This window comes from Ruegeria sp. N11 (assembly GCF_056531525.1).
This window is the reverse complement of the sequence record NZ_JBQFLX010000004.1, coordinates 225,294-269,444: the sequence shown is the minus strand read 5'-3', so window position 1 is coordinate 269,444 and position 44,151 is coordinate 225,294. Positions and strand designations below refer to the sequence as shown.

General features: G+C 59.2%; 50 protein-coding genes and 1 tRNA gene (1 of these 51 cut by a window edge). 25 read left to right on the top strand and 26 right to left on the bottom strand.

The genetic code is table 11. The features are described from left to right. On the top strand, positions 1-205 hold a 205-nt coding region (locus ACR0J8_RS06405), incomplete at its 5' end, for a hypothetical protein (RefSeq protein WP_480889233.1). Positions 206-336: 131 nt separating this feature from the next. Continuing rightward, the gene (locus tag ACR0J8_RS06400; protein ID WP_480889230.1) at positions 337-1,344 is read left to right on the top strand and encodes a COG3904 family protein; all 1,008 of its coding nucleotides are present in this window, start codon (positions 337-339) and stop codon (positions 1,342-1,344) included. Between the two features lie 288 nt (positions 1,345-1,632). On the opposite strand, the gene ACR0J8_RS06395 is transcribed toward ACR0J8_RS06400, so the two are convergent. Both ACR0J8_RS06395 and ACR0J8_RS06390 read right to left on the bottom strand, forming a co-directional pair. After that, entirely contained in the window at positions 1,633-2,949 is a 1,317-nt protein-coding gene (locus ACR0J8_RS06395) for a tyrosine-type recombinase/integrase (RefSeq protein ID WP_480889228.1), read from the bottom strand. Positions 2,950-3,049: 100 nt separating this feature from the next. Beyond that, positions 3,050-3,125 (bottom strand) — tRNA-Thr (locus ACR0J8_RS06390). Between the two features lie 180 nt (positions 3,126-3,305). On the opposite strand from ACR0J8_RS06390, the gene ACR0J8_RS06385 reads away from it, so the two are divergent. Further along, positions 3,306-4,181 (top strand): hypothetical protein, encoded by an 876-nt coding sequence (locus ACR0J8_RS06385; protein WP_480889226.1) that lies wholly within the window; start codon positions 3,306-3,308, stop codon positions 4,179-4,181. Between the two features lie 294 nt (positions 4,182-4,475). Here ACR0J8_RS06385 and ACR0J8_RS06380 read toward each other — a convergent pair whose 3' ends face one another. Then, positions 4,476-4,745, bottom strand: a complete 270-nt coding sequence (locus ACR0J8_RS06380) for a DUF2312 domain-containing protein (protein WP_170614681.1) — start codon at positions 4,743-4,745, stop codon at positions 4,476-4,478. 163 nt (positions 4,746-4,908) lie between these two features. Between ACR0J8_RS06380 and ACR0J8_RS06375 the strand changes: the two genes are divergently transcribed. After that, the gene (locus tag ACR0J8_RS06375) at positions 4,909-5,127 is read left to right on the top strand and encodes a hypothetical protein (RefSeq protein WP_170614682.1); all 219 of its coding nucleotides are present in this window, start codon (positions 4,909-4,911) and stop codon (positions 5,125-5,127) included. A gap of 10 nt (positions 5,128-5,137) precedes the next feature. On the opposite strand, the gene ACR0J8_RS06370 is transcribed toward ACR0J8_RS06375, so the two are convergent. Then, positions 5,138-5,353, bottom strand: a complete 216-nt coding sequence (locus ACR0J8_RS06370) for a hypothetical protein (RefSeq protein ID WP_480524395.1) — start codon at positions 5,351-5,353, stop codon at positions 5,138-5,140. Positions 5,354-5,606: 253 nt separating this feature from the next. Between ACR0J8_RS06370 and ACR0J8_RS06365 the strand changes: the two genes are divergently transcribed. Genes ACR0J8_RS06365 through ACR0J8_RS06350 form a run of 4 tightly spaced genes read left to right on the top strand, consistent with a single transcriptional unit; the run spans position 5,607 to position 7,798 of the window. After that, on the top strand, positions 5,607-6,470 hold the full coding sequence (locus tag ACR0J8_RS06365; protein WP_170619544.1) for an MBL fold metallo-hydrolase: 864 nt from the start codon (positions 5,607-5,609) through the stop codon (positions 6,468-6,470). Between the two features lie 33 nt (positions 6,471-6,503). Continuing rightward, a complete protein-coding gene (locus tag ACR0J8_RS06360; RefSeq protein ID WP_480524393.1) occupies positions 6,504-6,926 on the top strand; it encodes a YeeE/YedE family protein in 423 nt (140 codons plus the stop codon). After that, on the top strand, positions 6,926-7,357 hold the full coding sequence (locus ACR0J8_RS06355) for a DUF6691 family protein (RefSeq protein WP_480524391.1): 432 nt from the start codon (positions 6,926-6,928) through the stop codon (positions 7,355-7,357). Before ACR0J8_RS06360 ends, ACR0J8_RS06355 begins: the two co-directional genes overlap by 1 nt. 9 nt (positions 7,358-7,366) lie before the next feature. Beyond that, the gene (locus ACR0J8_RS06350; protein WP_170680823.1) at positions 7,367-7,798 is read left to right on the top strand and encodes a TIGR01244 family sulfur transferase; all 432 of its coding nucleotides are present in this window, start codon (positions 7,367-7,369) and stop codon (positions 7,796-7,798) included. Here ACR0J8_RS06350 and ACR0J8_RS06345 read toward each other — a convergent pair whose 3' ends face one another. The 5 genes from ACR0J8_RS06345 to ACR0J8_RS06325 all read right to left on the bottom strand — a co-directional run bounded on the left by ACR0J8_RS06345 (position 7,799) and on the right by ACR0J8_RS06325 (position 13,664). Continuing rightward, the gene (locus tag ACR0J8_RS06345) at positions 7,799-8,908 is read right to left on the bottom strand and encodes a FliM/FliN family flagellar motor C-terminal domain-containing protein (RefSeq protein ID WP_480524389.1); all 1,110 of its coding nucleotides are present in this window, start codon (positions 8,906-8,908) and stop codon (positions 7,799-7,801) included. Between the two features lie 78 nt (positions 8,909-8,986). Next, on the bottom strand, positions 8,987-11,665 hold the full coding sequence (locus ACR0J8_RS06340; RefSeq protein ID WP_480524387.1) for an ATP-binding protein: 2,679 nt from the start codon (positions 11,663-11,665) through the stop codon (positions 8,987-8,989). Next, on the bottom strand, positions 11,653-11,967 hold the full coding sequence (locus tag ACR0J8_RS06335) for a hypothetical protein (protein ID WP_170807953.1): 315 nt from the start codon (positions 11,965-11,967) through the stop codon (positions 11,653-11,655). Before ACR0J8_RS06335 ends, ACR0J8_RS06340 begins: the two co-directional genes overlap by 13 nt. Continuing rightward, the gene (locus ACR0J8_RS06330) at positions 11,964-12,344 is read right to left on the bottom strand and encodes a response regulator transcription factor (RefSeq protein WP_170680831.1); all 381 of its coding nucleotides are present in this window, start codon (positions 12,342-12,344) and stop codon (positions 11,964-11,966) included. Before ACR0J8_RS06330 ends, ACR0J8_RS06335 begins: the two co-directional genes overlap by 4 nt. Before the next feature lie 78 nt (positions 12,345-12,422). Beyond that, positions 12,423-13,664, bottom strand: coding sequence for a short-chain fatty acyl-CoA regulator family protein (locus ACR0J8_RS06325; protein ID WP_480524385.1), 1,242 nt, complete (start codon positions 13,662-13,664; stop codon positions 12,423-12,425). A gap of 278 nt (positions 13,665-13,942) precedes the next feature. On the opposite strand from ACR0J8_RS06325, the gene ACR0J8_RS06320 reads away from it, so the two are divergent. The 4 genes from ACR0J8_RS06320 to aat all read left to right on the top strand — a co-directional run bounded on the left by ACR0J8_RS06320 (position 13,943) and on the right by aat (position 17,175). Further along, on the top strand, positions 13,943-14,479 hold the full coding sequence (locus ACR0J8_RS06320) for a LuxR C-terminal-related transcriptional regulator (protein WP_170614692.1): 537 nt from the start codon (positions 13,943-13,945) through the stop codon (positions 14,477-14,479). 152 nt (positions 14,480-14,631) lie between these two features. After that, positions 14,632-15,135 carry an acetyl-CoA carboxylase biotin carboxyl carrier protein gene (gene accB, locus ACR0J8_RS06315; RefSeq protein ID WP_170614693.1) on the top strand — a complete coding sequence of 168 codons (504 nt, stop codon included), beginning with the start codon at positions 14,632-14,634 and terminating at the stop codon, positions 15,133-15,135. 9 nt (positions 15,136-15,144) lie between these two features. Next, a complete protein-coding gene (accC, locus tag ACR0J8_RS06310; RefSeq protein ID WP_480889214.1) occupies positions 15,145-16,494 on the top strand; it encodes an acetyl-CoA carboxylase biotin carboxylase subunit in 1,350 nt (449 codons plus the stop codon). A 48-nt stretch (positions 16,495-16,542) separates the two neighbouring features. Next, positions 16,543-17,175, top strand: coding sequence for a leucyl/phenylalanyl-tRNA--protein transferase (gene aat, locus ACR0J8_RS06305; protein ID WP_480524383.1), 633 nt, complete (start codon positions 16,543-16,545; stop codon positions 17,173-17,175). Here aat and ACR0J8_RS06300 read toward each other — a convergent pair. The 6 genes from ACR0J8_RS06300 to ACR0J8_RS06275 form a co-directional block, all read right to left on the bottom strand. Beyond that, complete coding sequence (locus ACR0J8_RS06300; RefSeq protein ID WP_480524381.1) at positions 17,139-17,498, bottom strand: DUF2155 domain-containing protein; 360 nt, start codon at positions 17,496-17,498, stop codon at positions 17,139-17,141. The two genes, aat and ACR0J8_RS06300, sit on opposite strands and share 37 nt — an antisense overlap. After that, complete coding sequence (mlaD, locus tag ACR0J8_RS06295; RefSeq protein ID WP_170614697.1) at positions 17,495-17,947, bottom strand: outer membrane lipid asymmetry maintenance protein MlaD; 453 nt, start codon at positions 17,945-17,947, stop codon at positions 17,495-17,497. The genes ACR0J8_RS06300 and mlaD overlap by 4 nt, the downstream gene beginning before the upstream one ends. Positions 17,948-17,959: 12 nt before the next feature. Continuing rightward, a complete protein-coding gene (locus ACR0J8_RS06290; RefSeq protein ID WP_480524379.1) occupies positions 17,960-18,343 on the bottom strand; it encodes an NADH:ubiquinone oxidoreductase subunit NDUFA12 in 384 nt (127 codons plus the stop codon). A gap of 79 nt (positions 18,344-18,422) precedes the next feature. Then, positions 18,423-18,806 carry a RidA family protein gene (locus ACR0J8_RS06285; RefSeq protein ID WP_480524377.1) on the bottom strand — a complete coding sequence of 128 codons (384 nt, stop codon included), beginning with the start codon at positions 18,804-18,806 and terminating at the stop codon, positions 18,423-18,425. A gap of 187 nt (positions 18,807-18,993) precedes the next feature. After that, positions 18,994-20,262, bottom strand: a complete 1,269-nt coding sequence (clpX, locus tag ACR0J8_RS06280) for an ATP-dependent Clp protease ATP-binding subunit ClpX (protein ID WP_170614700.1) — start codon at positions 20,260-20,262, stop codon at positions 18,994-18,996. Positions 20,263-20,395: 133 nt separating this feature from the next. Then, a complete protein-coding gene (locus ACR0J8_RS06275) occupies positions 20,396-21,028 on the bottom strand; it encodes an ATP-dependent Clp protease proteolytic subunit (protein WP_170614701.1) in 633 nt (210 codons plus the stop codon). 341 nt (positions 21,029-21,369) lie between these two features. Between ACR0J8_RS06275 and ACR0J8_RS06270 the strand changes: the two genes are divergently transcribed. From ACR0J8_RS06270 to ACR0J8_RS06260, 3 genes are all read left to right on the top strand, one after another. Next, the gene (locus ACR0J8_RS06270; RefSeq protein WP_170614702.1) at positions 21,370-21,711 is read left to right on the top strand and encodes a metalloregulator ArsR/SmtB family transcription factor; all 342 of its coding nucleotides are present in this window, start codon (positions 21,370-21,372) and stop codon (positions 21,709-21,711) included. Positions 21,712-21,955: 244 nt separating this feature from the next. Beyond that, positions 21,956-22,165, top strand: coding sequence for a hypothetical protein (locus tag ACR0J8_RS06265; protein WP_480524375.1), 210 nt, complete (start codon positions 21,956-21,958; stop codon positions 22,163-22,165). A gap of 389 nt (positions 22,166-22,554) precedes the next feature. Next, positions 22,555-23,013, top strand: coding sequence for a type II toxin-antitoxin system Phd/YefM family antitoxin (locus tag ACR0J8_RS06260; protein ID WP_480889208.1), 459 nt, complete (start codon positions 22,555-22,557; stop codon positions 23,011-23,013). Positions 23,014-23,112: 99 nt separating this feature from the next. Here the strand turns inward: ACR0J8_RS06260 and ACR0J8_RS06255 are convergent, their stop codons facing one another. Both ACR0J8_RS06255 and ACR0J8_RS06250 read right to left on the bottom strand, forming a co-directional pair. Continuing rightward, positions 23,113-23,565: a hypothetical protein gene (locus tag ACR0J8_RS06255; RefSeq protein ID WP_170680848.1), complete on the bottom strand. Its 453-nt coding sequence runs from the start codon at positions 23,563-23,565 to the stop codon at positions 23,113-23,115. A gap of 168 nt (positions 23,566-23,733) precedes the next feature. Continuing rightward, positions 23,734-24,219 (bottom strand): hypothetical protein, encoded by a 486-nt coding sequence (locus tag ACR0J8_RS06250; protein ID WP_170807944.1) that lies wholly within the window; start codon positions 24,217-24,219, stop codon positions 23,734-23,736. Positions 24,220-24,711: 492 nt separating this feature from the next. Between ACR0J8_RS06250 and ACR0J8_RS06245 the strand changes: the two genes are divergently transcribed. Both ACR0J8_RS06245 and ACR0J8_RS06240 read left to right on the top strand, forming a co-directional pair. Continuing rightward, positions 24,712-25,032: a helix-turn-helix domain-containing protein gene (locus ACR0J8_RS06245; protein WP_480524371.1), complete on the top strand. Its 321-nt coding sequence runs from the start codon at positions 24,712-24,714 to the stop codon at positions 25,030-25,032. Positions 25,033-25,337: 305 nt separating this feature from the next. Further along, positions 25,338-25,733 (top strand): hypothetical protein, encoded by a 396-nt coding sequence (locus tag ACR0J8_RS06240; protein WP_480889203.1) that lies wholly within the window; start codon positions 25,338-25,340, stop codon positions 25,731-25,733. A gap of 267 nt (positions 25,734-26,000) precedes the next feature. On the opposite strand, the gene lepA is transcribed toward ACR0J8_RS06240, so the two are convergent. Further along, a complete protein-coding gene (gene lepA / locus ACR0J8_RS06235; RefSeq protein WP_480889200.1) occupies positions 26,001-27,800 on the bottom strand; it encodes a translation elongation factor 4 in 1,800 nt (599 codons plus the stop codon). A gap of 520 nt (positions 27,801-28,320) precedes the next feature. Here lepA and ACR0J8_RS06230 point away from each other — a divergent pair. Together ACR0J8_RS06230 and ACR0J8_RS06225 are read left to right on the top strand one after the other, a co-directional pair. Beyond that, positions 28,321-28,632 carry a hypothetical protein gene (locus ACR0J8_RS06230; RefSeq protein ID WP_170614710.1) on the top strand — a complete coding sequence of 104 codons (312 nt, stop codon included), beginning with the start codon at positions 28,321-28,323 and terminating at the stop codon, positions 28,630-28,632. 65 nt (positions 28,633-28,697) lie between these two features. Then, positions 28,698-29,648, top strand: coding sequence for a LysR family transcriptional regulator (locus ACR0J8_RS06225; protein WP_321254378.1), 951 nt, complete (start codon positions 28,698-28,700; stop codon positions 29,646-29,648). Here ACR0J8_RS06225 and ACR0J8_RS06220 read toward each other — a convergent pair. Then, the gene (locus ACR0J8_RS06220; RefSeq protein WP_480524363.1) at positions 29,645-30,088 is read right to left on the bottom strand and encodes a low molecular weight protein-tyrosine-phosphatase; all 444 of its coding nucleotides are present in this window, start codon (positions 30,086-30,088) and stop codon (positions 29,645-29,647) included. The genes ACR0J8_RS06225 and ACR0J8_RS06220 overlap by 4 nt on opposite strands. Positions 30,089-30,116: 28 nt before the next feature. On the opposite strand from ACR0J8_RS06220, the gene ACR0J8_RS06215 reads away from it, so the two are divergent. Together ACR0J8_RS06215 and ACR0J8_RS06210 are read left to right on the top strand one after the other, a co-directional pair. Beyond that, positions 30,117-30,812, top strand: a complete 696-nt coding sequence (locus ACR0J8_RS06215; protein ID WP_480524362.1) for an NAD-dependent deacylase — start codon at positions 30,117-30,119, stop codon at positions 30,810-30,812. A 61-nt stretch (positions 30,813-30,873) separates the two neighbouring features. Continuing rightward, positions 30,874-31,482 carry an HdeD family acid-resistance protein gene (locus tag ACR0J8_RS06210; protein ID WP_480524360.1) on the top strand — a complete coding sequence of 203 codons (609 nt, stop codon included), beginning with the start codon at positions 30,874-30,876 and terminating at the stop codon, positions 31,480-31,482. 96 nt (positions 31,483-31,578) lie between these two features. Here ACR0J8_RS06210 and ACR0J8_RS06205 read toward each other — a convergent pair whose 3' ends face one another. The 5 genes from ACR0J8_RS06205 to meaB form a co-directional block, all read right to left on the bottom strand. Continuing rightward, positions 31,579-32,052: a copper chaperone PCu(A)C gene (locus tag ACR0J8_RS06205; RefSeq protein ID WP_480889195.1), complete on the bottom strand. Its 474-nt coding sequence runs from the start codon at positions 32,050-32,052 to the stop codon at positions 31,579-31,581. A gap of 40 nt (positions 32,053-32,092) precedes the next feature. Beyond that, the gene (locus tag ACR0J8_RS06200) at positions 32,093-32,443 is read right to left on the bottom strand and encodes a hypothetical protein (RefSeq protein WP_480889192.1); all 351 of its coding nucleotides are present in this window, start codon (positions 32,441-32,443) and stop codon (positions 32,093-32,095) included. Between the two features lie 397 nt (positions 32,444-32,840). Further along, positions 32,841-33,128: a 50S ribosomal protein L28 gene (rpmB, locus tag ACR0J8_RS06195; RefSeq protein WP_170614716.1), complete on the bottom strand. Its 288-nt coding sequence runs from the start codon at positions 33,126-33,128 to the stop codon at positions 32,841-32,843. Positions 33,129-33,350: 222 nt separating this feature from the next. Then, entirely contained in the window at positions 33,351-34,487 is a 1,137-nt protein-coding gene (locus ACR0J8_RS06190) for a Hint domain-containing protein (RefSeq protein WP_480889189.1), read from the bottom strand. A 165-nt stretch (positions 34,488-34,652) separates the two neighbouring features. Next, a complete protein-coding gene (gene meaB / locus ACR0J8_RS06185; protein WP_480889187.1) occupies positions 34,653-35,630 on the bottom strand; it encodes a methylmalonyl Co-A mutase-associated GTPase MeaB in 978 nt (325 codons plus the stop codon). Between the two features lie 123 nt (positions 35,631-35,753). Here meaB and hrpB point away from each other — a divergent pair, with 123 nt between their 5' ends. The 3 genes from hrpB (at position 35,754) to ACR0J8_RS06170 (ending at position 40,406) form a co-directional block, all read left to right on the top strand. After that, positions 35,754-38,201 (top strand): ATP-dependent helicase HrpB, encoded by a 2,448-nt coding sequence (gene hrpB / locus ACR0J8_RS06180; protein WP_480524352.1) that lies wholly within the window; start codon positions 35,754-35,756, stop codon positions 38,199-38,201. Between the two features lie 177 nt (positions 38,202-38,378). Beyond that, entirely contained in the window at positions 38,379-38,837 is a 459-nt protein-coding gene (locus ACR0J8_RS06175) for an NUDIX hydrolase (protein ID WP_170614720.1), read from the top strand. Positions 38,838-38,927: 90 nt separating this feature from the next. Further along, positions 38,928-40,406, top strand: a complete 1,479-nt coding sequence (locus tag ACR0J8_RS06170) for an inorganic phosphate transporter (protein WP_321254394.1) — start codon at positions 38,928-38,930, stop codon at positions 40,404-40,406. 6 nt (positions 40,407-40,412) lie between these two features. Here ACR0J8_RS06170 and ACR0J8_RS06165 read toward each other — a convergent pair whose 3' ends face one another. After that, the gene (locus ACR0J8_RS06165) at positions 40,413-41,387 is read right to left on the bottom strand and encodes a 2-dehydropantoate 2-reductase (protein ID WP_480524348.1); all 975 of its coding nucleotides are present in this window, start codon (positions 41,385-41,387) and stop codon (positions 40,413-40,415) included. Positions 41,388-41,658: 271 nt separating this feature from the next. On the opposite strand from ACR0J8_RS06165, the gene ACR0J8_RS06160 reads away from it, so the two are divergent. Continuing rightward, positions 41,659-42,258 (top strand): response regulator, encoded by a 600-nt coding sequence (locus ACR0J8_RS06160; protein WP_480889183.1) that lies wholly within the window; start codon positions 41,659-41,661, stop codon positions 42,256-42,258. Between the two features lie 333 nt (positions 42,259-42,591). Here ACR0J8_RS06160 and aspS read toward each other — a convergent pair whose 3' ends face one another. Continuing rightward, a protein-coding gene (gene aspS / locus ACR0J8_RS06155) for an aspartate--tRNA ligase (RefSeq protein WP_480524345.1) crosses the window boundary here: on the bottom strand, positions 42,592-44,151 show its 3' portion. Its footprint extends 216 nt past the window's final position; 1,560 of the gene's 1,776 nt are visible here — the last part of the coding sequence; its start codon lies off the right edge, out of view; it ends in the stop codon at positions 42,592-42,594.

The window sequence follows — 44,151 nt, the reverse complement described above, 5'->3', positions numbered from 1 at the left end:
CAACGCATCTTCATCCGAATACCGCTTCCGAGCCATCCATCATCCCTTCCGTGACACCAAAATAGTGGCACAGTTTTACGGGGCTAAGACAATTGGACCATACGAATTATCCGTTGCCGAGAACTTGCTTTCGACGAAGGCATTTATCCCTCGCGATGCCTACCTGAGTTCAGGGAATGGGTTTCTCTTTACACTTTCCCAGTAGAAACCTGCCTTGGCGATCTCTATCTGATCTGATGAGTAAAGTGGCTACGGTAGCAATTTCTAAGTGTGGTGTACTGTAGTGCTTAGTACCCTTGGGCTATTGTCCCATTAAACTTGAGAGCAATTTTGTGAATGGATTTTCACTATACTGAACCCCAAAATGAACTCGAAAAGATGTTGGGCGGATTCTTCTGCATCAATGCCATCGGTCCCATAAAATATGGCGACGATAGCAAGTTCTCGGAGTTCCTAGACACGCACAGCCCACCCTCATACATGACCATCTACATCGATTCCTTAGGTGGCGACTTGGAAGCGGCAATTGGCATTGGCAGAAGGATACGGGAATACGGGCTTTGGACTGACATAGGTTGTTACTTTCTGGAAGAACCTGACCCAACAATCCCGTTGGCTCCGCGAAAACGAGTAGCTGGGAAATGTATGAGCGCGGCAACCATGGTTTACCTTGGCGGGCGTCTCAGATATTTTTCTAACGGAAGCAAGTTTGGGGTGCATCAATTCTCACTTAAGAACCCGTTTCCAGAAAACGCAGGTCTGTCCCAAATCTTGTCTGCAAGGATTGCTTCCTACGTAAGCGACATGGGTATCTCGCCTGAGTTTCTAGAACTGTCTTCCGCAACGGACGCCAAGGACATTTACCTTATTGGCGAGAAACGACTGAAAGAACTTGGAGTTGTAACTGGCGGACAAACTGACGTTTCTTGGGATGTCCAAGCGCGAGGTAATTTGATCTACGTGCGCGGTGAACGAGACTCCATCTATGGCCGTCACAAGGTCATGTTGGGTTTCACCAAAAACGCTGGTTTCTTTTTCTGGGCAGTGATTGAAGCGCAAAACCGACACGACGAACTGACAAGTTTTGGCGTGGTAGAGATAACCGTGAACGGAGAAGAACAAAAATTCGATATCTCAAAAGCGTGTTCACGGATTTCGTACGGAACCGACGTTCATGTTTTTGCAAACATAACCAGTGATCAAGCGCGTGCAATCAGCAAATCGGAGAACTTCGGGGTACAAATAAAGTTTGTCAAAGATTCGCCGACATTTCTGGGTATCTACGCCATGTCCACAGAGGGCGGTACGGATCAACTTCAAACATTTTACCACACCTTTTCTTGAACTGTGCTTAGCCTAGAACCCAGCCTTCATGCCCCACCTAGCAAACTCTCTAAGCCGCGCCTCGCGCCCACCATAAGTATTCTCAGCGACCGACTGAGCGGAGTGCCCGAGACACCCGTGACGAACTTCTACAGGTGCCCCTGCATCCCTCAGCTTATCGCTTGCCCTATGGCGAAGCCCATGGACCTTCATACGCTTGTCGTCAGTGTTCTTTCTGACCGCCTTCATCAGTGCCGCAGCGGCAGCCGTAGGGCCTCCGTCACGGCCATATGAAGGGAACAGCGGCGCTTAGAGGCCAGCCTTCACCAGCCACTCACGAACCTGTTCAATCCTCTCATCACCTCCATACACACTCGCCCCTTCACCTCGGATTGAGTGACCCAAGCAGCGGTCAATAATCACCTGCTCAGCGCCAGCCGCGCGTAGTTTCGATGCTGCCCTATGGCGCAAGCCGTACGTAGTGTTGTCTATGTCCAGTGGTTTGATGTGCTTGGTGTTAAGTAATTGGGTCAGGCTATCAGCGCCTCTCTCACCACGGCTATAGCGTGCGAACAGGGCGTCAGCAGGTTCACCCTCACCAGCTAGCCTTAGCGCCTCGCTGACGGCCTCCTGAGCGCTGGGCGTAAGAGGTACATCACGGTCACGGCTTTGGGTCTTGAGTGCGCCACGCAACCCGTTCGCTCGGATTTGAATGACGCCGCGGTCTAGGTCCACGTCCTGCCGTTCCAGATAGCATAGCTCCTTTGCATGAATACCAAGGCTCATCAGGGTCCACAGGGGCCAGAGTTCGGACGCCATCGGCTTGAGGCGATCAGCGACCTTAACAAACTCATCATCACTCAGGGGTTTCCTTTTGTCGGCCTTTCGGGTGGAGGCTTTGGGCAATTCAATACCGTCCAGCGGGTTCGCCACCTTTCCTGCCAGATCGTTCTCTCGCAGGGCCAAAGTTATCAGCGCCGAGGCTTGACCCACTTCACGCTTGATAGTGTCGGCACTGAGGGGCGCGCCGTTGCCCTTTCTATGAGACTTGTAATGGTCGACCAGATCACGGCCATGAGCGCGCTTAAGATCAGCCAAAGGTAGTTTGCCCAAAGGACCCCAGACCGCCTTGAGGGTCCCCGCTAGGCGGTCCAGTCGAGTACGCTTGGCCTTGTTGTCAGCGCACCTAAGGGTTCGGTACATTGCAACACCATCGGCCACTGTAGGGGCTGGCGGTTTGGCCTTGGGATTGGTGAGGATTTCCTTGACCATTGGGTCAGGAGTAGCTTCCGCAAGGTGACCACGCAACCACGGGTCATCTTCATCCAAACCTCTGACGCCTTCCAACAACCCCGCAGCCTTCAAAGCAGCTTCGTGAAATTTCTGACCGGGAGTTCTAGCATCTAGGCCGGTAACCCGTTCACGCATGGTTTGAACGGTTTTCTCAAACATGGCATCAATGGCTGCATGCTCTTGAACCATCTTGGGGCCTGACTTGTTTTTTAGAAACACAATCAAGGTCGCGCTGTCCATCTGATCAGCGATATCTTTTGGCCAGCGACGACGATACCTCAGGGTCTTTCCGCCACGCAGACTGTCCAGATGCTTCAGCTTGTGATTCACCATGTTCTCACCTCTGTGTATAAAAGGTGCCCTCATTTTTGTCCTAATTTCCGGGCTGATATCCCAATGAAATAAGGAAATAAAGGCTCTGAGGTGATGATAGTGGTGCCCCCACACGGACTCGAACCGCGGACCTACTGATTACAAATCAGTTGCTCTACCAGCTGAGCTATAGGGGCGCTGGCGTCCGATTACTCTCTCCGGAAAGGGACTGCAACCCACAAATTTTGCCCGCATGGAAATCTTTCCCAGAACGTTTTGATAACTGTGCCACTGTTCCCCGTTGCGAATTTGACTGTGGTTGCTGCAGGCTGTAACCCGACAAGGCACCATGAGGACGCAAGGGCTGAAACAGAAAGATGCAGGTTGTCATTCACGCAGGCGGAGCTTTTGCGGACGATGGTCGGCTGCTGAACTCATTGCAGGCGAATTTGAACATCCTGTCTGCGCATGGGGTGTCTCTGGTTGGACCACGGCGCTATCGACAGGTTTTTCGGCCTGTGTTCAACGCGATAGGATCGCATCCGGTTTCCACTGATGAGCTTGTCCGGCTTATGGAAATACTGCCGGATGACGAAAACACTCAGCGAACAATATTCACCAGCCCGGATTTCATCGGTGAGCCGGTCGAGGCCATAAAGGATGGACAGTTCTATCCTGCGGCCGGGCAACGCATGGCCATCCTGGAACACGCCTTCCCCAATGATCAGGTCGAGCTGTTTTTCGGGCTGATCAATCCCGCAAGCTTCATTCCGAAAACCCTGGCGGCACTTCCGCAAGACCGTCGCGATCAGATCCTCCGGGACACCGATCTGAGCTGCCTGAGTTGGCTCAGCACGATAGAAGATATTCGCGATCTCGCACCCGGCGTCGGAATAACGCTTTGGTGCAACGAGGATACGCCTCTGATCTGGGGGGATGTGCTGCGCGCGATGGCCGGGCTAGACGACGATGTGGTGATGCAGGATGAATATGCCTTCCTCTCCTCCCTGCTGACGGAACCCGGCAAGCGCGAGGTTCTGGCGCTGATCCGTCAGGACCCTCAGCCCGACAAACATGATCTGCGTGAGGAACTGGCCGGGATCTTTGAAACACACGCATCGCCTGAAGAGGTTGAAGAGGAGTTGGATTTGCCCGGCTGGAGTGTGGATATAGTCGAAGCGTTTTCCGAACTTTACGAACAGGACCTGGCCCGAATTCAATCCATGCCGGGCATTCGCTTTCTGAAACCCTGATGGTCGGCCGAGGGTGACGGTCACCCGGTGCGGGTCGCCGCCAATGCGGGTGAACTTCGTGAGGGTTTGGCGAGGTGCGTTTCAGGTCCTCAGGAGTATGAATGCACCTGCCCTGCCGGTCAAAATCGGGACGGCCAAAGGCCTGTTACTGAGTGCCACGAACTGACAACGCGCGAAGCCAAAGAAAGAGTTGATAGACCCACACTGCGCCTGAACGCTGCGACAGCCCGAAATTCGCGGGCTTCCCCCTAAGACCCGAGCAGAATGGCAGCAAAGTACCCTGTGGTTCTGAGCCTAGCTCATACCCAAAGCTTCTTTGTACATTTCTAGAACCGCTTCTTCCTCGGCGATGTCGTCCTTGTCCCGTTTGCGCAGCGCGATTACCTTGCGCATGACCTTGGTGTCGTAGCCGCGCGCTTTGGCTTCTGCCATCACCTCTTTTTGCTGTTCGGCAATGTCTTTCTTCTCGGCATCGAGGCGCTCGAATCGTTCGATGAACTGGCGCAATTCGCCCGCCGTCACACGGTAGTTGGCGGTGGCCTGATCTTCGGTCATGTCTTCCATTTACGTCTCTCCCAGAGGCTGCGGTCTGATGCTGTGACATCGGGCAATATGCCGGATACATCGGTGCCGTCCGGGCCGCAAGCACCCAATAGCGGGCCAGGCTTGTGCCATCCGGCCTGATCCGCTAAGCGCAGCTTGAGAAAAAGGCAATATGTGGAAACCCATGTTCGAACTCATCACATGGAGCGGGGCCGCTCTTTCGCTGGCGGGGCTGGCCGGGCTGGTCTGGTGCATTCTGCGCGTGATGAAGGCGCGCAAGGCCGGCCTTTCGGATGATGAATTGCGCGCGGCTGTTCAAAGCGTTCTGCCGTGGAACCTCGCCTCATTGTTTTTATCGGTGATCGGGCTGATGCTGGTCATCCTCGGTATCTCGTTCGGATGACCAACTAAGCTCAGACTGGCAGGTTGTCGAAGCGCGCTTCCATGGCGTCTTCGCACAGCGACGCATCCAGTCGCTTCAGTCGGGACGGCACATGCAGCCCCCGCTGATGCAGACGGTCAATCATTTTGCTGACGGAGGGCTGAAGGGCCAGTCGTGTTTCAAGGCATGCACCATGCAATTGACGCTCCAGTTGTTCAGCTTCTGAGTAGAGATTCTGTTTCGACATTTCCATCCTCCCAAATGGTGCCAGTCTTGCAGATATGCGTAGTAAGTAACGGTATTGCGACTTTCAGAACATTTCCACCCAAGGTTGCGGATTCCCGCCGGTTCCCGGGGAAGATTTCGCCACTTTGCGCGCACTGCATGAATTTTATGCGGTTCCGAGTCAGAATGCCTTGACCGACATCAACAAGGAATTGATGATTGCATCACATTCCGAATTTACTATATGATATGTGATACGTTTAATGGGGGTGTGCATGACACCAGTAGTGAAAGCCTTTTTCGATCCGGATACATTCACCGTATCCTATGTCGTGCAAGAGCCCGAAGGCACTGCGTGCGCAATTATCGACAGCGTGCTGGATTTTGACCATGCATCGGGGCGGACCGGCACGGGTTCGGCCGACCGGATCATCGAATACGTCAGGTCCGGCGGACTGAAAGTCGAATGGATTCTGGAAAGCCATGTGCATGCAGATCACCTGTCGGCCGCGCCCTATCTGCAGCAGGAGTTGGGCGGAAAGATCGGGATAGGCGCCCAGATCGTCACGGTGCAGGACACGTTCGGCAAGGTGTTCAATGAAGGTACGGAATTCCAACGCGACGGCAGTCAGTTCGACGCTCTGTTCTCGGAAAATGACAGCTTTCACATCGGCCAGATGCGGGGCGACGTTCTGCATACGCCCGGGCACACCCCGGCTTGCATGACCTATGTGATCGGTGACGCGGCTTTTGTCGGGGACACCCTGTTCATGCCCGATTTCGGAACCGCACGTTGCGATTTTCCGGGCGGCTCCTCTGAAATGCTGTATGCCTCGATCCAGAAAATCCTGTCCTTGCCGGATGAAACCCGGATTTTCGTCGGGCACGACTACAAGGCACCCGGACGCGATGAGTTTGCCTGGGAAACGACGGTGGGCGAGCAAAAGGCGCTGAACGTACATATCGGACAGGGACGCAGCATCGAAGAATTCGTGGAAATGCGGGATGCGCGGGATGCGACACTGGCGATGCCCCGGCTGATCCTGCCATCGCTACAGGTCAATATGCGGGCCGGGCAGATGCCGCCTGCGGACGAAAAAGGCGACGTATTTCTGAAGCTGCCCCTCAACAAGCTTTGACGCGTACAGGCGCTTAGAAGAAGGCAAAACAACATGAATGCAGACTGGATATGGGGCCTCGCCGGAGGCCTTCTGATCGGGCTCGGCGCCGCAGTTTATCTGTTGGGAAACGGCCGCATCATGGGCGCCAGCGGTATCCTTGGCGGGTTGGTGGATCGCAGCGGCAGAATGGCCGAGCGTTTGGCGTTCATCGCCGGTGTTGTCGCCATACCGGCATTGCTTCGCCCCTTGATGAATCCGCAAGCTGAAACCCATCTGACCGGAAACATCGCGGTTGTGATAGCCGCCGGCCTTCTGGTTGGCGTCGGCACCCGGATCGCAAACGGCTGCACCTCCGGGCACGGTGTGTGCGGCATCTCGCGATTTTCAACGCGTGGGATCGTTGCCACGATTGTCTACATCGCCGCGGGCGGGCTGACGATTGCCCTGCTGCGGCACGTTTGGGGGGTGATCTGATGCGCGTTCTGATTTCTCTGATTGCCGGATCCCTTTTTGGCGCGGGTCTTCTGATCTCGGGCATGACGGACACCACCAAGGTGCAAGGCTGGCTGGACGTGTTCGGCAATTGGGATCCTACCCTGGCCTTTGTGATGGGAGGTGCAATTCTGCCTATGTTGGTTGCCTGGCAGCTGACGACCAACCGCGCACCTCTGGTGGGTGGGCAGTTTCCGAACGCACCTTCATCGGAACTGGATCGCCGTCTGATCATTGGATCGGTTCTGTTCGGGGCCGGCTGGGGGCTGGCCGGATTGTGCCCGGGCCCGGCCATTGCGTCGCTCAGCTACGGCGGGGTTGGCGGCGTTGTGTTCATGGTGGCAATGATCACGGGTATGTTGATGGCTCCAACCCTTGGTTCGCAACTGGACAGAACCGCAAACCCGGCCTAAGCAATCAGAATGGAGATTCGACCAATCACCCCCCGCTATGCCGTCTCGCCACAAATCACGGTCGAGGATGTGCCAGCTATCGCTGCGGCAGGATTCGTCAAAGTCATCTGCAACAGGCCCAACATCGAAGTTCCGGCGAACATGCAGTCTGACGCCATCGGACAGGCAGTTCGCGATGCAGGGATGGAATACGAGGTTCTGGAACTGACACACCAGACCATGACCCCCGAGAACGTGGCACTTCAACGTGAACTTGCGGAAAGCTGCAGCGGGCCGGTTCTGGCTTATTGCGCATCAGGCACGCGATGCTCGGTGGTCTGGGCGCTGGGGCAATGTGATCGGATGAGCACGGATGACATCCTGTCCGCCACAACCAATGCAGGTTACATGCTGGAAAACCTGCGTCCGGCATTGGATCACATCCGCCAGGAAAAAAGCTGATCAGAAATTATGGCCCGGGTCGGTTTCCGGCCCGGTCAATCCAGCAAGCTGGGATATCTCGGCGGCCATTTGATCGGCGTCCTCATAATTCAGTTCCGCATCGGCTGATGTCAGCAAACGCGTGTCTCTTGGCGAGGAGGCCTCAACCGCATCGACTTGTGCGGTTGGATCGTTGGGGATCGACTGTTTTTCGTCGGGCTTGCTTTCCAGAAATGCCAACGCTGCCGCATCGGCGGGGACAGGTGTAATTCCTTGCTCATTCAGCCGAACAGCGCGCATTCCCCCACATTGACCCAGACGACCGACAGCGACGGGGCTTTTGTCAATCGTCAGGAGCCTGGTACGGTCCAGCCTTGCGCCGGTCAGGGGAACAACATCGCCCACCTTTAGTTCCGACAATGCCGTCAGGGGCAGTGACATTCGGCAGATCACGGAGTTCAGTTCAGCCCGTAAAACGCCGGTCGCCTGATCCAGTCGGGGCCCTGTTTGCTGAATGGCCGCGTCACCGGTTTCCGCAACCTGTGCTGGCACGGGTTGCAGAAAGCACATCTGACCTTGCCGCGCCCCTCCGCCCAGCTCCACAGTCAGGTCGAAAAGGCGGTATCTGTCTTCCACCAAAGCCAATGACAGGGCCCGTGTATCCGGCAGGCGGGAAGCAAACTCAAACCCCGACAGGCTCGCCTGATCGGACGCCAAGGCGACCAGATCGACGGACCGAGCCAGCGTATCTTCGATCAGAGGCGCCACCATGGCCGCATCTGTTTCTGTGAAAGGGCGCGGCTTAGGTTCACCCGGCAGCACCTCACCGAAGGTTTGCGCCTGCACGATCGCGGACACAGCGCCGGGGTTCAGACAAACGGCAGCCATGACCCCATTGTCCGCCCGAAACAACAGTAAAAGCCAGTCTTTCCCTATCAGGTCAGCCAACCCGTCCTGCGGGCAGGTCGTCTGTTTTGCGCCGATTACAGTTAGTGGTAGGTTCCATTGTTCGCCCGCCGCCCTGGCCAGTGCCAGTCGGAGGGCCCGCAGCACCGATCGGGGCGTGTCGTCGGGTTCGACCGGCCTGATTGCAAGCTTACGCACCAAAGCCGCATTGACGGGTTGTGTCATCGCCCTGTTCGCCACCTTATTCCGAATTCCAGGTTCAGGTGTAACCCAGCCAAAGTTACGAATGTCTTTAGACGGCCGTTATTGCGCAGCCTGCCGGTAGGCCAGCGGCAGGCTGACCCGGAACGCCGCCCCGCCCTGCCCCGCGAGATAGTTGATCTCGCCGCCCAGCCGCTGCACGATCTCGCGGCAGATCGCCAGACCCAACCCCGCCCCCTGGGCCTTTTCGACCCCTACGCGGGCAAATTTCTCGAACACAACCGAACGCGCTTCGGGGGGGATGCCAGTGCCATTGTCCACGAAGTCAATCACCACCTGACCGCCAATGTCATGAGCCGAAATCGTCAGTTCCGGATCGGCCGCGTCGCAGTATTTCTGAGCGTTCGAAATCAGGTTGATGAACACCTGGGCCAGGCGGTCCAGATCCGTGTGCAGCGGAATCCGTTCAGCACCACGCACCCGCCGCACAGTCAGGGTCTTTTCCGTTCCTGCAAGCGCGCTGGAGACCGCTCGATCCAGAACCGAGCGCAACGTGTCGTCCCCCATATTCAGACTGACCTTGCCACTTTCCAGAACACTCAAATCCAGCAGATCGTCCAGCAAACGAGTCAATCGCAACGCCTCGTCATGAATGATCGCGGCATATCGGGTCTGTTCCTCGCGCTTCAGTCCGTCCGTGTCACGCATGATCTCGGAAAAAGCCCGGATCGAGGTCATTGGCGTACGCAATTCGTGGCTGACCTGACTTAGGAATGTGTCCTTTTGCTCGGAAATCTGCGTCAGCTTCGTGTTGGCTTCGCGCAGTTTCCGCGCCGTGCGGCTGAGTTCTGCGGACTTTTCCTCAAGCTTGCTGGAATATTCCAGCAGTTCCGCAGATTCGTCCGCGACCGCCAGCAGATCTTCGACGGAAACCGATGCACCGCCAACGATCTGTCCGATCATGGCATGGGCTGTAGCGGCACCAACCGAACCGCTCAACTCGCGTTCCAGCCGTTCCAGAAACCCCGGCGTCGGTTCAGGCAGATCGGCGCGCCCGCCCTGTTGTCTGGCCTCGGACTGAAAGAACTCCTGCGCGGGACCTGCACCCAGAATCCGCTGGGTCATGATCATCAGATCTTCGCTTTGAGCGACCGAACCGGTCCAGCCACCCGGCGCGACAGAGTGATCAAAGACATTCACGAACTGCGCACCCTGCAGGCGTTCAAGCGGGCTGGGAAAGCTCAGCAGCGAGGCGATACAGAAGGCAACAGTGTTCAGAGACATGGACCACAGAACGGAATGCACCATCGGGTCGATCCCCTCGATCCCGAACAGCGCCTGTGGCCGCAGCCAGCCCCAACCGAACAGCCCGTTCTGCACGACGTTGTCAGGCATTATGGCGCCGCCCATTCCCGGCAGAAGCAGGGTATAGATCCACAGGACGAACCCAACGCTCAGCCCGGCAAGTGCTCCGGTTCGAGTGGCACCGCGCCAGAACAGGCCGCCGACCATTGCCGGCAGAATCTGGGATACACCCGCAAAAGCAATCAGACCGATCGAGGCCAAAGCCGCCCCGCCCCCTGATAGCCGGTAGTAAAAGTAGCCTAGCGCCATCAGGGCTGCGATGGACACACGGCGCGACATCAACACCACGTTGCGCACGTCACCCGAAACCGAACCGGAACCTTCCTGCGTGCTCAGCCAGATTGGCATGACGATATGGTTCGATACCATGGTCGACAGCGCCATCGCAGTCACGATCACCATAGACGTGGCCGAGGAGAACCCGCCGATAAAGGACAGCATCGCCAGCCAGTCATTGCCTTGCGACAGCGGCACGGTCAGAACGAACAGGTCCGGGTTCGAGCCTTCGGGCAACAGATCCAGCCCCACAACGGCAATCGGAACGACAAACAGACTCATCAGCAGCAAATACAGCGGAAATGCCCATGCAGCGGTTCGCAGATGACTTTCGTCATCGTTTTCCACCACCATGACCTGGAACATGCGCGGCAGACAGACAAAGGCAGCGGCGGACAGGAAAACAAAAGTGGTCCATCGGCCCGCATCCACGTTCCATCGACCGATATCCGACGCGTCGATACGCTCCATCATCGGGGAGATCCCCCCCGCAACGCCCCAGACCACAAACGCACCGACGGCAAGCAGGGCGAACAGTTTTACCACGGATTCCAACGCGATGGCCGTCACCACACCGTGGTGTCGCTCGTTCGCGTCCAGGTTGCGTGTGCCGAACAGGATGGCAAAAACGGCAAGACCTGCCGCAACCCAGAATACACTGGAACCTTCGCGATAGAGGCCCGAGGGGTCTGCTTCGGCAAAAATGGAAAAGGACAGGGTTATCGACTGTAGTTGCAGCGCGATGTAAGGCGTGCCGCCCAGTACCGCCAGAATAGTCACACAGATGGCCAGCGTGTTGGACTTGCCGTAGCGGGAGGAGATCAGGTCCGCGATCGAAGTCACACGCTGACTGCGTCCGACCCGGACCAATTTGCGCAGGCCCCACCACCAACCGATCATCACCAAAGTCGGCCCCAGATATATGGTCACGAATTCCAGCCCCGAACGGGCTGCGTTTCCGACTGCACCGTAGAAGGTCCAGGCGGTGCAGTAGATCGACAGGGACAGCGTATATATCAGCGGTGAACGCAGCCATTTACCCTTGCCCGCTGCCGCCATTCTGTCGGCGGCGAACGCAACGCCAAACAGCAACACCACATAGCCCAGGCAGACCAGGATCAGGACGTTCAGCGTTGCCATTGATCCGTATCCGCTTCGGTTTCATCGCGCCGGGACAAACGCCTGGCCGCATAGCCAAATCCCACGCTGGCCAGAATAAGCAGCCCCCAACAGGCAAAGATGTAATAGATGGCCGAGGACAATGGAACGCCGGCCCCGGCGCTATCCACCGAGGGCCATAACAGCGGGATTGCAACAAGGGCGCCGCCGAGAACGGGCAGCAACCGGGCCGCATCCATCAACCTGCGCCGACGATAGCCTTGACGTTCAAGAAACAGCGAAGACCGCCCCGCTGGCGGCTGATGGTCTTCGCTCTGGCTCATGTCCGGGTGGCCTGTGCGTGCAGGTCCCGCACCGCTGTCAGAACTTCGGCATTGGAAAACGGCTTGGTCATGAACCGGCTGACCCCCGCATTTTCAGCCATTTCGCGGTCGCGGGACTGGCCCCGCGCAGTCAGCATCAGGACCGGCAGAGCTTTCATCTCGTCCAGTTCGCGTAAATCCCGCAGGATGTCCATGCCGTTTTTCCCCGGCAACATCACGTCTAGTATCACCAGATCAGGGTTTGCCCCCTGAATCACTTCAACAGCATCGGTACCCTCGGCATGGGTTTCGACCTGCCAGCCTTCACGCGTCAGCAAAAACCGAATGGCCTCAGCAATGTTCGGCTCATCCTCAATTAACAGAACCTTACGGCTCATATTTGCAATTCCTCCCCGAGACCGGCCACGCGCCTGGCGACCTGTCACATTCAGATTAAGCGCTATGTTACGAAACTGTCAAAAACCTTCACTCAGAATCGACGGTTCGCGGCGCGATCCGCATTCCGGGTTTGGGCACACACGGCAGCCGGGACCGGCGCGGACACTTGCATTACTTGTGTCTCCGGCAAACTCGACCGGTTGCACCAGCATGACAGACCGGTAATCCGGCCCGTCCTCGTGACCCGATATGCTATGCGGCCAGGCCACCGCATGACACTCGAATTCTGCCGCTGTTCTGCCAAGTTGCAGAACACGCCTGCGGATCGGCACCAATGGCCGGTTCAACGCCTGATACAATGGCCACAGCGGGCAGGCTTCGCCGTATCGCGGCAAGGCAAACCCTTGTACCGGCTTGAAGAAAAGGATGCTTCCCGAGGCGTCGCAGATCACGAGGCCTGTCGGGCGTGTCAGCGTGTCCTTGGGCAAAAAGGCCAGCCTGCGCAATACCGTGGCGTGGTCGACCGAAAACCGGGCCGCAAGTTTCAGCGGATCTGTTCCTGTATCAGCCAGAGCTGCCTTCAGTGGCTCAAGCGGCAGGGCCTGTGCGTCCTGTGCGTAGAGCCTCAGAAGATCGCGCGTGACGGCCCTGGCGGCACCAGAATCAAGCGCGTTGAGGTCTATTTCGCCGGTTGCTCCGTTCTCTTCGATCATTGGGAAATGGTGCGCATGATCCGAAAAGAACGCCTCGGCTTCTTCCAGTGGGACACCCCGGCGATCGTTTGCCGAGTCGTTGTCATCCAGATAGGCCACCAACGCCTTTGAACTGTCGGCCAGACGCTCTGCATCCTGATGCAGGTTTCGATGAAATCGGTCCTGCCACTCGGCCTCGATATCCCGGGTGTCGACCAGAATGGCTGCCGTGGATCGAATCGCTGCTGCCGTTGACAGAACCTCGTGCATGGATGCGGCCAGGTGCGGGTCATGCGTCAGGCGATCGGACAGTGTTTCGACTGTGCGTTCAAGCGACACGACCCGCCGATGCATCTGTGCCAGCACCTTCGCCCACCCAGGAAAGCGTCCGGCAAATTCTTCCAGCCCGTCAATTTCGGCGGAATGGCCGACCGATTCCGCCGCAGCCTCACGCAGGGCCGAAATCAGCGTGGCCTCAATACCTTGCGTCAGTACCGAAGGTTCCACCATCAGAACTGACGCTATATCGACCAACAGCTTACCGCCGATCCGGCGTCGATTGTGTTCGATCAGATTCAGGTAAGAGGCCGAAATGCCGACCTGCCGGGCAAGTTCGGACTGGCGCATACCAGCTATCTGCCGACGTTCCCTGATACGGCTTCCTGTCAATACACCCCGAATTGCAGCACCCTCCCTTCGGTTGCCGCTACTGTATATCCCAGATTTGTTTTCAGATAAAATTATTAATAAAAGAAGTTTATAGCATTATTTTCAACCGGTCTTTACACAATTGACAAGCTATACCGCACCATGCGTTTCGTTTAATATTCACCAACAGGCATCCCCGTTCGATCTATTTCTTCATACTACTTCATTTTCATCACAAATCCCGGCACGATACAGAAATGAGCGACCCTGCATTCGAATACGCGCCGATCGGCCTTGTCGAGTTGGAAAACCGGATCATCCGGCGATGCAATCTGCAATTCGCGCGCACCTTTGGCGGCGAAGAAGCGGAATATCGCAACATGCCGCTGCTGCATCTCTACCCGTCCGTGGCCGACTGGGAGCGCATTGGCGCACGCAGTCTGCAGGTGATGCGCGATACGGGCTACTACACGGATGAACGCGTCATGCGTCGGCGCAATGGCGATCTGTTCTGGTGCCGGGCGCGCGGGCGCTCGCTGACGCCTGATGACCCGTTTCGACATGGAATCTGGAGCTTTTCCGATATCTCCGAAGAACGGCCACTGGTCGAGTTGACCGCGCGGGAACGCGAAGTGGCCATCCTGTCGTGCCGGGGGCTATCCGCCAAGGAGATCGGCGGAGAACTGGGCCTGAGCTATCGCACCATCGAGGCCTACCGCGCGCGGCTTCTGGAGAAGTTCGGCGCCCGGAAACTGCCCGAGCTTGTCGCCAAATTGTCGGGGATGCCATTATGAGCGCCTCACCCCCTCACGTTTCCGAATAAAACCCCAATTTAGCAGGGCGAGACGGCACTTTTCATGACCGTGCGCATGGCTTATAACGCTGCCTAATCAGACCAAAGCCCGCACGAAACAGACGGGCCAAAGGGGAACCGTCGAGGACACTCATGACAGATACCAAGCACGAAGCGGATGTGGCGTTCATCAAGGCATTGGCCGAACTGTTGCGCGAAAATGACCTGACCGAATTGCAGGTCAAGCGCGAGTATGGCGAGGAAGACAGCCTGAACGTACGCGTCAGCCGCATGTCGCAGGCCGTGCCTGCCCCGGTTCAGATGACCGTTCCGGCCGCTGCACCGGTCGCTGCCGCCCCCGTTGCTGCTGCGGCTCCGGCCCCTGCGGAAGCGCCCGCCGCTGCCGAAGATCCCGCCAGCCACCCCGGCGCCGTGACGTCGCCCATGGTTGGCACTGTCTACATGCAGGCCGAACCCGGTGCACCCTCTTTCATCTCTGTCGGGGCATCCGTGTCCGAAGGCGACACGTTGCTGATTGTCGAGGCGATGAAGACCATGAACCACATCCACGCCCCCAAGTCGGGTACAGTCAAACGTATTCTGGTCGGCGATGGCGACGCTGTGGAATTCGGCACCCCTCTGGTCATCATCGAGTAAGGCGGGCCCATGTTCGACAAGATCCTGATTGCCAACCGAGGCGAGATCGCCCTGCGCGTGATCCGTGCCGCGCGCGAGATGGGGATTAAGACGGTCGCCGTGCATTCTACCGCTGACAGCGACGCCATGCATGTGCGTATGGCGGACGAATCGGTGTGTATAGGCCCTCCGCCCAGCCCGCAAAGCTACCTGTCGATGCCTGCGATCATATCGGCCTGTGAAATCACCGGAGCGCAGGCCATTCACCCCGGCTATGGCTTCCTGTCCGAGAATGCCGAGTTCGTGCAGATCGTCGAGGACCACGGCATTACCTTCATCGGCCCCACTGCAGAACATATCCGCATCATGGGCGACAAGATCACCGCCAAGGATACGATGAAAGCCCTGGGCGTGCCCTGCGTTCCGGGATCGGATGGCGGAGTGCCTGATCTGGCCACAGCCAAGCAGATCGGCGAGGAATTCGGCTATCCCGTCATCATCAAGGCCACCGCCGGTGGCGGCGGGCGCGGCATGAAAGTCGCGATGAATGCCGACGAGATGGAAAGCGCATTCATGACCGCGCGCGCCGAGGGCAAGGCCGCCTTTGGCAACGACGAGGTCTATATCGAGAAATACCTGACCACGCCGCGCCACATCGAGATTCAGGTGTTCGGCGATGGCAAAGGCAAGGCCGTACATCTGGGCGAGCGCGATTGTTCGCTGCAGCGTCGCCACCAGAAGGTGTTTGAAGAGGCCCCCGGCCCTTGCATCACCCCGGAAGAACGCGCCAAGATCGGCAAGGTCTGCTCAGATGCGGTGGCCAAGATTAACTACATCGGCGCCGGGACCATCGAGTTTCTCTATGAGAAAGGCGAGTTCTATTTCATCGAGATGAACACCCGCCTGCAGGTAGAACATCCCGTCACCGAAGGTATCTTTGGCGTCGATCTGGTGCGCGAGCAAATCCGCGTCGCCGCAGGTGAGCCGATGTCCTTCGGCCAGGACGATCTGGAGATCAACGGTCACGCCATCGAAGTTCGGATCAACGCTGAAAAACTGCCCAACTTCTCGCCCTGCCCGGGCAAGATCACAGCGTATCACGCGCCGGGCGGACTGGGCGTCCGGATGGATTCGGCGCTTTACGACGGGTATTCGATCCCGCCCTATTACGACTCTCTGATTGCCAAGCTGATCGTGCAAGGCCGTGACCGGGCCGAAGCGCTGGCGCGGCTGGAACGAGCGCTGGGTGAATTGATCGTCGACGGTATCGACACCACGGTTCCCCTGTTCCACGCGCTTTTGCAGGAATCCGACATTCACAGCGGTGACTACAACATTCACTGGCTGGAGCGTTGGCTTGCGCAAAACATGGCCCAGTAAGACAGCGGCATTGGGTGGTCACACCCACCCAATGCCCGGCCAAAAATCATGAGCCTGTCTCCTGAACTTCTGCTGCACGGGTATTCCATCGGTATCTTTCCGATGGCCGAGCACCGGGACGCGGCTGAACTGTTCTGGGTTGATCCCAAACTGCGCGGAGTGTTTCCGCTGGATGGGTTTCACATTTCCCGAAGCCTGGCCCGTCGCATACGAAACGCGGACTATTCTGTTTCAATCGATCGTGATTTCGCCGGGGTTGTCGATGGATGCGCAGACCGCGCGGACACCTGGATAAACGCCGAACTACGCGATCTATATCTGCAGCTTCATCGCTCGGGCCATGCCCATTCGCTGGAAATATACGCCCAAGGCAGATTGGTCGGAGGCGTCTATGGCGTGGCCCTCGGTGCCGCGTTTTTTGGCGAAAGCATGTTCTCTTACCGAACCGATGCGTCGAAGATCGCCCTTGCCTATTTGGTGGACCGATTAAGTCAGACCGGATTTCAATTGTTCGACACGCAGTTTCTGACCGCGCATCTAGCCTCGCTTGGCGCAATTGAAATCCCGCGCGCGCGCTACCAGCAGGCTCTGGAAAGGGCGGTCAATGCCAGCGCTCATTTTTCCGCCGAAATCTCTCAAACCCCTCAGGGGGTCATACAGCGGATTACCCAAACGTCATAACGGGAATGGTCCAGCGCATTCAGCGCGGGCGAGGTTGCAATCATCCAGCCGTCAAACAGTTGCTCGGTCTTGCCCTGTTCCCAGATTGTCAGGAAGGCAAACGCATCGCCGGTGGGGTTTTCAATCGGATACCTACAATCGCCCAGAGCGACATCCAGCCCAAAGATGGTCTGTGTCTCGCCGCTTTTCAACTCGACATCGACGGTCTGGCCACTGACCTTGTCCAGACCACGCAGCATGGCACCCGGCCCCGACGCTACTTTTTGCTGGGCCATTGCACCGGTTGCGGACAGGATAAGCGCCAAAAGCGCTGCGCGCATCATTCGCTGCCGTCTCCGGCCACAAACTTGACCAGCAGTGAGATCAGGCTGACGGCACCCTGCGTATCCTCGACCACGTCTCCGGGTTCAAAAAAGAAGGGCGAACCGCCGGGCATGACTTCAACAAAGTTCCCGCCGAGCAACCCCTCGGAAGAGATCACGATGGCACTGTCATCCGGTACCAAGACACCATCCGCAATCGTGAAGGTTGTATCGGCACGATAGGTATCGGCGTTCAGTTCGACACCCGTCACAGTCCCGATCTTCACCCCCGCCAAGCGCACGTCTGTTCCGACCCCCACACCTTCCAGGGATCGGAAGGATGCGCCCAGTTCATAGCCCGTGCGGTTTTGCGACAGGCCGGTGGATTGGCTGGCATAAACGCCAAATGCGACGGCGCATGCCAGTACAACACCGCCGACCAGAACTTCGGTCATGTTATGGGTAGACATCGCTCGCCTCGCCTATTCCGGGCTCCAGGCCTCATAGTCGGATCGCTCGACCGGTTCGGCCCGGCGCAACGATCCAGCAGGCATGTATGCCAAAGCTGTTCCCGTCAGGTTTTCCTGATGTGGTTTTTCCCAGGACTTGTGCGCAAGCGGCTTGTCGGTGGGCGGCTCATCCCAGGTACGGTGCAGCCAACCGTGCCAGTCCGGATCAATCCGGCTGGCCTCGACCTCGCCATTGAAGATGACCCAGCGCTTGCTATCATCGGCATTGCGGTAAAAAATATTGCCTTCGTTGTCTTCGCCAACCTTGATGCCATTGCGCGAGGTGAAAATCCGTGTGTTCAGGGTCGCCCCATTCCACCAGGTCACCGCCCGCAATAGAGTGTTCAGGATTCCCATCGGTTGCCTCCGGCATTTAAGTCAAGGAAGGTATGGACCAAAGGCCGGGCAAGGTCCAGTACCACGCAACGCATCTGCGTCATTCCGGCAAAACCGCGGTTACTTCTATTTCGATCCTGTATTTTGGGTCGATCAGGCCACACTCGATCATCGTCGCTGCCGGAGGGTGCTTTCCGAAAACTTCGGCCAGGATTGGCCAGCACGGTGCAAATTCCATCCGGTCCGGCAGCATATATGTGACCCGAACCACGTCGGCAAAACCCACCCCGGCCTCGGCCAGTGCCTTTTCGATGATGCCCAACGCGGACCGGCATTGTTCAACCACCGTATCGCCCTGCCCGACCGTGCCCGCGACATGAACAAACCCACCGGCCACAACCGCGCGGCAATATCCAACCTTGGCCTCAAACTCGCCGCCCGAGGAAATACGTTTGATCACACTGCTCTCCTTAAGAAGGTTCATCCGGAGTCTGCACCGCGGTGCTTTTGCGAGGCTCTGCCTCGCGCTCCGGGATATTTGCGGCCAGATGAACAAGGGATCCTTTATTCATCTGGCTAAAAATATCCCGGGGGAATCGCGGCCTGCCGCGATGGGGGCAGCCCCCCCCTCGAAAGGCCGAAACCAACCGATTTTTTGAAACCGCGTCCGATCAACCCGCAGAGGCGGATTCCTGTCCGGCATCGGCATAGATGAACAGAGGCTGAGCGTCTGACATCACGGCCTCTTCATTGACCACCACTTCGGTCACGTTTTTCATCCCCGGCAGGTCGAACATGGTATCCAGCAGGATGTCTTCGAGGATCGAGCGCAAACCACGCGCGCCGGTCTTGCGTTCGATGGCCTTCTTGGCGATTGCCTGCAATGCGTCATCGGTAAAGGCCAACTCGGCATCTTCCAGCTCGAACAGACGCTGATACTGCTTGACCAAGGCGTTCTTGGGCTTGGTCAGGATGGTGACCAAAGCGTCCTCATCCAGATCTTCCAGCGTGGCCAGAACCGGAAGACGGCCGACAAATTCCGGGATCAGGCCGAATTTCAGCAGGTCTTCCGGCTCAAGATCCTTGAAAATCTCGCCGACACCGCGCTCGTCATTCTCTCGGACGTCTGCGCCGAAACCCATGGCCGAACCCTTGCCGCGCTGCGCGATGATCTTGTCGAGCCCGGCAAACGCACCGCCGCAGATGAACAGGATATTCGTGGTATCCACCTGCAGGAACTCCTGCTGCGGATGCTTGCGGCCACCTTGCGGCGGAACACTGGCCACGGTGCCTTCCATCAGTTTCAGCAGCGCTTGCTGGACGCCTTCGCCCGAGACATCGCGGGTGATCGATGGGTTTTCTGACTTACGCGTGATCTTGTCGACTTCGTCGATATAGACAATGCCGCGCTGCGCACGCTCGACATTGTATTCGCTGGCCTGAAGCAGCTTGAGGATGATGTTTTCGACATCCTCACCCACATATCCGGCCTCGGTCAGCGTCGTCGCATCCGCCATGGTAAATGGCACATCCAGAATCCGTGCCAGCGTTTGCGCCAGCAGGGTTTTGCCGCAACCGGTGGGGCCGATCAGCAGGATGTTCGATTTCGCCAGTTCGATATCATTGCCCGCCTTCTGGGCATGATTCAGGCGCTTGTAGTGGTTGTGCACGGCAACCGACAGAACCCGTTTGGCAGTGGCCTGACCGATGACATAATCGTCCAGCACCTCACAGATATCCTTAGGCGTTGGCACGCCATCTGAAGACTTCAGGCCGCTGGCCTTGGTTTCCTCGCGAATAATATCCATGCACAGCTCGACGCATTCGTCGCAAATGAACACGGTCGGGCCGGCAATCAGTTTGCGCACCTCATGCTGGCTCTTGCCGCAGAAACTGCAGTAGAGCGTGTTCTTGCCGTCACCGCCTGAATTCGTCGCCATGTTCTACCTTTCGGGCTCCATCCCAGCGACCCCATCGAGCCGCGCTTGCCGCCTTTTGACGCAGCTTAGGCCAGCGCCGGGGCCGCTACAATCTCAAAATCGCACCTCGCGCAGTGCGCGCGAGGTTTTGAACTCAGGCCTCTTCTCCGCCCATCTTGGCGCGGTTTTCGACGATCTCGTCGATATGGCCCCAGTCCTTGGCTTCTTCCGGGCTCATGAAATTGTCACGATCCAGCGCTTTTTCAACCGCCTTTTTGGTCTGTCCGGTATGACGCACGTAGATATCATACAGGCGATCCTTGAGCTTTTGCGTCTCGGCAGCATGGATCATGATATCGCTGGCCTGACCCTGATAGCCACCGCTGGGCTGGTGCACCATGATCCGGCTGTTGGGCAGCGAAAAGCGCATGCCTTTCTCGCCCCCAGCCAGCAGAACCGAACCCATCGAGGCCGCCTGACCGATCACCAATGTCGAACATTTCGGCTTGATGTACTGCATTGTGTCGTAAATCGACAAACCGCTGGTGACGACGCCGCCGGGCGAGTTGATGTAGATCGAGATTTCCTTGTTCGGGTTTTCCGCCTCAAGGTGCAGCAGTTGCGCCACGATCAGGTGGCTCATGCCATCGTGTATCGGACCGTTGATGAAAATGATCCGCTCTTTCAGGAGGCGCGAGAAGATGTCGTATGCGCGCTCGCCCCGGCTGGTCTGTTCGACGACCATCGGGACAAGAGTGTTCATATATGTGTCTACGGGATCGAACATTCGGAACCTGCCTGCTTTGCTATGGATCGGGACACTACCCGAAGAAAAGTTACACGAGTCTTAGTATCGGCACAGAGGGGCTGCAAGGGGTCGGCTGACATCGGTCAGGTATTCTTGCTTTTGGAATTGTCGAGTGGCATTTGAGGGCGCCCGTGGTTCGGATCGGTGTCCGGAAAATCATCGAAATGCGGTTTGGCTTCGGTGGCGTATGTCTTTCATCACGGTATTTTGATGCGTGCATATTGTGATGCATGATCAATAACTGTATCTACACAGCCCATATTGAGCGTCTGTAATTGGTTAACACCTGCCCTTTTATCGGGCCAAGAAGGATCGGAACAATGGCACTGCCTCAGCTCGCACAGGACATGAACCCTGAAGACCTGGACCGTATGGTGACCAGCGCGACAGAAGCGTCCAACTTTCTAAAAGCTATCAGTCACGAGGGTCGCCTCATGATCCTGTGCCATCTGGTATCTGGAGAGAAATCTGTGACCGAGCTGGAGACGTTGCTGTCTGCCCGTCAGGCCGCTGTGTCGCAACAACTTTCCCGTTTGCGGTTGGAAGGCCTTGTGACGCCCCGCCGGGAAGGCAAAGCCATTTATTATCGCCTGGCAGATGATCGCCCGCGCCGGATACTGGAAGTGGTTTACGAGCTATTCTGCGCCGGGAAACACGCCTGACAACTGTTCCACTACGGACAACGGACAGACCGAATAACTCAATGGTCACATACTGAACAACCGCCGAAGACCCTCCGCATATTGCGTCGGCGGCAGCAGTGTACCCTATATATAGTTGCGCACCTCAAAAAGGTCATGTAGGATGTTACCCACAGGTGCATAGACGCGGCATTGCATATCCTGATACAAATGCGGGGTTCTTTTGCTCAAGCAAAAGAACCCCGCTCTCGTTGGCAGGTGAGTAGTGGCAGCCTGTATGAACCCGGGGTTCGAAAAAGGAAAAGGCGTCAGGTGCGCAGACGCGGTCTTTGCATGTATCCTTGCGGACACCCCTGACGCCTTGCCGGTCCGATCCGTCCCGAAAGACATCACGATCCAGTTGCCCGGCCCCCGAAAGGACCAAAGCCGCTACGTCACGCTCAATGTCGCGGCGCAGCACGCACGAACCGTCTGAGAGGCTGATCATCTGATCCGGACATAAAGCCCAACTCAACCGATCCTCCACCGGTAAACCATTGTGATCAAAACTAAATCCTAAGATCCGCTTTCATCACCGCGGCCCCCTTGGCCCTTGCGTCCCGCTTGGGTTCCTAAGAACCGTTGCGGTGATCAGACTGTTACATTCACACCATCAACCGACAAGAAAATAGCACTGCAGCATGAAAATTAGACGGGGATAACCTGTTGGTATCCGCCGGGAAAGAGTTGTGGACAACTCTGAAATCCGCGATGCCGCGTGGGGTTGAGGGTGGATAAGTCCGGACATGAAACAGCGGCCCAATTTTGGACGATTTCTGCAGGTGCGAAGGCCCCGCGCAGTGCCCTAGGCCGAAATTGCAGGGTTTGTACATCCATCGGCCCCCCGATCTTTCGAATCGTACATACGGAGATTCGCCGATACGCTGCACCATTTCCAACGCCCGCGCCCATCTGGGTGATCTGGTCACCCGTGCCCAGGATTCCCGCGCAGTGATCATCCTGACCCGCCACGGCAAACCGCAGGCTGCGTTGATCTCGATCACCGAGGCCAGCCGGATCTGGCACCTGCAGGACGATGACAAGGTCGGGTGGAAACATCTTCTGAGCGGCATCCGCGGAGTGTGGTCGCGGGGGCGGAACAGTCCGGGGATGGAACCGGAGCCGGACGGCATCTACGTCACCGCGCGCGGGGCCGCGCTGAAGGTTCGCGAAATCCAGATGACCCGCGCCGAGGAACGCCGCATTCTTGCGCGGGGCGGTCTGGATCCTGTCGCGGGCGGCGAGCTTGCCGCCCGGCCCGTCCCCTCCTGGCGGAGACGCTGATTCCGTTTTTGAGAAGCGTTCCGGCCCGGGCGGGATTACCTATTACGCGCTGCCAACGACAGCCAGTACCCCCTACAGCCCGACCGGGCCGGAAACACTTCAGTTCACCTGACGTTCCAGAACAGTGCTGTAGGTCGTTCCGTTCCGCAGGCTACGGAAATCCGCATAGATCTTGCCATCCTCATAGCGGGCATCGATCAGGGCATTCACGCCAATCGTCGGATCGGCCGAGCTTTCGACGATGCCGATCTTGCCCGACCCGTCCAGACTGACCGAGCCTGTGGCGTCATAGACAGTCCAGTCCTCGCTGGCCGCACGCCGCCATTTGCTGGGTCCCCAGAACACGTTGTCCTGCTGCTTTTCGATATGCAGCACCCATTCGGCATTGTTAAAGCGCGGCACGTCACCGGTGGCGGTACGCGAGGGCGATACCGTGGTGTAGCTGCCGGCCCAGGTGCCGCGCAGATCCGGTGTGGCATCTGCCAGCGCGGCGGTTCCAAGGGCGAGTGTGGTGGCCAGAGCGGCGGCTCCGGCGGTCATGTATCTGGTCATGGGCTCTCTCCTTCTCTCTGCCAAACAGATTGGGAGGGTGAAAGCGGGTTACAACTTACCTAAGGGAAACTTCATGATCGGTTCATCTAACGCTCAGGCGATGCCCACGCGGATCGGGCGCGCGAACCCCTGCCCGCGCGCCCGATACCATGGCTTTAAACTTTTTAGTCAGTTCATCGTGATACTGCCGGTTATCGTGTTCACAAACGTCTTGGTTTCCGGATCGGTCAGCGACGAAAACGTGCCGCTCCCCGACGCGGTGCCCCATCCGCCGGTGCCACCCGACACGGTCCAGTCCCCGGTCAGCGCGCCATCCGCGCCGAGGCCCTTGGCGACCCAGCTCAGCACCGCCTTGTCCCCTGACGCGGTGTCGAACACGCAGTTGCCGGTGCCCGAGGCCGCGCCCGCATTGATCAGCAACGCGCCAAAACAGGCCCCTGTCGCCCCTTCCAGCGGATGGCCGGACGGGACCTCGAAACTGTCGTAGTTGGTCTGCGTTTTCACCACCGCGTGGCCGTCAGAAATGCCGTAGACTTCGTTGGCATTCATACCCATCCCCTTGCCTGCGGAATCATAGGTTTCCCCGGATGCCGAGGCAGCGAACAGTCCGATGGCAAGGACAGAGATTGCGGTCGTCTGAAAGAACTTTTGCATTATACCCTCTCGTTTCTGAGGCCTGGGCGTTGCAAGTTTCCGGACAAGAAATGCGTCCACCTGAACTCGGTCCCCCGGAGAGACAATACCACATTCTGATCAGATGGTTGGGTCTAAATTGCGCGTATGGCGTAGCGGGTGGTCGGTGAAAGTGAGAGCAGCGGTTGGCCCGAGGGGGTGAGCGGCGTCCCGGAATTCGTCCAGTGGACGAATTCAGCCGCGAACGGGCGGAACCCCGGGGCGCAAACGCGCCGCCCGTTTTGCCGGAGGCAAACCTTCGGTTTGACGGGGGCAGGTCGGCGCGGCCCGGCGGTGCTACCGGGCGGGTGGGTTGAATTGAGCACATTAATAGTAGCAACATACGCTGCGCCCCGCCGACCAAATCTCGTACCACCTAACACCCAAAATACAATAAATTGTATGTCTCCATAGGAAATAATTGACAATTTACGTAAATTGTCAAATACTCCTGCCTATGCAGGAGAGCAGAACATGACAATTTCACCATTCAGTCAGGAGTTCCAAAACCTGGCACGAGTTTGCGCAAAGAACTACAAGGCAATCGCTGCCGAAATGGAGGTTTCACCAGCTCTACTCGCGCGCGTTCTAAATGGCTCCCGCCCACCGACAACCAGCTTCGTGGACAGTTGCGTCAAAGTTTTTGAGCTATCACCAGAGGAAGCCGAGAACCTAAGATACCTCGCGGCAATCAGCCAAGAAAAGCTCTCCCTTAGGCCAAGAGATACAAACGAAGCCACCAAAATCCTTGCCTTTTTCCGCGAACTGCGCGGCCCAGATTATCTTCCGGAGTAAGCTTGATGCCAATTCCCTTTCCAACATCACCTTATTCGAACCTCCGCGATCCCAGACCAAAGAGGATCATGTCGATCGAGCGTCTATTTGAGATCGTTGAGAAAGCCAGTCAACTGCGCCTTTGTGGGGCAGGTGTGATGGAGCCAATTTGTATGTTGAATATGCTCAAAGAAAACCTTCCCGAAGGTGTATTGTACATGCCTTAGGACGAAGCTTTTCATGCCAATGGGTCACTGTTCAAGAGCATACCTGCGTTCTGCGACTACAGTGGAGGAACTATTCTGTATCTTCGGGAATATGTCTGGTTGGATTTGTTCGAGGATCAATCTACCAACGAGCGGAGACAAGCGGTCGACGAAGTCATTGGCCATGAGTTTGGGCACATATTTCTGAAAAGCCACAAACGTAAGCTATCGGCCAGAGCCAGGAATTCAGGTTTCAACACAAGCAAACGTGCAGCCAAAGATACTTCGGTTACCACCGAAGCAAAACACGCCATCCGTCATCGAAACTTAGACCTAGAAGAAGAGGCCGATTTCTTCGGCATAGCTTTACAAGTTCCCGTGTCACATCTCGACGGAAACCTCTCTATCGAACAAATCGCTGAAACTTATGCAGTTTCGCATAAGGTAGCGTACCTAGCCGCGATGCTCGCCAAGGACTACCACCGAGCGAAGGCTATCATTCAACAAAAAAAGTAGTGAACGAATGGTAGGAGCAGTGAAATGGACTATGGAGTTATCGCGCTACTTGGTATTGCGGCGCTATTGCTAGTCGTGATTGTCGCCATTTGGAGAAAAACTCCAATTAGCGCAGTCTGGAAGTACCCAAAAGGCGAGTTACGATTTCGCTTGGGACACGATGATGATTAGCGATCAGGTTTTTTGTTTTCCATCCACCCCAAACAGCGGGCACGCAGTTGGCTGCGCCAACCGCTTTCGCCCACCCGCCGTAAAACTGGCCAGCTTTTAGCTGTCCATTTTTAAGGCGCTAATAAACGCCTCCTGCGGGATATCGACCTTCCCGAACTGACGCATCTTCTTCTTACCCGCCTTCTGCTTGTCCAACAGTTTGCGTTTCCGCGTGGCGTCGCCTCCGTAGCATTTGGCGGTCACGTCCTTGCGTAGGGCCGAGAGGGTCTCGCGGGCGATCACCTTGCCTCCGATGGCGGCCTGGATCGGGATTTTGAACATGTGGCGCGGGATCAGGTCCTTGAGCTTTTCGCACATCGCCCGACCTCGCATCTCGGCCCGGTCGCGGTGAACCATGGTCGACAGCGCGTCGACCGGTTCTTCATTCACAAGGATCGACATCTTGACCAGCGCGTCCTCCCGGTAGCCGGTCATCTGGTAGTCGAAGCTGGCATAGCCCTTGGTCACCGATTTCAGGCGGTCGTAGAAGTCGAAGACGACCTCGTTCAGCGGCAGGTCATAGACGACCATGGCGCGGCTGCCCGCATAGGTCAGGTCCAGCTGGATGCCACGGCGATCCTGACACAGCTTCAGCACGTCGCCGAGGTATTCGTCGGGCACCAGAATGGTCGCCTTGATGCGCGGTTCTTCCAGGTGGTCGACCTTGGACAGGTCCGGCATGTCGGCGGGGTTGTGCAGCTCGATCATCTCACCGTCTTTCATGTAGACGTGGTAGATCACCGACGGCGCCGTGGTGATGAGGTCGATATCATATTCGCGTTCGATGCGGTCGCGGATGACCTCGAGGTGCAAGAGGCCCAGGAAACCGCAGCGGAAGCCAAAGCCCAGCGCGGCCGAGGTTTCCATTTCAAAGCTGAAACTGGCATCGTTCAGCGCTAGTTTGTCGATCGCGTCGCGCAGGTCCTCGAATTCGGCCGAGTCCACGGGAAAGAGACCGCAGAAGACCACCGGCTGCGCGGGTTTGAAGCCCGGCAGGGCGACCTCGGTGCCATTGCGGTCATTGGTGATGGTGTCACCGACGCGGGTGTCACGGACCTGCTTGATGGAGGCGGTGAGAAAGCCGATCTCGCCGGGGCCAAGGCTGTCGATCATCTGCATTTCGGGCCGGAACACGCCGACGCGGTCGACATGGTGCAGGGTGCCGTTCGACATGAACTTGACCCGCATACCCTTTTTCAACGTGCCGTCCATGATGCGGACCAGAACGATCACACCCAGATAGGCGTCGTACCACGAGTCGACCAGCATCGCCTTGAGCGGCGCGTCCAGAGTGCCCTTCGGCGCGGGCAGTTGACGCACGATGGCTTCCAGCGTCTCATGGATGCCCTGCCCGGTTTTTGCCGAAACCTGAATGGCGTCGGTCGCGTCGATGCCGATCACGTCCTCGATCTGCTCGGCCACGCGGTCACAGTCGGACGCGGGCAGATCGATCTTGTTCAGTACCGGAACGATCTCATGATCGGCGTCGATGGCCTGATACACGTTCGCAAGCGTCTGCGCCTCGACCCCTTGGGTCGAGTCCACGACCAGCAGCGAGCCTTCGACCGCGCGCATGGACCGCGAGACCTCATAGGCGAAGTCGACGTGGCCGGGGGTGTCGATCAGGTTCAAGACGTATTGCTCGCCGTTGTCGGCGGTATAGTCGATGCGGACCGTGTTGGCCTTGATGGTGATGCCCCGTTCGCGCTCGATGTCCATGCTGTCGAGCAGCTGTTCCTTCATGTCGCGATCCTGCACCGTTCCGGTCTCCTGGATGAGCCGGTCGGCAAGGGTGGATTTGCCATGGTCGATATGGGCGACGATGGAGAAATTGCGGATATGAGCGAGGTCTGTCATGTTCCGCGTATTAGCGGGTTTTTTAAGGCGGTCAAGGTGGAGAACGACTGCAATCGGAACCTGAGCCAAGAAAGAATTGGAGCTTGGCAAACGAATGCCGACAATACTGTGCTCTGCGGTGGGTTGCAGTGAAACTGCCGTCACCTGCATCGGCAATCGTGTCTTGCCTGAGGGACGATGCTGAAGGTTGGATTGGAAGACCTGCAGGTCTGGTGCGCGCAGAGCTGATCCTGCCGAAGAAGGGGTCATTCGATGGAACATTCCGGTCGCCGGGGCCAGTGCATACTGCCGAGTATTCCAGACAATCGAAGGGTCAATTGAAGCTGTTCAAGAGTGGTTGGCGTTCCTGCCTTGAACGGTGCCGGGGTTGAAGCCCGGCCTACGGGTGTGGCGGGGGTGACCACGGCAATCACTTTTTCGCAACGCATGATTGATCCGAACCCCCGATTAATTCATACTCCGCCGCAGACCGAGAGGGGCACAAGACCCGTCCGGGCAGGCAAAAAAACGAGGCTCGAGTATGAAACAGTTCCTCTTAATCGCATTCTGTGCGGCGTCGCTGACGGCGGTGGCTCCGGCCCCTTCCTATGCGGCCAAGATCAAACAGGCATGTCTGGCGTCCGACCGGGCGGCGGCGACGCGGGATCGGTGCAGCTGCATTCAGCATGTGGCCAATCAGGCATTGACGCGCAGCGACCAGAAGACCGTCGCCAAGTGGTTTACCGACCCACACAAGGCGCAGGAGTTGAAGATGTCGAAAACTGCGCGCGATGACGCGCTGTGGGATCGGTATCAGAACTTCGGCCAGATGGCGCAGGCGATCTGCAGCTAAGCCGGACGCAATCCTTGACCTGACGCCCGCTGCCCCTCAGAAAAGGCGCAGCGAGAGGATTTTGCATGGTTATGAAAGGGCTGAGCTTGCGCGGCCTCGAAGTGTTCGAGGCGCTGGCGCGGACGGGATCGGTAGCGCAGGCGGCCGAGATCACCGGGCTCAGCCAGCCGTCGGTCAGCCAGCAGTTGCGCAATCTGGAAAACGCGCTGGGGGCTGAACTGGTGGATCACGGGCGGCGACCGATGCGGCTGACGCAGGCCGGGCGCAGCTTTCTGGCCCGGACCAGGGCCGTGCTGGCCGAATTGCAGATGGCGCAGAGCGAGCTTTCCGTGATGGACCTGGGGCATCTGGCCACGCTGTCCATCGGTCTGATCGACGATTTCGACAACGAACTGACCCCACGCCTGGCAACGTTGCTGGCCGACAGCCTGACCCGGTCGAAATTCAAGCTGATCACGCTGTCCAGCCTTGACCTGTTTCAGGCGCTTGAGGAGCAGCGGTTGCATCTGGCGGTCTCGGCCCATAGCGGCGAGGTGCTGGAGGGGGTGGTCGAGTATCCCCTGGTCCGCGATCCGTTCATACTGGTGGCCCCCAAGGGCGCCGGAGGTGTGGAGGCCGCGCTGCGGGACTTGCCGTTCCTGCGGTATGCCCGCGAACAGTTGATCAGCCGCCAGATCGAGAGCCAGTTGGCGCGGCAGCAGGTCGAGTTCGAGGAACGGTTCGAGATCGGCTCGCACCTGGCGCTGATGGCGATGGTGGCGCGGGGCTTGGGCTGGGCGATCACCACACCGCTGGGCTATATGCGGGCGGCGCGGTTTCATGACGGGCTTGAAGTCTACCCGGCCCCGTTCGGAGAGTTTTCGCGCACCATCTCACTGTTCACCCGCACGGACTGGCCCGACGAGGTTCCGCGCGAGATTGCGGGCATGATTCAAAGGCTGATGCGGAGCCATATCCTTGACCCCGCGATCGAGCAGGTGCCGTGGCTCAGCGACCGGCTGAAGGTGATCGGCTAATCCCTCAGGTGGGCGTCAAGCCCTTCGACCGCCGCTTCGATCAGGTCAAGCGCACCGTCAAAATCACGGGTATAGTACGGATCGGGCACATGATCGGCCCCGGTCTGGGGCGCGAAGTCCGTCAGCAGGCGGACAGAGGTTTGGTTGCCCGGTGGGCGCAAGGCCTCGATGTCTGCGATGTTGCTGGCGTCCATCCCGATGATCAGGTCGAACCGGTTGAAATCGGCCGCCAGGAACTGCCGCGCGCGCAGGTCGCTCAGGTCGATGCCCCGGGTGCGGGCGGCGGTCTGCATCGGGCCATAGGGCGGATTGCCGGTGTGCCAGCCCATGGTGCCGGCGCTGTCGGTTTCGTGCTGCGGGGCACGGGCGCGGAACACGCCCTCGGCCGCGGGTGAGCGGCAGATGTTGCCGAGACAGACAAACAGGATACGGTGGGTCATAGTCCAAGGTGTAGCGCGCGGAGGAGACATGGGAAAGATCGTCATTCTGACCGGAGCCGGAATTTCAGCCGAAAGCGGCTTGAGCACGTTTCGCGATGAAGGCGGATTATGGGCGCAACACCGCATCGAAGACGTGGCCACGCCCGAAGGTTTTGCCCGCGATCCGGCGCTGGTCCACGGGTTCTACAATGCCCGCAGAAAACAGGCCGCGCAGGTGCAGCCAAACGCGGCGCATGAAGCCTTGGCGCGGCTGCAGCGGGATTGGCACGGAGACGTGGTCATCGTGACCCAGAATGTCGACGGCTTGCATGAGGCGGGCGGGGCCAAAGGGGTCATCCATATGCATGGCACTCTGGCCGGCGCATTGTGTTCAGCCTGCAATCATCGCTGGCAGGCCCCGACGGAAATGGCGGTGGGCGAGCGTTGTCCCGCATGTGACCATCCAACCGCCCGCCCCGATGTCGTGTGGTTTGGCGAGATGCCCTATTTCATGGACGACATCTATGATCACCTGGCCGAAGCCGCGATCTTTGCCGCCATCGGCACATCGGGTCAGGTCTATCCTGCGGCGGCTTTTGTGCACGAGGCGCAGGCCGCCGGGGCGCGGACGATCGAGCTGAACCTTGAACCGTCCTCCGGAGCGTCCCATTTTGATGAGACGGTATTTGGCCCGGCCACACAGATCGTGCCCGGGTGGGTGGATCGGCTGCTGGATCGGACCTGATGCCATCCGTTACAATCGGGTTCACGCGTATTGGAATAAGACCCGAAAACAGGAGACCCAGATGGAGGAACATCAGACCCGGAGCGGTGAAGTTCTGGAAGACGGCACATTTGCAGGGCGGGACGCGCTTGGTGACAAGCTCGCCAATCTTTGGTGGACATTCCTGCTGCGTGGGCTGATGGCCGCCGCACTTGGGCTTGCGGCCCTGTTCTGGCCGACCGGCAGCATCACGGTTCTGTTGCAACTGGTCGGTCTTTTGCTGATTCTCGATGGCGGGCTGACGTTGCTGGGGTTCGGGCGGCGCGGGCTGATTGGCGGGTTTGGCATCGGCGCCGTGCTGATTGGAATGATCCTGCTGATCTGGCCCGAAGGAACCGCCCGGCTTGCCTTCTTCCTGCTTGGGGCCTGGGCGCTGATTGTGGGGATCGGATCCGTCATGACATGGCGGCAGATGCACCAGATGGACCCGGCAGGGCCGACCCTGCGCAATTCCGGAATCATCGCCATTCTGATCGGTTTGGTTCTGATGTTCTGGCCCGGCAGCGGGTTGGTTGCGCTGGGATGGGCTATTGCGTTTTCTGCGCTGGCATTTGCCGCCGTAATGTTCTGGCTGACGGCCCGGTTCAAACGGGCCCATGACCGGATCGCCCTGCGTGTCGTCAACAGATAGCAAACATACCCGGACCGCCAAAGGGCAACAGGCCGGGCTAAACCCGGCCTGACGCATGGATGACGGCCGCAGAGCGGCCTGAAGACAGGCGTTGGTTCAGTTGGAATGCGAGCCGTGGCCGCCCTGATCCTGACGCTCGAGATCGACCGGGACCTCGACCGTGACTTCACCGGCCTGCTCGAAGATCAGGGTGACAGGAACGGTCGCGCCCTGCTCGAACGGCTGCTTCAGACCCATGAACATCACGTGATCGCCGCCGCGTTTCAGCATGTGAACCTCGCCCGCCGGGATGGCAAAGCCTTCCTCGACATGCATCATCTTGGCGACGCCGTTTTCGTCTACCTTGTGGGTATGAAGCTCGACCCGTGCCGCCACATCCGACGTCACACCGACCAGGCGGTCATCCTGACCGCTGTCATTCCGGATCATCATGAAAGCTGCGCCGGCCTTGGCCGATTTGCCCGAGGATCTGGCATAGGCGTCTTCGACCAGGATCAGGTCCTGGGCAAATGCGGTAGTGGCCATGGCTACGGTGGCGATGGTGGCGAACAGGGTGGATTTGAAGGACATTGTGCCTCTCCTTTGATTGGATCTGAAAACTGGTTTGGAATCAGATCAGAAAAGGAGGCGCGCGGGCCGGTTTGCGCGGCAGCGTCCGGGCGACGAGGTTTTCGGCCACCGGCAATGGGGCCGGTTGCGAAAGGCGCGGAGCAGCAGGCAACTCGGGTTGCGCCGCCGCCAACGCCCCCAGAAGGCTCAGGGCGTAGTCAGGGCAGTAATGCGGGGCTTTGGTGGGCTGGCCGTCTTCGTCCATGTAGACGACAACCGGGCCGGTTCCGGTGCACAGCACCATCTGACCAACGGCGCGGTCCATCCCCCGCGATACAGCCACCCCCTGCCCGGTCAGAATGACGAGCAGGGAAATGGCCAGAGCCAGATTTTGCTTGAATACGGATCTCATCTTATCCGCGATATACGCCCGCTTTCGCGCGCGTCACAAGGGCATTCGCCTGCGTCCTTTTCTCCGCGTCAGGTATCCACGCCGTTACGACGGACCTGGCTTTTGGTCAGGCTGGTGTGAAGATGGTTCACCCGTCTCTGCATCCGCGTGCAGGCCGCAAAGGTTCTGGCGCAAACGGTAGCCAACAGAGAGAAAAAGTAAAACGATTTTAACGACATATCCACAATCTCCACCGGAATTGCGAGTCAGACAATAGACCTGCCACGGATGGGCGTCTGTGAACAATTTCACGAAAGAGAATAAAACTATTTCTCTTTGAGGAACAGTTTGCAATCAGGCCAAGAAAAAGGCCCCGCACCGGGCGGGTGCAGGGCCAAAACTCTTGCTGTGAAAAAGATCAGGCCGAGGCTTGTGCCTTGGCGATTTCCTTTTTCACTTTCAGCGCGTTTGCCGACAGCTCATCGTCTTTGGCTTTGGCGAGGAACGCGTCCAGACCACCGCGGTGATCAACCGAACGCAGAGCAGCAGCCGAGATGCGCAGCTTGACGCCACGGCCCAGTGTTTCGGACTGCAGAGTAACGTCGTTCAGGTTCGGCAGAAAGCGACGCTTGGTTTTGTTATTGGCGTGGCTGACATTGTTGCCAGTCATCGGGCCTTTTCCGGTCAGTTCGCAACGGCGCGACATGGTTTCTTCCTTTGTTTCTGGAGGCCGGGCTACTGCCTGCGGCCAAATCACAAGGGGCGCAACCCGAAGTCGCGCCCGAAAACTGGTTGGATGCGTGTAGTGGGAATCGGCGGAAGGGTCAAGACGGATGCTGCGAATTCTTTCCGACACCTTCGGAGGTAATCCGCGATGTCAGACCGGGCTATCCGTTTCGGGCAAAAATCGCAATCTTTTCTGCCCGGATCACGAGTTCAGAAGCAGGGGCTTGTTGTTGCGCAAGTGGCGCGCGACCAGCCGTGCCTGTTGCGGCCCGCGCGGAATAAAACGGGCGGGATGCGACTCATGTGTCACGTCCGCCAGTTCCGGGAAAATGGCGAAAATCTCCTCGCGCGCCGCATCGCTGAGGGTCTTGAGCGCTTCGGGTCCGGTGAAAAGGCTTTCGGTGGGGGCGTCTTCGGCGAAGATGATCTCGTGCCGGTCGAAGAGCAGGTGAAAATACTCTACCTCAGCCAGCGTGTCATCAACATGGATACCCGGCAGTTGCGTCAGCTTGATTGCGGGGATCAGCACCTCGGGTGCGCCGAACATGCGCATGGCGATTTTCGACCGCACCACCATGCGGTGCTGCCGGGAGACCAACAGATCCTGCTGCGGCAACCCGCCGCCCAGGGCTCCGGCATGGATCCGGACGGGTCGGGTTTTGGGGTTGGCGGCAAGAACCTTTGCGCCCATGCGGCGGCGACCGATCCAGCGAATGGGCTGCAGCCCGTGGCCGCCAGTGGGAATTCTGTCGCCCGTGCGCAGGTTTTGGATGGGCACGGGTCCGTGTTCGGTCTGAATTTCCGTGTCGCGGGTAAAGCAGGGAACACCGGCTCCGTTTTCGAAGGTGGAATAGGTGACGGTACTGCCCGACGGCAGGGTGAACGTGCCACTGGACAACGAATAGCCGGTCCCGGCCACAACCGTGATGGTGCCAAATGTGTTGTCGGTGATGACCGTGCCCGCAGGCAGGTTCAGCGTATCGGTTCCGCTGCCACCGCGTATATCGCCGGACACATTGGTGCTTTGGAAATCGAGCGTATCATTGCCGCCGCCCAGGCGGATGTTGGAAACGTCCGACCCACGGACGGTGACCGTGTCGCCTGCGCCGCCGGCCGCCAGCGTGCCGCCGATGGTGCTGTCCGTGATGGTGATGTCATCGCTTCCGGCATTGCCGCGCACATCACCCACGATCGTGCTGTTCGAGACGTTGATGACGTCATTGCCCTGCCGCCCACGGATATTGTCGATCGGTGAACCCTGCGGCGTGCCGTTCAGGGTGCCGTTGTTGTTGGTGACGTCGATGTTGTCGGCACCGTTGGTGCCATTGATATTGGGCATGATCGACAGTTCCCGTTGATCTGTTCAGCCTGGCTCCTGCCCTGCGGCATCAACATGTGCCGCCTTGAGGGACGAGCGCCCGAGCGCCCGGATCCCGTTAAGTATTCATATATAATACAACATCAGATGGAATCGCACCACCTTTGCCGGAACTCCGGCCCGAAACTACTGCCCGGATAGGGTGCCGAGCATACGATCCGCCGCTGCGGTGGGGCTGATATCGCCCGAACCGACCTTGGCGCTCAGCCGCTCCATCTCGGCGCGGATTTCGGGTGCGTCAAGCTGCGCCAGAAGGGCATGGCGCACCTCCTGTTCGAACCAGAAGCGGGCCTGCGCAGCCCGGTTCGCGTGCCAATGACCGTTGTCGCGGCGCCATTGGGTGAGGGATTGCATCTCGTCCCAGGCCTGCTCCAGCCCATGCTCCTCGACCGCCGAGACGGTCATCGCCTTCGGAAAACCTTCGGGGTCCTGCGGACGTTTGCGCAGCAGGCGCAACGCACCGGCATAATCGGCGCAAGTGCGGGTGGCAGTGGCCTTCAGGTCGCCGTCGGCCTTGTTGACCAGAATCATGTCGGCCATTTCCATGATGCCGCGCTTGACGCCCTGCAATTCGTCGCCGCCTGCGGGCGCAAGCAGCAGCAGGAACAGATCGGACATTTCCGACACCACGGTCTCGGACTGGCCGACGCCCACGGTTTCGATCAGCACCACGTCAAAGCCGGCCGCTTCGCACAGGGCAATCGCCTCGCGCGTGCGGCGGGCAACACCGCCCAGGTGGCTTTGGCTGGGGGACGGGCGAATAAAAGCGTTCTTCTCGCGGCTCAGCCGTTCCATCCGGGTCTTGTCGCCCAGAATCGAGCCGCCCGAGCGGGCCGAGCTGGGGTCGACCGCCAGAACCGCGACGCGCAGCCCTTGCCCCGTCAGCATCATGCCAAAGCTTTCGATGAAGGTGGATTTGCCGACACCCGGCGTCCCCGAAAGGCCGATCCGCAGCGATTGCCGATCCGCTGTTGCCAGATGGGACAGCAATTCGGCGGCCTGCGCCCGGTGATCGGCGCGGCGGCTTTCGACCAACGTGATGGCGCGTGCCAGCGCGCGGCGGTCGCCCTGCAGAATTCTGTCCCCAAGCTCGGCGGTGTTCATGGATGGGTCCCTCGTCGAAATTTGCCCTAGATGACGGAGTGGACCCGGGTTTGTCCAGTGCCCGCGGCAAGGTTTCGGCGCACGCGTTCTGGACCTTGGCGGTGCCATTGGGGATAAGGCGGCATGACCCGACTGCCGATAGATGATGCCCTGCCCGATCTGATCTCAGCGCTGAAGGCGCGGGGCCGTGCCGTGTTGCAGGCCCCGCCCGGCGCAGGCAAGACCACCCGGGTGCCTCTGGCGATGCTCGAGGCCGGCCTGTGCGATGGCCGGATCGTGATGCTGGAACCCCGGCGTCTGGCTGCGCGGGCGGCGGCCGAGCGCATGGCCGAAACCCTGGGAGAGCGCGCGGGACAGACCGTAGGGTACCGTGTGCGCGGCGATGTCAAAGTCTCGAAAACGACCCGGATCGAGGTTGTGACCGAAGGTATTCTGACCCGGATGCTGCAGTCCGAACCCGACCTGCCGGGTATTGGCGCGGTGATTTTCGATGAATTTCACGAACGGTCCTTGAATGCCGATCTGGGTCTGGCCCTGTGTCTTGAGGTCACGGGTGCGTTGCGGGACGACCTGATCTTGCTGGCGATGTCGGCGACACTGGATGCAGAACCGGTGGGGCAGCTGATGGATGCCCCCCTGGTGACGTCAGAAGGGCGCAGCTACCCGGTTGAAACACGCTGGCTGGACCGGCCTTTGAGCGCGCAGGCACGACGGCTGGATGCGCTGGTCGATCTGGTCGTGCGGGCCGAGCGTGACAGCCGCGCGGCAGGCGGCGGGATGCTGGTGTTTCTGCCGGGCGAGGGTGAAATCCGGCGGACCGAGGCGGCCTTGTCGGGGCGGTTGCCCGGCGACTGCGTGGTACGGCCCTTGTTCGGGGCTATGCCCTTTGCCGCCCAGCGCGCCGCAATTGCGCCAGTTGATCAGGGGCGCAAGGTGGTGCTGGCAACCTCGATTGCCGAAACCTCTCTGACCATCCCCGACATACGGGTGGTGGTCGACATGGGACAGGCGCGACGGGCGCGGTTCGATGCCGGATCGGGCATGTCCCGGCTGGTGACCGAACGGGTCACGCGGGCCGAGGCCATTCAGCGCGCGGGCCGAGCCGGTCGTGTCGCCGAAGGCCTGTGCTATCGGCTGTGGTCGAAAGGCGAGGATGGCGCCATGGCCGCCTACCCACCCGCCGAGATCGAAGCGGCGGATCTGACCGGACTGGCGCTGGAGCTTGCATTGTGGGGGGCCGAACCGGGCGATCTGGCATTTCTGACGCCACCACCCGAGGGGGCCATGTCAGAAGCTCGGGCACTGTTGGCGATGCTGGGTGCGCTGGATGCCCGTGGGCGGATCACTGATCACGGGCGGGCGCTTGCGGCGCTGCCCCTGCACCCTCGGTTGGGGCACATGCTGGTGCACGCGGGTGCTGACGCCGCGCCGCTGGCGGCGTTGATGGCCGAACGGGATCCGTTGAAGGGCGCGCCAGCCGATCTGTCCCTTCGACTTGAGGCATTACGAGACCCACGCGCTTTCCAGCGCAATCGGGTCTGGCCTGTGAACATGAGTGTCGTGGAGCGCATCAAGGGTGAAACCAGGCGGTTGCAGGCGCGGTCCGGCGGGGCCGGTGAATTGTCCCCTGCGGCCATGGCGGCGCTGGCCTATCCCGACCGCGTCGGTCAGCGGCGCAAGGGGGACGTACCACGATATGTCCTTTCAGGCGGCAAGGGTGTTGTGCTGGACAATGGCGACACGCTGGCCGCCGCACCCTATCTGGTGGTGATCGATACGGACGGAAACCCGCGTGAGGCCCGCGTACGAATGGCGGTGCAGATCACCGAGCGGGACATCCGCGACCTGTTCATCGATCAGATCGCATGGATCGACAGTTGCGACTGGTCCAGGCGCGAACGCAGGGTCGTGGCCCGCCAGCAGGAAAGGTTCGGGGCGATCGCTCTGGACGACAGGACCTGGAAGGACGTGCCCGCAGAACAGGTGGCGCGCGCCATGTTGGACGGTGTACGCGATCTGGGGTTGCGCCTGGACGGGGCCGCCGCCCGGCTTGCCGCCCGGGTGGAACTGGTCCGGGCCGGAGGGGTGGACCTGCCGGATTTCTCGGTCGAAGGGCTGATGGCGGATCTGGAAAGCTGGTTGCTGCCGATGTTGGCGGGCGTGCGCAATGCAGAAGACTGGAAACGCTTCGATCTGTTGCCTGCCCTGCGGGGGCGACTGGACTGGACGCAGACGCAGGAGCTGGACCGCCGCGCACCAGGATCGTTCGAGACGCCGCTGGGTCGGAAAATTCCGATCGACTATGGCGGGGCGGTGCCCGAAATCTCGGTCCGGTTGCAGGAAATGTTCGGAGTGACGCGCCACCCGGTCATCGGGGATGAACCGTTGAAGATCACCCTGCTGTCGCCGGCACAGCGTCCGATCCAGATCACGCGCGATTTGCCGGGTTTCTGGGCGGGGTCCTATGCGGATGTGCGCAAGGATATGCGGGCGCAATATCCCAAACACCCCTGGCCGGAAGATCCGACTCAGGCCGACCCGACCCTTCGCGCCAACAGGCGCCACAAGTGAAGACAGCTCCCCGCGCGGGATTTTCAGTGAATTTTCGTGACCGCCACCGGGTGTTCGTGAGCACGTGGTAGAGTCGGAGCGGCAACACTTTCCGGAAATGAAAGCTCGTTGAAAACACTCCGTTAGGTTCCTAAATGATATCTGCCTAATGTAGGTTATGGAAACTGACGCGAACACATGAAAAACAAGCTACAAAAGCTCTGGAACGAGGTCGGCAAACCTCTGTTTCAGCGCCCGGAACGGGTGCAGTTTGCCGCGCTTTGCACACGCAGAACCGAAACCGGTGAGGATGTTCTGCTGATCACCAGCCGCGAAACCAAAAGGTGGGTCATTCCCAAGGGCTGGCCGATTGACGGCCTCGACGGGGCCGAGACCGCTTTGCAGGAAGCGTGGGAAGAGGCCGGCGTGCGGGCCACTTCTTTCGACAAAACACCGATCGGGCATTTCACCTATGACAAGATCCTGAAGGACGGCACATCCCAGGCGGTCCGGACAAATGTCTACCGCATACCGGTGACGGAACTGTCGGATCAATACCCCGAGGCGCATGAGCGTCAGCGGTGCTGGGTGTCGCCCAAAGTGGCCGCGGAACGTGTGAACGAGCCGGAATTGCGCGATTTGCTGCTGCATTTGTAACAGTAAAACGTAAAATTGATGACATGTCGGTTGCCCAACCTGCCGAAAACCGTTAGCGGCCTGCATCCAAATCCCTAACGGCCCAAACAGATGTCAGAATCGCAGACCAAATCCCGCTGGCGCGCACTGGACAGCGACCTTCACCGTATTTCACGGCTCGAGCATGCGAATGCGCATGTGGCGCGGCCGTTGCTGGCCCCGGGGATCGCGCTGGCCTTCATCGCGCTGGCCGGTTTGTCCGCAGCGGTACTGTTCGGTCAGGCCGATGGCAGTCTGATCGTGGTCGCGGCCGCAGGGTTCGGGGCCTATATGGCGATCAATATCGGCGCCAATGACGTGGCCAACAATATGGGCCCTGCGGTAGGTGCCAACGCTCTGACCATGGGCGGTGCGATCCTGATCGCCGCCGTGGCCGAAAGCGCCGGAGCTTTGTTGGCCGGCGGCGATGTGGTTTCGACCATCTCGAAAGGCATCATCGATCCGATGTCGGTGCAAAACAACAACGTCTTCATATGGGCGATGATGGCTGCGCTGATTTCATCGGCTATGTGGGTCAACCTGGCCACCTGGATCGGCGCGCCGGTGTCCACGACCCATTCGGTGGTCGGCGGCGTCATGGGCGCCGGAATTGCGGCGGCCGGGCTGAGCGCGGTGAGCTGGGGCACCATGGGTGCAATTGCCGCCAGCTGGGTCATTTCGCCGGTGCTGGGCGGCGCAATCGCCGCCTGTTTCCTTGCGCTGATCAAGGCCAGGATCCAGTATCAGGACGACAAGATTGCCGCTGCCCGCTTTTGGGTTCCGATCCTCGTCGCGGTCATGGCGGGGGCATTTGCCACCTATCTGTCCGTCAAGGGCCTGAAGCGGATCGTGAAGATCGATCTGGAATACGCCCTGCTGATCGGTCTGGCCGCAGCCCTGCTGGTCTGGGCGGTTACCGTGCCTTGGGTGCGTCGAAAGTCCGAAGGTCTTGAAAACCGCACCCGGTCGCTGAAAACCCTGTTCGGGTTGCCTCTGGTGATTTCGGCCACGTTTCTGAGTTTTGCCCACGGTGCCAATGACGTCGCCAACGCGGTTGGCCCGCTTGCTGCGATTGTGCACGCGGCAGAATTCGGAGATTTCTCGGCCAAGGTGTCCATTCCCACATGGGTGATGGTCATCGGAGCCTTCGGCATTTCGTTTGGCCTGTTCCTGTTCGGCCCCAAGCTGATCCGTATGGTCGGAAGCCAGATCACCAAACTGAACCCGATGCGCGCATTCTGCGTGGCCCTGTCGGCAGCCATTACGGTGATCTTCGCCAGTTGGCTGGGCCTGCCCGTCAGCTCGACCCACATCGCTGTGGGCGCGGTTTTCGGGGTTGGCTTCTACCGCGAGTGGCACTCGGACCGCCGACGGAAAGTTACCAACCGCCGGCGCTCGTCCGAGTTGCAGCTGGCACCTGAAGAGTACCAACGCCGCAAGCTGGTACGCCGGTCACATTTCATGACCATTGTGGCGGCATGGGTCATTACCGTGCCTGCGGCAGCGGCAATGTCTGCGGTGATTTTCTGGGTGCTGACGGCGTTTTCCTGAGCTGTCTCAAGCCCGAATCCGGTCCGGAGTCAAAGGCTCGGCGGGGGCCCTTTCGATCAGGGCCCGCACCTTTTCGCATAGTGGCGCCGAAGTGCCGGCTTCACTGGCGATGCGAACGATCTCCCCCTGCAAACTGTCGATTTCTGTCGGCCGGCCTGCCGCCAGATCATAGGCCATGGACGTGCGTGCGCTGGGGTCAATGGTCAGCATCCGGGATGCAATCCGGGTAAAAAGCGGTGTTGGCAGACGCAAAACATATGGCGTCATCCACGCCGGAAGCGGCGTGGTCGAGGCCACGGGATGACCGGCGGCCTTCAGCACGCGCAGTGCCTCACCCATCTGATCGGCCATCAAACACCGCCACGCCCGGTTCATGAGCTGTTCGCGCAGGGTCAGGCCGGACAGGGCATTCAGGGCGTTGTTAAGATTTATGACCAGTTTGCCCCATTGCACCGCCTGAATATCGTCACTTTCAGACACCGGCAAATCCGCGCTGCCCAGCGTCTGGCCCAATGCGCCCGTTCCGCTTTCGATAACGATATCGCCTGATGTTGCCCGGTGGAAACAGGCGGGTTCTGTCGGCACAACGTTGAATGGCACCATTCCGGCGCGCACATCGCGCCCCGGCAAGGCTGCGCGCAGGATGCGTGCGTTTTCCATACCATTTTGCCACGACACAATCGGTGCGCTTGTCGGGGTGAAGCGGGCTATATCCGCCGCCACATCCGCTGTGGCGCCCGTTTTGACCGACACAATCACGATCCCGGCCCGGGACAGGCAGGCCGGGTCTTCGCTCAGGGTCAATCTGTCCGGCACGATGTGACGATGCAGACCCGAGAAATCGGTCACCGTCAAGCCCTGCCCCCGGATCGGGTCCAGAATTCGGGCGCGACCCAGCAAGGTGACCTGATGCCCCGCATCGGCCAGTAACGCGCCGCAATAGCACCCGATGCTGCCGGCTCCGGCAATGACGATGTTCATGACGGCCCTCCTGCCGTTGGCGGGTCAGAAGGTTTGGTAGCACGGGCCGACGGGAAACGGCCAGTGTTTGCCTCTGGCGTGCAGTGCAAAATTAACCCTGTGTTAGCCAGGAGATCGTAGCGTGAGGCATCTGCTGATCAGGAGGTCTGCCATGGACGATTCGAACCCTTTCGAGGCCACACGCCCTTTGCCCACCGCCACGCGCCCGCTTTTGGGGCAAACCATTCTGGTTGTCGAGGACAGCCGTTAGGCCTGCGATGCGATCCGGCTGATGTGTCTGCACAGCGGCGCGCGGATCCGGCGGGCGGACTGTCTGACATCTGCGCGGCATCATCTGAAGATCTATCGCCCATCGGTCATTCTGGTTGACATAGGGTTGCCCGACGGGCCCGGGGCGGACCTGATTGCCGAGCTTAACGAGGCCTCGCCCCGGATCGGCGTCATTCTGGGCCTGTCCGGCGATGACTGTGCCGAGAAACTGGCAATGCAGGCTGGTGCAGACGGTTTTCTGAACAAGCCCCTGAACTCTCTGGCCTGTTTTCAGCGCACCATTCTGGAGTTGCTGCCCGAAGATGGCCGCCCCGGCGGACTGCATGCCATCCAGGATGAGGTTATACGCCCCGATCCGATGGCCTATCAGGACGACATGGCCCATATCGCCGACGTTCTGGCCGGGCCAAACGACCACCGGACGCTGGACTATGCCGCGCAATTCCTGACCGGCGTGGCCCGCGATGCGGAAGACACGGTGCTGGCAGATGCCGCGCAAAAACTGGCCGCGTCCCGGGCTGCGGGTGCGCCTGTCACCGCGCGGGCGGCGCAGGTGGCCGGTATCGTTCAGTCCCGCTTACAACAGCGGGAGGCGATCTGACATGGTCACGGCGTATTTCATCACGGCCACGCTGCTGTTTCTATGGGCCTACCGGCAGACGCGCACGGCGGCGCGCAGCATTCGGAACAACCGGCAGCATCTGGAAAACCCGCTGGACTGATCCGCTGATCGTTGTCCGGTCGGACCCCTGCGTGAGTGGTGAGGTCAGGATGCCGAGTGGAAAGGCCTTAACGCCCCGCGCAGAATGAGGCGGGTTCGTGTGGATTAAGGGATTGCATCACCGGTCAGCGCATATCGATGCCCGGAACCTATGGCGCGATCCCGGAAACGGCCCGTCAGGGCAACCGCCCGCGCAAGGCGGGCGTTACCGGATCACTCCTGCGGAATGAGGCGCAAGCCCAGTTCCATCAACTGATCCGAGGTCGGATCGGACGGGGCGTCCATCATCAGATCCTCGGCGCGCTGGTTCATCGGGAACATCATGACTTCGCGGATGTTCGCCTCATCCGCCAGCAGCATAACGATCCGGTCGATACCGGCAGCACAGCCGCCGTGCGGCGGCGCGCCATAGTGGAAGGCGTTGAACAAGGCGCCGAAGCGGGACTTGACTTCGTCCTCGCCATACCCAGCCAGTTCAAAGGCCTTCAGCATGATTTCGGGCTTGTGATTCCGGATTGCGCCCGAAACAAGTTCGTACCCGTTGCAGGCCAGATCATACTGATAGCCGCGCACGTCCAGCGGATTGCCGTTCAGCGCCTCCATCCCGCCTTGCGGCATCGAGAACGGGTTGTGCTCAAAATCGATCGCACCGGTTTCCTCGTCCTGCTCGTAGATTGGGAAATCCACGATCCAGGCAAAGGCGAAGCGGTCCTTCTCGGTCAGATTCAGTTCTTCGCCGATCACGTCGCGCGCTTTGCCTGCAACCTTTTCAAAGGCTTTCGGCTTGCCGCCCAGGAAGAAAGCCGCATCGCCGACACCCAGACCCAACTGCTGACGGATCGCCTCGGTCCGCTCGGGGCCGATGTTCTTGGCCAGCGGGCCAGCGGCCTCCATGCCTTCGCCCTGATCGCGCCAGAAGATGTAGCCCATACCGGGCAGACCTTCTTTCTGGGCAAAGGCGTTCATACGGTCACAGAACTTTCGGCTGCCACCAGTCGGCGCAGGGATGGCGCGGATTTCGGTGCCTTCCTGCTCGAGCAGCTTCGCGAAAATCGCGAAGCCAGACCCGCGGAAGTGGTCGGAGACCACTTGCATTTTGATAGGATTGCGCAGGTCGGGCTTGTCGGTGCCGTACCACAGGGCCGAGTCCTTGTAGGAAATCTGCGGCCAGTCCTGATCGACCTTGCGACCACCGCCGAATTCTTCGAACACGCCGGTCAGAACGGGTTGGATGGTATCGAACACATCCTGCTGCTCGACAAACGACATCTCGAGGTCGAGCTGGTAGAAATCGGTAGGCGAGCGGTCGGCGCGAGGGTCTTCGTCGCGAAAGCACGGCGCGATCTGGAAATACTTGTCGAAGCCCGACACCATGATCAGCTGCTTGAACTGCTGCGGGGCCTGCGGCAGGGCGTAGAACTTGCCCGGATGCAGGCGCGAAGGCACCAGGAAGTCGCGCGCGCCCTCGGGCGACGAGGCGGTGATGATCGGCGTCTGATACTCGCGGAAGCCCTGATCCCACATACGCTTGCGCATCGATGCGACAACGTCCGAGCGCAGGGTCATGTTCTGCTGCATGGCCTCGCGGCGCAGGTCCAGATAGCGATAGCGCAGGCGGGTTTCCTCGGGGTATTCCTGATCGCCAAAGACCATCAGCGGCAATTCTTCGGCGGCGCCCAGCACTTCGAGTTCGCGGACATACACCTCGATCTCGCCGGTCGGCAATTTCGGGTTCACCAGTTCGGCATCACGCGCCTTGACAGTGCCGTCGAT

What these genes read in the sequence shown, in the direction of transcription:
- ACR0J8_RS06340 (WP_480524387.1), bottom strand. Translation starts at nt 11,665, where the DNA reads ATGGCAACGCTGAACGTCCTGATCCTGGTCTGCCTGGGCTATGTGGTG.
- ACR0J8_RS06370 (WP_480524395.1), bottom strand. Translation starts at nt 5,353, where the DNA reads ATGTCGAAACAGAATCTCTACTCAGAAGCTGAACAACTGGAGCGTCAA.
- ACR0J8_RS06200 (WP_480889192.1), bottom strand. Translation starts at nt 32,443, where the DNA reads ATGAGATCCGTATTCAAGCAAAATCTGGCTCTGGCCATTTCCCTGCTC.
- ACR0J8_RS06255 (WP_170680848.1), bottom strand. Translation starts at nt 23,565, where the DNA reads ATGACCAGATACATGACCGCCGGAGCCGCCGCTCTGGCCACCACACTC.
- ACR0J8_RS06205 (WP_480889195.1), bottom strand. Translation starts at nt 32,052, where the DNA reads ATGTCCTTCAAATCCACCCTGTTCGCCACCATCGCCACCGTAGCCATG.
- ACR0J8_RS06170 (WP_321254394.1), top strand. Translation starts at nt 38,928, where the DNA reads ATGTCAGAATCGCAGACCAAATCCCGCTGGCGCGCACTGGACAGCGAC.
- ACR0J8_RS06320 (WP_170614692.1), top strand. Translation starts at nt 13,943, where the DNA reads ATGAGCGACCCTGCATTCGAATACGCGCCGATCGGCCTTGTCGAGTTG.
- ACR0J8_RS06215 (WP_480524362.1), top strand. Translation starts at nt 30,117, where the DNA reads ATGGGAAAGATCGTCATTCTGACCGGAGCCGGAATTTCAGCCGAAAGC.
- ACR0J8_RS06285 (WP_480524377.1), bottom strand. Translation starts at nt 18,806, where the DNA reads ATGAACCTTCTTAAGGAGAGCAGTGTGATCAAACGTATTTCCTCGGGC.
- ACR0J8_RS06350 (WP_170680823.1), top strand. Translation starts at nt 7,367, where the DNA reads ATGGAGATTCGACCAATCACCCCCCGCTATGCCGTCTCGCCACAAATC.
- ACR0J8_RS06325 (WP_480524385.1), bottom strand. Translation starts at nt 13,664, where the DNA reads ATGCGCCAGTCCGAACTTGCCCGGCAGGTCGGCATTTCGGCCTCTTAC.
- ACR0J8_RS06345 (WP_480524389.1), bottom strand. Translation starts at nt 8,908, where the DNA reads ATGACACAACCCGTCAATGCGGCTTTGGTGCGTAAGCTTGCAATCAGG.
- ACR0J8_RS06380 (WP_170614681.1), bottom strand. Translation starts at nt 4,745, where the DNA reads ATGGAAGACATGACCGAAGATCAGGCCACCGCCAACTACCGTGTGACG.
- hrpB (WP_480524352.1), top strand. Translation starts at nt 35,754, where the DNA reads ATGACCCGACTGCCGATAGATGATGCCCTGCCCGATCTGATCTCAGCG.
- accC (WP_480889214.1), top strand. Translation starts at nt 15,145, where the DNA reads ATGTTCGACAAGATCCTGATTGCCAACCGAGGCGAGATCGCCCTGCGC.
- ACR0J8_RS06245 (WP_480524371.1), top strand. Translation starts at nt 24,712, where the DNA reads ATGACAATTTCACCATTCAGTCAGGAGTTCCAAAACCTGGCACGAGTT.
- ACR0J8_RS06290 (WP_480524379.1), bottom strand. Translation starts at nt 18,343, where the DNA reads ATGGGAATCCTGAACACTCTATTGCGGGCGGTGACCTGGTGGAATGGG.
- ACR0J8_RS06250 (WP_170807944.1), bottom strand. Translation starts at nt 24,219, where the DNA reads ATGCAAAAGTTCTTTCAGACGACCGCAATCTCTGTCCTTGCCATCGGA.
- mlaD (WP_170614697.1), bottom strand. Translation starts at nt 17,947, where the DNA reads ATGTCTACCCATAACATGACCGAAGTTCTGGTCGGCGGTGTTGTACTG.
- ACR0J8_RS06375 (WP_170614682.1), top strand. Translation starts at nt 4,909, where the DNA reads ATGTTCGAACTCATCACATGGAGCGGGGCCGCTCTTTCGCTGGCGGGG.
- ACR0J8_RS06165 (WP_480524348.1), bottom strand. Translation starts at nt 41,387, where the DNA reads ATGAACATCGTCATTGCCGGAGCCGGCAGCATCGGGTGCTATTGCGGC.
- ACR0J8_RS06385 (WP_480889226.1), top strand. Translation starts at nt 3,306, where the DNA reads ATGCAGGTTGTCATTCACGCAGGCGGAGCTTTTGCGGACGATGGTCGG.
- ACR0J8_RS06400 (WP_480889230.1), top strand. Translation starts at nt 337, where the DNA reads ATGGATTTTCACTATACTGAACCCCAAAATGAACTCGAAAAGATGTTG.
- ACR0J8_RS06365 (WP_170619544.1), top strand. Translation starts at nt 5,607, where the DNA reads ATGACACCAGTAGTGAAAGCCTTTTTCGATCCGGATACATTCACCGTA.
- ACR0J8_RS06330 (WP_170680831.1), bottom strand. Translation starts at nt 12,344, where the DNA reads ATGAGCCGTAAGGTTCTGTTAATTGAGGATGAGCCGAACATTGCTGAG.
- rpmB (WP_170614716.1), bottom strand. Translation starts at nt 33,128, where the DNA reads ATGTCGCGCCGTTGCGAACTGACCGGAAAAGGCCCGATGACTGGCAAC.
- ACR0J8_RS06270 (WP_170614702.1), top strand. Translation starts at nt 21,370, where the DNA reads ATGGCACTGCCTCAGCTCGCACAGGACATGAACCCTGAAGACCTGGAC.
- ACR0J8_RS06175 (WP_170614720.1), top strand. Translation starts at nt 38,379, where the DNA reads ATGAAAAACAAGCTACAAAAGCTCTGGAACGAGGTCGGCAAACCTCTG.
- accB (WP_170614693.1), top strand. Translation starts at nt 14,632, where the DNA reads ATGACAGATACCAAGCACGAAGCGGATGTGGCGTTCATCAAGGCATTG.
- clpX (WP_170614700.1), bottom strand. Translation starts at nt 20,262, where the DNA reads ATGGCGACGAATTCAGGCGGTGACGGCAAGAACACGCTCTACTGCAGT.
- ACR0J8_RS06275 (WP_170614701.1), bottom strand. Translation starts at nt 21,028, where the DNA reads ATGTTCGATCCCGTAGACACATATATGAACACTCTTGTCCCGATGGTC.
- ACR0J8_RS06220 (WP_480524363.1), bottom strand. Translation starts at nt 30,088, where the DNA reads ATGACCCACCGTATCCTGTTTGTCTGTCTCGGCAACATCTGCCGCTCA.
- meaB (WP_480889187.1), bottom strand. Translation starts at nt 35,630, where the DNA reads ATGAACACCGCCGAGCTTGGGGACAGAATTCTGCAGGGCGACCGCCGC.
- ACR0J8_RS06360 (WP_480524393.1), top strand. Translation starts at nt 6,504, where the DNA reads ATGAATGCAGACTGGATATGGGGCCTCGCCGGAGGCCTTCTGATCGGG.
- ACR0J8_RS06335 (WP_170807953.1), bottom strand. Translation starts at nt 11,967, where the DNA reads ATGAGCCAGAGCGAAGACCATCAGCCGCCAGCGGGGCGGTCTTCGCTG.
- ACR0J8_RS06355 (WP_480524391.1), top strand. Translation starts at nt 6,926, where the DNA reads ATGCGCGTTCTGATTTCTCTGATTGCCGGATCCCTTTTTGGCGCGGGT.
- ACR0J8_RS06395 (WP_480889228.1), bottom strand. Translation starts at nt 2,949, where the DNA reads ATGGTGAATCACAAGCTGAAGCATCTGGACAGTCTGCGTGGCGGAAAG.
- ACR0J8_RS06190 (WP_480889189.1), bottom strand. Translation starts at nt 34,487, where the DNA reads ATGCCCAATATCAATGGCACCAACGGTGCCGACAACATCGACGTCACC.
- ACR0J8_RS06210 (WP_480524360.1), top strand. Translation starts at nt 30,874, where the DNA reads ATGGAGGAACATCAGACCCGGAGCGGTGAAGTTCTGGAAGACGGCACA.
- lepA (WP_480889200.1), bottom strand. Translation starts at nt 27,800, where the DNA reads ATGACAGACCTCGCTCATATCCGCAATTTCTCCATCGTCGCCCATATC.
- ACR0J8_RS06160 (WP_480889183.1), top strand. Translation starts at nt 41,659, where the DNA reads ATGTGTCTGCACAGCGGCGCGCGGATCCGGCGGGCGGACTGTCTGACA.
- ACR0J8_RS06230 (WP_170614710.1), top strand. Translation starts at nt 28,321, where the DNA reads ATGAAACAGTTCCTCTTAATCGCATTCTGTGCGGCGTCGCTGACGGCG.
- ACR0J8_RS06300 (WP_480524381.1), bottom strand. Translation starts at nt 17,498, where the DNA reads ATGATGCGCGCAGCGCTTTTGGCGCTTATCCTGTCCGCAACCGGTGCA.
- aat (WP_480524383.1), top strand. Translation starts at nt 16,543, where the DNA reads ATGAGCCTGTCTCCTGAACTTCTGCTGCACGGGTATTCCATCGGTATC.
- ACR0J8_RS06225 (WP_321254378.1), top strand. Translation starts at nt 28,698, where the DNA reads ATGGTTATGAAAGGGCTGAGCTTGCGCGGCCTCGAAGTGTTCGAGGCG.